The following is a 57,671-nucleotide window of genomic DNA, read 5'->3' as shown; positions in this document are numbered from 1 at the left end:
TTGTTTTGGATAATTGGTTAGTAATTCTGGACCGTGGTCTGTAACAAAGACTTCATCCTCAATTCTAACTCCACCAACATGAGGTACGTAAATCCCTGGTTCAATCGTAAAGGACATCCCTACTTGAATGGGTAGGGGATTATTAGAAGTCATTGATGGATACTCGTGTACATCTATTCCGATACCATGACCTAGTCGGTGGGTGAAATAAGAGCCATATCCATTATTATGAATATGATTCCTGGCAATTTGGTCTAGGGACCCGATTGGTTCGCCAATTTTCACTGCATTAATTGCTTTTTCTTGAGCGTGAAGAACAGTTTCATGCATGTTTCTTTGTTCTGCAGAAACGTGATTAATTGCTACAGTTCTAGTTATATCTGAACAATACCCTTCAAATACTACCCCAAGGTCAAATAGAACTAGGTCACCTTTCGCTATAGTGGTTAGTCCTGGTATGCCGTGTGGCGTTGCTGTGTTCTTACCGGATAGGACCATTGTGGAAAAAGACATCTCGCGAATTCCTTGCTTTTTTAACTCATATTCAATAGCTGCAACGATATCAAGTTCTGTCTTTCCTTCCATCAATGACCTAACACCAATATCTACCCCTTTATCTGCTAATTCCGCAGCATCCTTTAGTAGCTGGTATTCCTTTTTGTCTTTAATTATCCGGAGTGATTCCAACAGGTTGGTGCCATCACTTATTTCTGCATTAGGAAATATCTTTTTCAGTTGTTCATGCCGTGAAACAGATAAGTGCTCCTTTTCAATGGATATTGAACTCAGGTGTTCGGTTCTGGTTGTTAAGTATGTCTTCAGTAATTGCCATGGATTCTCATGGTCTTGATAAGTTAATATACTTCCTGTCCATCCGGAGGAAAGAGCACTTTCCTTTTCCATTTCTGGTAAAATAAATAAAGGAGTTTCATTCTGATTAAGGTATATTCCTATTAAACGCTCATGTGGGTCTGTATAATAGTTACTTAAGTAATACACATTTGCTTTGGATGTAACAAAGATGCTTTCTTTTCCATTTTCTTTAAGTAGCTGTAACAAACGATTGATTCGAGTCATGCTGACAATCCACCTTTTAAAAATTTATACAAAGTAGTATATCAATATTAATTTGTTTCGTCATTTCTTAAAACAAATTAAAAAAAAATGAAACATATAAAATGGTTAATTCGTAAAACTAATATAAGCTTTTTAGAAATGAGGTGTCTCATGGGGCTGTTCTCAAAACTATTTCAAACCAAAAACGAAAAGCCACCTATTAAAGAAAGAACCCCTCTATCGATCCAAGTCGGGGACATTGTTGTGTATGATCTAGTGGACTATGAGGTAGTCGGAAAAATAACCTACAGGCAGGGTAGCTATGAATGGATTTCCTATCAGTTGATGGAAGGAAATCGTACCATTTGGCTTGCTGCTGAAATGGATGATGAGATGGAACTTGGAATATACAAGTCCGTTAATCTACCTGTTACATTTCCCTATCCAAAGAAACTTACTTTTGAAAATCGTACTTATTACCTTGATGAGGAAGGTGAGGCAAGAGTTGTAGGTGAAGGAAGAAGTAAGAATATAAATGGAATGGTAACGAAATATGCAGATTATTGTGATGAAACTGAGGAACACTTTATTAGCTTAGAACATTGGGGTAGTGAAGTGGAGGTTAGTTATGGTTTTCCGGTAGAGGCATATGAAATAAAAATAATTGCAGGATCCTAAGGAGGAATTTATCAATGTTTAATATGTTTAAACGTGTAAAGACAATTGTTAGTTCAGAATTAAATACTATGCTCGACAAAGCTGAAGACCCAGTAAAGCTACTTGACCAATTCATGAGAGATATGGAGTCAGATATCCGGGATGTAGAAGCGTCAGTGGCTAAACAAATCGCAAATGAAAAGATGTTAAAACGGAAATTAGATGACGCCAACGCTATCGTTGAAAAACGACAAAAACAAGCAGAACAAGCGATTGAAGCAGGCAACGAAGATTTGGCAAGACGTGCACTAGAAGATAAGAACAACCACGTGAAGCAGGCTGATTCGCTTCAAGATTCATGGGCAAGAGCAAAAAGTGATGCGGATTTATTAAGAACAAAACTTGATGAGATGAAAAAAGAATATCAAGATATGAAATTGAAAAAAGATTCTCTTAAAGCAAGAGCTGAATCTGCCAAAACGCGAACAAAAATAAATCGGACAATGTCCTCGATTGGAAATGATCAATCCAAACAGGGGTTTGACAGAATGGAAGAAAAAGTTCTTCGTTATGAAGCAGAGGCTGAAACAAGTGAAGACATTTCAACTGCTAGTAAAACACTAGATGATGAGTTTGAAGATTTAAACAAGAGTGGAGTAGATGACGAATTAGAGGCATTAAAAAAGAAAATGGGTAAAGAATAAACTATTATCACAAAGAACAAAAGCACCCATGCGTTAAACAGCTCTTGAATTTTTTATAAGAAAAACCCCTTGTGAATCTCAGAGTTACAGGGGGTTTACCATTGTTATTCTAGTCTAGAAAGGAGGTATAGAATGAAAAAATACTTTTTAGGCTTATTCCTATTAATTGGCTTAGCGATATTATCAAGTTGTGGGCAATCAAATCTTTCTGATATTACGCAACAATTTGTCGGACCACAAGTTTCTGTTGACGAAATACCAGACGAGCCAAGCAAAGTCACACTTATCGATGACATTAAAGGGACAAATGCGAATGAAATTGAAGTCCTGCTCGCCAATAATTTCTATATGTTAGATGTGGTACAGGGTGACAATGGCAATGCAAATATTTACGCGACAAGGCGGTTCACTATTGAGGAATTAGCATCTGTTTTAACCGAAACAATAAAACCACAACAAATAAGTGATGTTAAAGATAATCAGCAAATTTTAATATATCCTGACCATTTTGTAACCTTAAAATCAAGTGAAGAAGACCCTGATGTATTATTAATTGAGGTTGCGAGTGATGAATTTGTTCGTAACAATTATTCACCCAATTTTCTTAGTACTTACTTTGCCATTAGGCTTTTAGATAACGTGCTCGGTGTGAATGACTGGGGAAAGAAAAGAATGAATCAATGTAGTAATGGCGGATGCTATGGTGGTTATTCTGTTGGCGGTAGTATACCTAAAAGAGGGATGACTGATTTTCGTGGTGGTGGTCCTAGTGCAGGAAAATAATTTATGATGAAAGGAAGTTATAGAGGTGAACGGATTTATTTTAACTTTTATTTATTTCGTTGTAGCCATTGGAGTAGTTTTGCTTGGTTTAGTTATCTTCGAACTTTTGACTAGAAAATATAAGGATTGGGAAGAAATTGCGAATGGTAATCATGCAGTTGCCTTGTCGATTGCCGGCAAAATAATTGGTATTTGCATCATCTTGTCGTTTGCAATTTATCACAGTAGTACGATATGGGAAACGCTACTATGGGGTGGTTATGGTGTGATCCTTCAAATGGTGGCATACTTGTTATTTGAGGGCTTTACTAGAAAATTTTCTGTAGAAGAACAAGTGAAAGGTAATAACGTTGCAGTTGGCATTATTTCAATGGCTGTATCGATTGGACTGGCATTCGTGATCGGAGCATCGATTACATAAAAGTATACATGGAGGGGTCCGATTTCGTAAGCGAATAGTCGGGCCTTCTTTATTAGTGGAGTGATAGATATGAGGGAAAAAGCGCTGAAACAAAGTAATTTTATTTACTGGGCATCTGGTATCGTATCCATTTGCGGCATCATTTTTGAAGTGCTTTTTGGTGCATTAGGCTCGTACATATTGGGGGATGGAGTTAAACAATATACGTTAACTATTTCTTTATTTTTAACAGGGATGGGAATTGGTGCAAGCATTAGTGAGAAAATAGGGAAAAACTTGCTTGTAACATTTGTTTATATAGAATTTTTGGTTGCTCTTCTAGGTGGATTTTCTAGTTTTATCATGTTTGGAATTACTGCATTCTCACCCGAGGGGACGGATGCACTTTTTCTTTATTTGATTACATTGACCATCGGAACCTTGACCGGAGTGGAGCTACCTGTTCTAATAAGAAAGGCGAATGAAATTGGAGTATCACTAAACCGAAGTACTGCCCGCGTCCTTTTTTCTGATTACGCAGGTGGACTAATCGGTGGACTATTGTTTGTATTTTTATTACGCCCGCAATTAGGAATGGTTAAGACAGCGTTTTTAGTTGGTTGTATTAATTTATCAGTTGCAATTATTGTCCTTGGTTTATTTAGAAAAGAAATTAAACGAATAGGGATTCATTTAATCATAGGATTGCTTATTGGAATACTATTACTGTTAGGCTTGTTATTTGGTGAAGAGATGGCTTTTTCGTTTGAGCAGAAATTATATAAAGACCCGATTATTTACATGGACGAAAGTCAATACCAAAAAATAGTCGTGACAAAAGATGAAAGTGATATCAGGCTCTATTTAAATGGGGGTTTACAGTTTAGTTCAATAGATGAACATCGTTACCATGAAGTATTAGTTCATCCAACGATGGCACAAGCTACCAAGCGTGATTCAGTACTTGTTCTAGGGGGAGGAGATGGGATTGCCGCCAAAGAAGTACTTAAATATGAGGATGTCAAACAAATAACACTTGTTGACTTAGACCCAGCGGTAACCCAATTAGCAACTAGTAATCCCTATCTGCTCAAGTTGAATAACAACTCACTCTCTAATAGTCGAGTTAATGTCATAAATCAAGACGCCTTTCAATTTTTAGAGCAATCAACGGAGTGGTTCGACGTAATCATTGTCGACCTCCCCGACCCAAATGATGAGAGCTTGAATAAGCTGTACACAAAAGAATTTTATTCGCTAGCGAGAAACCACTTACTACCAGGTGGTGCCATGATGGTACAGGCAACAAGTCCTGTTTTTGCTAGAGAAGTGTATTGGACGATTTCAAAGACAATCGAATCAACCGGTTTAGAAATTGAAAACCTTCATGTTGATGTTCCGAGCTTCGGAAACTGGGGTTTCGTAATGGCAAGTAGGTCAGAAATAACTATTGAAGATCTAGCCATTACCGTACCAACCTATTTTTTAACTACAAAGGTGCTTGGCACATTAACAACGTTTGGGAAAGATGAAGACGATCAAATGATAAAAAATGGTACACCACTAGAATTAAAACCAAATACGATGATTAATCCAACTTTAATTGAAATATATGAAAAATCATGGAAATACTATTAAAATGACAATCAAATGGGTATATAAAATATAGATAGATTAAGAAGGAGAGGATATTAATGAAAGTTTCATTTCATGGTCAGTCTGTTGTGCAAGTGAAAACCGAAAACCATACCATCCTAATTGATCCCTTTATTACGGGTAATGGGCTATGTGATCTTGATGCAACCAAGATAAATCCAGATGTTATTCTTCTAACCCACGGTCACAATGATCATGTAGGGGATACGGTTAGTATTGCTAAACGTTCTAATGCGCTGGTCGTTGCCCCTAATGAGCTAGCTGTTTATTTGGAATCAAGAGGGTTACATACGCATCCTATGCATATTGGTGGTGCACATACTTTCGATTTTGGTCGAGTAAAGTTAACTCCTGCTTTCCATGGTTCGCTATTCGTAGATGAAAATGGCAAACATATATATGGCGGGATGCCAGCTGGGATCTTATTAACGGTCGAAGGAAAAACAATTTATCACGCTGGTGATACAGGCTTGTTTTCAGACTTAAAATTAATAGGAGAATTAAATGATATCGACCTCGCATTTCTTCCTATCGGTGATAATTTTACAATGGGACCAGAAGATGCTTTGTTAGCTGCTGAGTGGATAAAAGCAAAACAAGTAGTCCCGATGCATTACAATACGTTTCCTTTAATCGAACAAGATGGAACAGCTTTTGCAACCAAGGTAAGGCCTGGTAAGGGGATAGCTTTGCAACCGGGAGAGTTCATCGAATTATAATCGGAAATGAAAACTGGAGAGTACATGCTCTCTAGTTTTTTACTTTATTCATGGTTTTATATAGTGCTAAACGGAAAAGATTTTGTAATAACAGAATTGTTGTTTAATTGAAACAGTATCGTATTTTCTCCTCAACTTGTATTCACAATTACATTGAAGTAAGGTTTTAACTGGAATAAATTGATACTATTGGATTGCATCTGTATAATAACAATAAAAGATAAGTTATTAGTACAGATGAAAGATTGGTGAGAGAAAGTGGCTACCAAACATGAACAAATTCTACTGTTTATCGATTCATTAAAAGTTGGAAATAAAATATCAGTAAGGCAAATTGCAAAAGAGTTAAACGTAAGTGAAGGAACAGCCTATCGTGCAATTAAAGAGGCTGAAAATCAAGGCCTAGTCAGTACCATTGAACGCGTTGGTACAATTAGAATTGAGCGGAAAAAGAAAGAGAATTTTGAGCAATTAACCTTCGCTGAGATTGTTAGCATTGTGGATGGACAAGTACTGGGTGGTCGGGAAGGATTATATAAAACGTTAAACAAGTTTGTCATCGGCGCAATGAAATTAGATGCAATGATGAGATATACTGAACGAGATTCTTTGTTAATTGTTGGAAATCGTGTAGAAGCACATGAGTTAGCGATAAAAGAGGGTGCTGCAGTTTTAATTACTGGTGGATTCGACACAGATGACCATGTCAAAAAGCTTGCTGATGAAAAGAAATTACCAATTATTTCAACAAGTTATGACACGTTTACTGTAGCCGCGATGATAAATAGGGCAATATACGATCAACTAATTAAAAAAGAAATTATATTGGTTAGTGATATTTTTACACCGTTTTCTGAAACCTTTTATCTAACAACGAAAGACTCTTTAAAGAAATGGTACGAGCTTAACGAACAGACGACACATAGTAGATACCCTGTAGTAGATGATCATTTAAGAGTTACTGGTATGGTAACGTCTAAGGACGTGATAGGACGAGATCAATCATTAACTATCGATAGAGTAATGACTAAAAACCCAATGACTGTCATTAAAGAAACGTCGTTAGCGTATGCTGCGCATATGATGGTGTGGGAAGGCATCGAAATAATGCCTGTGGTAGATAATCATAATAAACTGGAAGGGCTAATATCTAGACAAGATGTTCTAAAAGCTTTGCAACATATCCAACGTCAGCCTCAAGTTGGTGAAACAATTGATGACATCGTTACAAGTAGACTAGAGGATATATCGACTGATAACAATCATGTCGTTTATCGTACTGAAATTTCACCCCAAATGACGAACCAGTTAGGTACATTATCTTACGGTGTTTTTGTATCGTTCGTAACAGAAGCTAGTAGTCGTCTCTTAAGACATTTAAAAAAAGGCGATCTTGTAGTGGAAAATATCTCTGTCTATTTTATTAAACCTGTTCAGTTAGAAACTGTTTTGGAAGTGAAGCCAAAGTTGTTAGATATAGGGAGAAAATCTACGAAGGTGGATGTAGAGGTATACCATGAAAAATCATTGGTAGGTAAAGCAGTAATAGCAGCACAGCTTATTGATAGATAAAGGGGAGGATAGTAGCTGTTTCATCCCCTTGGTTGGCTTTTATTTCGAATTTCGTATCATTACAAATAATAAGTTGTTTAGGGCTCGATTCTTTTCTTTCGTTCGTTACCATAGTGGCGTGCTCGTTTGTACCCACTGTAGATTTGAAGTAATCCTAAAAATAGGAATATAATGGCTATAGATAATGCAACCATTGTTTGATAATACAGATATTGATTTATCCCAAAAAAGCTGATGAATATTCCTAAAAAAATCCTACTTTTGGAATTGATGTAAACTTGCTCTAGTTCATCATTGTTTCTTAAAATAGCTACTTTATAATAGATATACATGGTGATTGACACAATGATAACAATTGGAAAAATAATCATCAAAAGAACAACTCCTTACAGTTTATAACATTCATCATTGTAGCTTGTTTTACCGAAGATTACCAGAATTTTTTATTACAGGATAAGAAAGTAAAAAAAAGCCAAGAACTGTCTAGCTTCGGCGCCTACGCTTTTCTGCACTGTCTAGCTTCGGCGCCTAGCCCCTCGAGGTCGTAAGTCAATCCTCTCCATGGCAAAAAGCGCCATTATGAGGCTTGACTTACGCTTGTCGGGGCTAGCAAGGCGCCTACGCTTTTCTAATAATGAATCGGAGGAATTCGGATGATCCATTCTGAAATAATTGCGAAGATAAAGCAATACGATGTTATTATCATTCATCGGCATGTTCGACCTGACCCAGATGCTTATGGTTCCCAAGCTGGTTTAGCGGAAATAATTAAGCATTCTTTTCCTGAAAAAAAGTACATATAGTAGGGGATGAAGACCCTTCACTAGTTTATTTGGCAGAAATGGATACTATAGCTGACACTGTATATGAAGGAGCACTCGTTATTATATGTGATACGGCCAATCAAGAGCGAATTTCGGATAATAGATATACCAAAGGCGACTATTTAATAAAAATAGACCACCATCCGGTTGTCGATGCATATGGAGACCTTTCTTGGGTTGACGTCAGTGCTAGTTCTACAAGCGAAATGATCTATGAGCTATTCTTAATTGCCAAAAACGATGGGTTTATCTGTAATGAAAATGCTGCGAGATTATTGTATGGAGGTATTGTCGGAGACACTGGGAGGTTTCTGTTTCCTAGTACGACTGAAAAAACGTTCAGGTATGTGTCTGATCTAGTTAAATATCGATTTAACCGGACTGAATTATATGAGAAGATGTACCAAACTAATCGAAATTTGGCCAAATTAAAAGGATACGTTCTACAGCATTTTCAATTGTCAGAGCAAGGTGTTAGTTTTGTGAAATTATCAAAAGACACTTTGGAGCAGTTTCATGTATCTGGGTCTGAAACAAGTCAAATTGTCGGAATACTTGGCGATATTGAAGGAATTCGTGCTTGGGCAATTTTTGTCGAGGAAAATGACATTATTCGTGTAAGGCTACGCTCCAAAGGACCAGCTATTAATGAGGTAGCAGCAAAATATAATGGGGGCGGCCATCCATTGGCATCTGGTGCCACAATCACTAGTTGGGCAGAAATGGATTCAGTGGTGAACGACTTAGAAAAGACGTGCAAGGTATACAACACAAATTTATAAGATTAAAAGCATTCCTTGTCTCAGCCTATTTATAGTTTTCTCTTAATAAAAAGGACAACCACCCTACTATAAGATGGTTGTCCTTAGCACTTAAAAATAACCCCTTCTTAAGCGGGCTTTTACAGAAATACAAATGATCGTGATTAATTAGAAATGGATAACTCTACGTTCATCGTTAACGTGGAACCAGGAATAAATAATTGCTTGACAGTTGCTTTATAGGTGAATTCGTCAATTGTGTACTGCTTATTTTCGACAGTTGAGGTAATGAATGTATAGTTTTTCGATAAGCTTTCAATATCTTTACCGATTACGTCTCTTATTTGTGTTTTAATTAACTCTTGTAGCTGATGGACAGACAAACTATCTAGTTTTAATTGCTTTTGATTGGTAATTGAAATTTCAATTGAATTAACGGTTATGTTTTCCTTAGAATTACCATTCTCTTGTAATGCTTGATAGTTTTCTTCTAATTCATTTAGTTCAGAGCGAATAGCTAGATTTTCTTCCACCCAATTTTCATAAAACTGTCCATACATATAGATGAATACGACATAGCTTATGATTGCTCCTACAAACGTACCTGCTAAAAAACGTTGCCAGTCTCTCATTTTGTAATAAGGAGGAATATGCATTATTTAATGTCCTCCTGTATAAGCCATTCTAAGATCAATAGTGCTGTTTGAACACCGCCCATTGCCGTGATAATAAGCAGAATTTGTTTGAAAATGTCAATCGTCGAGCCTTCAAAAATCCCCTTTTCAAAATTTGATATAGCGTCAAATGTACCACCTATAGCAGCTACAACTGCCCATATCCGTAAGCCTTTTGCAATCCTTCCCATTAACGTTAGAGGTGGTTCACCTGTTGCAAATGCACCAATACTTCCGATAATCGATCCTCCCATGACTACCCCTAAAGCAATGAAATAGCATTGAATCATCGAGGAAATAAATCTCTCTTCCATCTTTGCCTCTCCTTCAAACGTGGCTTGACTATACAAAACTTAATTAAGTTTATGAACGAATGGGACATGATATGTTATTGTTAGGCTGTTTTCGTAAAAGTTTTTACTACCCACGGTAAAGCGAAATTTGGTTTCCTTAGGGAAGCGACTATACTTCTTAAAAATAGCCTATTGTTTTTAAATAGGAGAAGTAATCAGATATAATAAATTATTAAGGTTCGAAAAAGTAATACCCTAGGAAAGGTGGGAGGGGAATGGATTTCACTCACTTGCAAGTGCGTAGTGGCTATAGTTTGATGAAAAGTACTATTAAAATAGAACAACTAATAAAGCGTGCTAAAGAACTAGGATACGATAGTATTGCATTAACAGATGAGAATGTCCTGTATGGAGCTGTAACGTTTTATCAGACATGCTTACAATTAGGAATTAAGCCAATTATTGGAATGACAGTAAACATAGCGACAACGAATTCCAATGATGATTGTATCCTACTTGCTAGGACGAATGATGGGTATAAAAATTTACTTAAATTGAGTACACTGATCCAAAGGGATCGGCAAACTGTTGATTTAACTATTTTGTCCGAATATCTGGATGGAATGATTGTCATTCTTCCACTCCAAGAAAAAATAATATCCCATACTAAAATAGATCAGGAATTCGCTAAGTATTTAAACGATTGGACTAAAACGATTCCAAGTGATTATTTTTATCTTGGCATCCAGCCAGACACAAATGAATCGCTAAATCATATGAAAGAATTTGTTACAAGCAATCATTACCAAGCAACAGCAATTGGTGATGTAAGGTATTTGAGTGAAAAGGATTTTATCGCTTATGATTGTCTAAAGGCAATGAAACATGGTGTTAAGTGGGATGGCAAGGCAATAAACCACCCGTTACCAAAAAAACAATATTTGTTAACTCTAGGTGAAATCTATGATGCTTTTTCAACACAATGGCCAGAGTTAATCAATGCTTCTACAATCATCGCGAATAGTTGTCAAGTAACTCTTGATTTAGGTCGTTCGCTTTTGCCATCTTTTCCACTTCCAAATGGTAGAAATGCGAATGATTATTTGAAAGAATTATGTAACAAAGCTTTACATCAAAAATATCCAAATGGCAAGGAAGCAAAAAAACGACTGGACTATGAACTATCCATTATTGATTCCATGCATTTTAGTGATTATTTTCTAATTGTCTGGGACTTTATACGTTACGCGAAAAGGGAAGGGATCATGGTTGGACCGGGAAGAGGGTCGGCTGCAGGCTCTATCGTCGCATTTCTGTTAGGAATAACCAATGTTGATCCAATTAAATATAACTTATTGTTCGAACGGTTTTTAAATCCAGATAGAATATCAATGCCGGATATCGATGTCGATTTTTCTGACCATCGACGTGACGAGGTAATTGCTTATGTAAGGGAAAAATATGGCTCTGAACACGTTGCCCAAATTATTACATTCGGCACGTTTGGCACAAGATCACTTGTTAGAGAACTTATCAAAACAATGGATATCGACAGTCAGGATGAGGCTTATTTATTGAAAGAACTTCCGGCCAAGTCTGACAAAAGCATTGTTATGGGGTTAAAGTCGTCACAACAATTGACAGACTATGTCAAACAATCCCAAAAACTAAAGACGCTTTTTCAAATAGCAACTCGACTAGAAGGGTTGCCAAGACATATTTCTACACATGCTGCTGGTGTAGTTATAAGTGAACAACCGTTAGTTGAGCATGTCCCATTAATTGCTTCAAACGGTGAAATGTCGCTGTCGCAATATGAAATGAAGCAACTTCAATCTGTTGGCTTATTAAAAATGGATTTTTTAGGATTAAGAAATCTAACGCTGATTGAGAATATACTGTTGTCAATAGAGCAAAAGGAAAATGTGACAATTAATATGAATACTATTCCATTAAATGATGAACAGACGTTTTCGCTCCTCCAAAAAGGACTAACAAGTGGGGTATTCCAATTAGAATCTAGTGGCATGCAGCGTGTGTTAAAAGAATTGATACCGTCTAGTTTTGAAGATATTGTTGCGGTTAATGCTCTGTATCGACCTGGTCCTATGGATTATATACCTGTTTATATTAATAGAAAACACGGACTGGAAGAAATCACCTATCCGCACCGTGACTTAGAACCAATTTTACAACATACATACGGTGTGCTTGTCTATCAAGAACAGATTATGCAGATAGCAAATAAAATAGCGGGGTTTAGTCTTGGCCAAGCGGATATCCTGCGAAGAGCTGTTAGTAAAAAACAAAGAGATGAAATGGAAAGTATAAGACAAAGTTTCTTGTCAGGATGTATAGAAAAGGGTTATGAATCTACTGTTGCAAATGAAATATTTGAATGGATTATCCGCTTTTCCAATTATGGGTTCAACCGAAGTCATGCAGTAGCTTATAGTATTATTACCTACCAACTAGCATATTTAAAAGCTCACTATCCTACCCATTTTTTTGCGGAATTATTAAGCTCTGTAACTGGTAATCAGGACAAAATTCGTATGTATATAAAAGAAGCAGGCCATTCACATATTGCTACATTGGCTCCTTCAGTCAATAGAAGCTATGGTAAATTTACGGTTGAAGGAAATAAAATAAGAATGGGATTGTTATCAATCAAAGGAATTGGACAACAGATTGTCCGAGAAATTATTCGAGCAAGAAAGGACCAGCCTTTTAGACATTTATTTGATTTTTGCCTTCGAGTTCCGTTAAACATTGTTAATCGAACTGCAATAGAGTCTTTAATTCTTGTTGGTGGTTTTGATGAAACTCACAACAACAGAGCAAGTCTGTTAGCAACCATTGACCAAGCTATGGAACAAGGGGAATTATTCCGTGAATTTGATGATCAACCGTCTTTTTTTCTGGAACAGTTAGAAGGTTCCTATATTGAAACAGAACCATTTCCGCAAATGAAGCAGTTGGCTTTAGAGCGGGAACTGATTGGATCTTATTTATCCGATCACCCAATTGCTGGATACCGAAAGAACTTACGACAAAACGGTTATTTGGACCTGTCTGAATTAAAAAAGCGCCTCGGCGTTAACAATTCCAAAAGCTGTGTGGTCATCCAAACGATTAAAACAATCCGAACCAAAAGAGGAGAATCAATGGCGTTTATCACAATAGCAGATGAAGGTGAGGAAATGGATGCTGTTATTTTTCCAGAGTTATATCGTAAGGTTGGCCGGTGGATAAAAGAGGAAATGATTGTTTTTGTTGAGGGTAAAACAGAAGAGAGAAAGGGCAAAGTTCAATTACTAATTGCTACAATTACTAAATTTGACGAAACAATGTTAAATCATTCGCAGACAAAGCGTGTATTTGTGAAAATTTCCGAAGACAATGAGAAATTGACATTAATGTCTCTAAAAAAGATAGCACAGCAATTTCCGGGACAAGTACCTGTCATTGTTTATCATGAGAAGAACAGGAAAACTTACCAACTAGCAGTTGATTATTTTGTTGATTTAAATCATGCATGCATCCAGTTGTTTTATAATATGTTTGGTAAAGATAGGGTTGCAGTACAAGAAAACAAATAGAGTTGGAATAAATTTGGTATCCAACATCCATTACTTTACAGAAACAATGGATTTGTTATAATGTAGTAGCGAGTGGTCAGACCAGTGAAGCTGTTAAGACAACAGAGTGGTAACGGTATGAATTATATTGTACGTTAAGGGCCAAAGGAGTGTAGTGATTACAACGATGGCAGGAACTGTTAAAGTGTATGAAGAAGTGTTAAAAGAAATAAAAAATTATATTCATAATAATCATTTATCTCCAGGTGATAAATTACCTTCTGAACGGGAGTTAGCTGAAGAATTAACTGCAGGGCGTTCTTCCGTTCGTGAAGCATTAAGAGCAATGGAGTTACTCGGGCTAATCGAAACAAGAAGAGGAGAAGGGACATTTCTTCGTTCATATCGACCCTTTCACACAGTTGAACTTTTATCAACATTTATTTTACAAGAATCAACTACTAAAAAAGATTTGTTAGTTTCTAAGAAAATTATTGAAAAAGAAGCTACCAAACTTGCCTTTAGTAAGTTTGAGCAAGAACATATTACACAGCTAGAGTCGATACTTAATCAAGAAGTGGACGCTCAACAAAGGCATTATCTGTTTTTTATGAGCATTTTTGGACATGCTGAGAATTATTTGTTACAAAAGATTTGGCAGTTGATGGAGGAGTTTTCCAATGCGATTGGAGTAAACCTGTATGATAATGGCTTTTATTATCGATTACTTCAAGTATTGAAAAATAGAGAGTATTCAAAAATTGAAAGTGTGTTTGCAAACTATTAATAGTCATAGAATTCATAACATAGGCTTTATTGTTAAAGGAGGAATACCCTTGCTCAAAGATTTTTTTAGCAAGAAGAAAAAGTATGCATCCATACCAAGTGAAAAAGCTAAACAAGATATCCCTGAAGGATTAATGCAAAAGTGTGAGGGTTGCCAAAAAATTTATTACCGTAAGGAAATGAATAAAAATCTTCAGGTATGCCCGAATTGTGACCATCACCACCAATTTAGTGCAGAAGAGCGTATCACTAGCTTGTTTGATGAAGGTTCGTTTAGTGAGTGGGATAAAGACATAATTTCTGCTAATCCATTAGGATTTCCAGACTATGAAGATAAACTTGAAAAAGATAGAAAGAAGACCAATCTAAATGATGCCGTAGTGACTGGGAAAGGAACAATTAATGGATTTGAAGTTGCTGTGGCAATTATGGATGCACGGTTTCGAATGGGGAGTATGGGTTCGGTTGTCGGTGAAAAAATAACAAGAGCAATTGAAAATGCAAGAACAGCATCCATACCTTTTATTATCTTTACCGCCTCCGGGGGAGCAAGGATGCAGGAAGGTGTGTTAAGTTTGATGCAAATGAGCAAAACATCCGTAGCAATTGATAGATTTCAATCTTCTGGCGGGCTTATGATCTCTATCATGACTAATCCTACTACTGGTGGGGTATCGGCTAGTTTTGCTTCTGTTGGGGATTATAACTTTGCTGAACCAGGTGCATTGATTGGGTTTGCAGGAAGAAGAATCATCGAACAGACGATACGAGAAAAGCTTCCGGAAGATTTCCAAACAGCAGAGTTTCAGTTGAAACACGGTCAACTGGATAAAGTCATTCCCAGACATCAAATGAAGGAAACACTGACAACGATACTTGATATTCATTCTTCGAGGGGGAAAGACAATTGAAACAAGCTCTTGATTTTGAAAAACCAGTAATAGATTTACGTAGCAAGATTGATGAATTAAAGAAACTAACAAAAGATAGTGATATAGATTTAACAAGTGAGATTACAACTTTAGAAACTAGATTAGAAAAGTTAGAAAAAGATATTTATGGTAATTTAAATCCATGGGACCGGGTACAAATAGCTAGACACTCGGACAGGCCAACTACATTAGATTATATTGAACTTTTATTTACTGATTTTATTGAATTCTATGGAGACCGCCTATTTGGTGATGATGAAGCTATTGTTTCTGGAATTGCAAAGTATAAGGGAAATCCGGTGACCATTGTTGGTCACCAACGTGGCAAAAATACGAAAGACAATATTACTAGAAATTTCGGGATGCCACATCCAGAAGGATACCGAAAAGCACTTAGGCATATGAAACAAGCAAATAAATTTAATCGGCCAATTATAAGTTTTATCGATACCAAAGGAGCATATCCAGGTAAAGCTGCTGAGGAAAGGGGTCAAAGTGAGGCGATAGCGAGAAACCTAATAGAGATGGCGGGCTTTAAAGTGCCAATTGTTTGTATCGTTATCGGAGAAGGTGGTAGTGGTGGTGCACTTGCTCTTGGTGTAGGAGACCACATTCATATGTTGGAAAACTCAACTTATTCTGTCATTTCACCAGAAGGTGCGGCAGCATTACTTTGGAAAGATTCAACTAAGGCTAAGCAGGCTGCAGAATCATTGAAAATTTCATCCTATGATTTAAAACAATTAAACGTTATTGATGAGATTATTCCAGAGCCAAGAGGTGGAGCGCATCGGGATGTGAAACTTCAGGCTAGCTATATTGATCAAGTTTTATCTGATTCCTTAGCAACCTTAAAACAATTAAATCAGGAAGAGTTACTCGAACAAAGATGGGAAAAGTATAAATCAATGGGTGAATACATCGAAATTGATGCTAATGAAGAGTAATTCCGATGGAAACAAAGCTGACTCATACAAATATCTCTTGGATTCATTAAACTAAGAGATAGAGATGAGTCAGTTTTTTGTGGTATGCTTGCCAAAGATTAAAATACATGCAAGCGGTCAACTAACTTTAGTAAAGTTACAAAAATTTTAAATAAGCTAATTCTTTATTTTTCGAAATGATGAGGTCTCATCCATATGCAAATCCAAAGTTTTAATGCACAAGGCAAAAAACAACAAACACACACAAAAAAGTTTACGTTTTTTTGTAAAGGAATTAAATTTGTCATATTTAGGGATGAGATTCACATGGCTTTCATGTATAATTTATGTGGAATCAAATTTGTTCTTCTAGTTACATAAAAAGGAAGGTATAGTTCAGAGGAATATTACCTTTAAATAGGGGAAAAACTTTGAAATTGAGGTGAACAACATGAAAAGAATTGGTGTATTAACAAGTGGCGGAGATTCTCCTGGTATGAATGCAGCTATTAGAGCTGTTGTTCGTAAAGCTATTTACCATGACTTAGAAGTCTTTGGTGTATATAATGGATACCAAGGTTTGATGGAAGGTAATATCAAAAAAATGGAACTAGGCTCCGTTGGGGATATTATTCAACGAGGTGGAACCATTTTATATTCAGCACGTTCGGAAGCCTTTAAAACAGAGGAAGGTCAACAAAAAGCTATTGAACAATTGAATAAGTTTGGTATAGAAGGACTTATTGTAATCGGTGGAGATGGCTCTTTCCGTGGTGCAGAAAAATTAACAAAAAAAGGTTATCCATGTATTGGGGTACCGGGAACAATAGATAATGATATACCTGGAACAGATTTCACCATTGGTTTTGATACGGCTTTAAACACGATAATTGATTCCATTGATAAAATTCGTGACACGGCCACGTCACACGAACGTACATATGTCATCGAAGTAATGGGTAGAAATGCAGGTGACTTAGCGCTTTGGTCAGGTCTTGCTGATGGTGCTGAAAGTATTTTAATTCCTGAACAACCGGATGATTTCGAAGCGGTAATTCAAAAACTTAAAAGAGGGCAAGAAAGAGGAAAGAAACACAGCATCATTATCTTAGCTGAAGGAGTAGGAAGCGGTGTTGATTTCGGTAAGAAAATCGAAGAAGCAACCGATATGGATACACGTGTTACTGTATTAGGCCATACACAGCGTGGAGGTTCTCCGTCAGGTTTTGACCGTGTGTTAGCTAGTAGATTGGGTGCTAAAGCAGTTGACCTTCTACTTGAAGGTAAGGCAGGTAGAATGGTAGGTATTCAAAACAATAAACTTGTTGATCATGACATTATTGAGATATTAAAAGAACCACATACTGTAAATATGGAAATGTACAAGTTATCTAATGAACTTTCTATTTAAAAGTAGCATTCGTGTTTGTACTGTTTAAGGAGGAAAAAGTAAATGAGAAGAACAAAAATTGTATGTACAATAGGTCCTGCATCAGAATCAGTAGAGAAATTAGTGCAGTTGATGGAAGCTGGAATGAATGTAGCTCGACTCAACTTTTCTCATGGTGATTTCGAGGAACACGGCAACCGAATTGTTAATATTCGTGAAGCGTCAAAAATTACAGGGAAAACAGTGGCAATATTATTAGACACAAAAGGGCCAGAGATTCGAACTGGTATTTTAAAGGATGGCCAAGCTATGCTTAGTAAAGGAGATATCGTCTATGTTTCCATGGATAGTGAAATTGAAGGCTCAAGCGAAAGAATATCTGTTACCTATCCAGAATTAATTGATGATGTCCATGTTGGTTCCCGTCTTCTATTGGATGATGGATTAATTGAATTAGAAGTTATCGACATCGACAAACAGAATAATGAACTGAAAACGAAGGCGCTTAATTCGGGACTTCTTAAAAATAAGAAGGGTGTAAATGTTCCGAATGTAAGTGTTAATCTACCTGGTATTACGAATAAAGATGCAGCAGATATTAAGTTTGGAATTGAACAAAATGTTGATTTTATTGCAGCTTCTTTTGTTAGAAGATCATCAGATGTGCTTGAGATTAGGGAATTACTCGAAAAGAACGATGCAACACACATTCAGATTATCCCTAAAATAGAAAACCGTGAAGGTGTAGATAATCTTGACGCTATTTTACAGGTGAGTGACGGATTAATGGTAGCTAGAGGAGATCTTGGTGTTGAAATTCCACCGGAGGATGTGCCTCTCGTACAAAAAGACATGATTCGTAAATGTAATACGGCGGGTAAACCGGTTATCACGGCTACGCAGATGCTAGATTCTATGCAAAGAAACCCAAGACCAACACGTGCAGAAGCGTCTGACGTAGCGAATGCTATATTTGATGGTTCTGACGCTATCATGCTTTCAGGGGAAACAGCTGCAGGTGATTATCCAGTAGAGGCTGTTCGAACAATGAGTAATATTGCAATGAAGGCTGAAACAGCACTTGATCATAAAGCAATTCTCGATATTAGGTCGAAACATAGTGATATGACAATTACTGATGCAATTAGTCAATCTGTTAACCATTCAGCAATGAATCTAAATGTTGATACTATTTTAACCCCAACTGTTACTGGACACACAGCAAGAATGATATCTAAATATCGACCAAAGGCACCAATAGTTGCAGTTACTTTTGACGAACGGGTTAGTCGTAAGTTATCACTCGTATGGGGTGTGGAAGCAATTCTTGGAGAATTAGCTCATTCTACAGACGACGTTCTTGATGTTGCGATCGATCGAGGGTTAGCAAATGGCAAATTCAAGCGTGGGGACCGAGTAATTATTACAGCTGGTGTACCTGTCGGTGAAAGTGGAACGACTAACTTGATGAAAGTGCACATTATTGGAGATGTTTTAGCGAAGGGTCAAGGTATCGGCAAAGGAAGTTCTTATGGGAGAGCTACTGTCGCGAAAAATACCGAAGAAGCATTAAGTAAAATGAAGCAAGATGACATTCTAGTAACGTATGGAACAGATAAAGATATGATGCCGGCTATTGAAAAGGCTAGCGGAATAGTTACCGAAGAGGGTGGACTCACTTCTCACGCCGCTGTCGTAGGCTTAAGCTTAGGAATTCCAGTAATTGTTGGTGTTGAAAAGGCAGTTGATCTTATTGAAGACGGAAAGGATATTACGATTGATTCAAGTAAAGGTGATATCTACGCAGGACATGCAAGTGTACTATAATAGCTAACCGCTAAAAGCAGTCCCTTTATCTTACACGAAGATAAAGGGCTGTTTTTTTACAAAATAAGAAAGTATAAAAAAATCGAAGAGCTGTCCACTCCGCTTCCTAGCCCGCCTTTAGGTCTTAAGCAAAAAATCTTTGTGGCAAAGAGCGCCGCATAGAGACTTAACCGCATCCGAATACAAGCCTAATTCAAGCCCAAATCGGACAGGAAAAGACAAAACTCAGCAAACAGAGTCCGAATTCGGACAGAAAGCGACTGCCTGGAGCGGAAATTAACCCTAGAGTTACCTGCGCATTATTTAAAAACTTCGGCAGATTAATTTTAGCAAGCACCCTGAACTTTATGTAAGATAAGGGGAGCAATGTCTGATATAATTAAGTGAACCTTGAATTCGTGTGCCAATCACCTTAGAATTACACGGGTGCAAGGATTATCAATGCCAAAGGATGTGACAGGGCATGTTTCGTTGGATATTATTATTTGTTCTCGTCGTACCAGCACTCGAAATAGGAATATTAGTATGGGCTGGTGGGATAATTGGCCCGTGGTGGGTTGTTTTTTTAATTATTCTTACTGGAGTTATTGGCGCATGGCTAGCAAAACACCAAGGAATTGAAGCTATTACGAAAGCTCGACATTCCCTTGCCACTGGCCAACTTCCGCATGATGCTATCTTCGATGGAATATGTGTATTAATTGGGGGAGTTGTGCTTTTAACGCCAGGATTTATTACCGATGCAATTGGATTTTTACTTCTTATTCCAATGACTAGGGAACCAATTAAACGGTGGATGCAACTGCTTTTAAGGAGAATGTTGGATAATGGGACGATTACTATTTTTCGTAGATAATCACTACTAATTTAGTAGTTAAAATTGCGATTTGGGCGCTTTTCCTTTAACCGATAAAGTTAAGGATAAAATGCGCCCACATTAAAATTGCTTGAACCTGTTAATCTGCTTGAACAAAACAACTTGCTTTATTTAATTATTACCAAATAAATAGCCATAAACGGTAGAGCACACCTGACTGATACAATGTGTTGACAATCACTAATAAGCTTGGCCCAATAATTAACCCCAATAATCCCCATAGCTGGAAACCTACGAATATTGATACGAGTGTTGCAAGTGGATGAAGTCCTATGTTACTAGAAAGTACCTTTGGTTCCATTAACTGCCTTTGTAAGACAACTATAATAAATAAAACACAAAGGCCGATTGTGAAAGAATAGTTCCCCGTAAGGAATGTATAAATAATCCACGGTAAAAAAATAATCCCAGTCCCTAAATAGGGAAGTAGATCTACCATTCCAATAATTAAAGCAATAGTGGTTGCGTGTTCAACCTGTAAGATAATTAAACCAACGAGAACAATCAAGGCTGTAATAGAGATAAGCGTTAATTGAGCTTTAATAAAGCCAAAAAGAGCCTTTTTTAAACCAGTAATAACATCTGAGCTAGAAATTATTAAAGTCTCTGGAGCAACCTTTTTAACTAAGCCTGTTAACTTGTACCAATCTTTGCTAATGAAAAATGTCCCAAGTAATGTGAATATAAATACAGTGATATAGTTAGGTAATTTGGAAAGTTCTGCCGGAATTGTTGTTAAGATCGTTTCAAGTATTGTTCCTCCTTTCGTTGCAAAACTATCTGCTAAAGTACGGATGTTGTCTAATATAGCTGTTTGCTGATAGGACTCTAGCCCACTAAGTATGATGGATAGCTTTTGATAAATAGGGATGATACTATCAACAATCAATTGTTGGCAAATCGAAACAAGCGTTTCAAAATGCCTCGGAATTTGCTCAGCCATATAGGTTGTACCACTAATAAGTTCCATTATAAGCAAGGTTATTAGTCCTGCAATAGCTGCCATAATTAGAAGGATTGATAAAAAAACAGATAAAGCACGTGGAAGGTGGATTTTATATTCGAACAAATTTACAAGTGGATTGATAAGCATGGCAATTAATATGGAAAAAATAAATGGATAGGTGTATTTCATCACATAATAACTAATAATAAAACCAGAAATGATAGTTCCTATCACTAAAAATAATCGTAATATTCGGTTAACAAAGGATAATGGCATGACACATCCCTCCTTGTACAACATATTTTTATTTCGATGAAAATATGTGATACTATTAAAAAAAGCTTTCATCTATGGTAAGATAATGGGGGCAGGCATACATATGTTTAGTCAGGCGACACTTTTTTTGATTATTTTGTTTTTTTTAGGCTTTGTCGGCAAAAATCAATCGATAATGATTGCGATTTATATTTTGTTTGGGATTCAATTATTTAATTTAGATAGTAAGCTGTTTCCTTATTTGCAAGATAAAGGAATTACTATTGGTGTAACAATTATTACCATCGCAGTCCTCATTCCTATTGCAACAGGTGAAATTGGTTTTAGAGAACTTGTTCAAAGTGCCCAGTCTTATTATGCATGGATTGCGATTGGGGCAGGGGTATTCGTTGCCATAGTTGCTAAAAACGGTTTAATCTTACTGGCAGAAGACCCCCAGCTTACCACTGCATTAGTTCTTGGTACTATTTTTGCAGTTGTAGCCTTTCAAGGCGTAGCGGTTGGACCATTAATAGGGGCTGGAATCGCTTTTTTTCTAATAAAATTAATCAATTTATTTCACCAATAAAAAAGATGAAAAAAATCAGGGCCTGTCTAGTTACAGCGCCTAGCCTGCCTTAGGCTTAGCACCAAGGAACACTTCTAAGAATTGACATCGCAGAAACAAGTGGTTTTCATGTTTCGAAGGCGCCTGCGCTTTTCTTATCATAATTTTATTCCTCCAATAAAATAGATATAACCGTTTTTAATATCCTATCTATAAAAATTAATCGGTTTCATTTCACAAACAATTTATAATTGTTTATAATTATCTGTGGGGATGATCAGAAGCAATTGTTCTGTAATTTGCTTTTGACCTTTATATAATGATTGCTGATGAAATTATATTTGTTGGCGATAAGGACAAAGAAAAGGAGAGGGATAAGATGTCAACCACTAAAGGACTCGAAGGGGTTGTTGCAACAGAATCATCAATAAGCTCTATTATCGATGATCAATTAACATATGTTGGTTATAAAATTGATGACCTTGCTGAAAACTCTAGTTTTGAAGAAGTTGTCTATCTATTGTGGAACAAAAGACTTCCGAAAGTAGAAGAATTAGAGGAATTTACAAAAGAATTAGTTTCCAACATGGAAATCCCTAACGAACTAATTGAACATTTTAAATCCTATGATTTAAAAACTGTCCATCCAATGGCAGCTCTAAGAACTGCCGTCTCTTTATTAGGTTTATTTGATGAAGAAGCTGATGTCATGACTGAAGATGCTAACTATAAAAAGGCAATTCGCTTACAGGCAAAAATTTCAACAATTGTGACTGCGTTTGCACGAATTCGTGATGGCAAAGAACCGATATCTCCTAGAAGTGATTTTAGCTATGCAGCAAACTTTTTATACATGCTAACTGGGAAAGAACCAAAAGCATTAGAAGTTGAAGCTATGAACAAAGCGTTTATTCTTCATGCAGACCATGAGTTAAATGCCTCAACGTTTACCTCCCGTGTGTGTGTGGCAACCCTATCTGATGTTTACTCAGGTATTACAGCTGCAATTGGTGCCCTAAAAGGTCCTTTACATGGCGGAGCAAATGAGCGAGTAATGAAAATGTTGACAGAAATTGGCGAAGTTGAAAATGCTATACCTTACGTAAAGGATAAAATGGCTAACAAAGAAAAAATTATGGGTATGGGACATAGGGTATATCGCACAGGGGATCCCCGTGCCAAGCATTTGAAAAAAATGTCAAAAGAACTAACAGAGTTAACTGGTCAACCGAAGTGGTATGAGATGTCTGTTAAAATTGAAGATTACATCAAAGCGGAAAAAGGTTTACCAGCAAATGTAGACTTTTATTCAGCATCTGTATACCATAGTCTTGGAATTGAGCATGACTTATTTACGCCTATATTTGCAATTAGTCGTTTTTCCGGTTGGTTAGCTCACATGTTAGAACAGTATGCTAACAACCGACTAATCCGTCCGCGTGCAGAGTATGTTGGACCAAGAAATCAAGTATTTGTCCCAATCGAGGAGAGATAACTATCAATCGCCGATTCTTTGAGTCGGTGATGATTGAGTGAAGAACAAACATCTTCACTTCATAACTACAGAATTGTATTAAGAAAGAGGAGGATATAAGTAGATGGCACAAGGAGAAAAGATTACAGTAGATAATGGGGTTCTAAATGTACCTAACAAACCGGTTATTCCTTTCATTGAGGGTGATGGAACTGGACCAGATATTTGGGCTGCTGCAAGTAGAGTATTAGAGGCGGCTGTAGAAAAAGCATACAATGGAGAAAAGGCTATCGAGTGGAAAGAAGTTTATGCTGGTCAAAAAGCATATGACAAAACAGGAGAATGGCTACCGGCTGAAACATTAGATACAATCAGAGACTATAAAATTGCAATTAAAGGACCACTTACAACTCCAATTGGTGGTGGAATTCGCTCGTTAAACGTAGCGCTTCGCCAAGAACTTGATTTGTTTACCTGTTTACGTCCTGTTCGTTACTTTGAAGGTGTTCCTTCTCCAGTTAAACGACCAGAAGATACAGATATGGTAATTTTCCGTGAAAATACGGAAGATATCTATGCGGGTATCGAGTGGCAAGCGGGTTCAGAGGATGTAAAGAAAGTAATTGATTTCTTGCAAAATGAAATGGGAGTACATAAAATTCGTTTCCCAGAAACGTCTGGAATTGGTATAAAACCAGTTTCTGCTGAAGGTACAAAGCGTTTAGTACGTGCTGCCATTGAATATGCAATCAATGAAGGACGTAAAAGTGTTACCCTTGTACACAAAGGAAACATTATGAAATTCACAGAAGGTTCATTTAAAAACTGGGGATACGAACTTGCTGAAGAGGAATACGGTGACAAAGTATTCACTTGGGCTGAATATGATAAGATTGTTGAAGAAAAAGGCAGAGATGCTGCAAATGCTGCGCAAGATGAGGCTGAGAAGGCTGGCAAAATTATCGTTAAAGATGCAATTGCAGATATTTTCTTACAACAAATATTAACTCGTCCTCGTGAGTTTGATGTTGTTGCTACAATGAATTTAAATGGTGACTATATTTCTGATGCACTTGCTGCACAAGTTGGTGGAATCGGAATTGCGCCAGGGGCAAATATCAACTATGAAACTGGTCATGCTATTTTTGAAGCAACACATGGAACAGCTCCAAAATATGCTGGATTAGATAAAGTAAATCCGTCTTCTGTCATTCTTTCAGGTGTACTTATGCTTGAACATTTAGGGTGGAGAGAAGCAGCTGAGTTAGTGTTAAAATCAATGGACAAAACAATTGCTTCTAAAGTTGTAACTTATGACTTCGCTAGATTAATGGAAGGTGCAACAGAAGTTAAAACATCTGCATTCGGTGATGAGTTAATCAAGAACATGGACTAAATAAGCAATTGATTTTCTATAAATACAAAATGAGAGCACTAAAATGATTCAATCATTTTAGTGCTCTTTTAATAGATAAGATGGACTATGAAAATTTCAAGCGGATAAATAAGTGCCGCCAAACTTGCATGGGCTATATTGGACAACGTTATCCGGTTGACGTATGTATTCAACTATTCTAGTAATTGTAAAGAAATCTTTACAAAGAACGCGACATTTTATTGGTTGTTTCTATTCACATCATGTTTCCTTCGTTGTATGATGAAGTAGAAAATGGGGGGATTACATGAATCACAAAGTGTTAATTGTAGATGATGAACAATCAATTGTTACCTTATTAAAATATAACATTGAACAAGCCGGTTTTATTACGGATGTAGCATATACAGGAACATCTGGCCTAGAAAAAGCAATGAAAGAAAGTTTCGATTTAATTGTTTTAGATTTAATGCTGCCAGAGATGGATGGTACCGAAGTATGTAAGCAGTTAAGAAGACATCAAATCGATACACCAATTTTAATGTTAACGGCCAAAGACGACGAATTCGATAAAGTGCTTGGTTTAGAACTTGGGGCAGATGATTACTTAACAAAACCGTTTAGTCCTAAGGAAGTAGTTGCTAGAATAAAGGCAATATTACGACGCACAATAAAAAATGAAAATCCAGAACAGAAACCTCTCATCACAATCGGTGACTTAACCATATACCCAGAGCAATATGAAGTAATGATGAACAACGAAATCTTAACCTTCACCAGAAAAGAGTTTGAACTGCTTCTATATTTGGCTAGACATAAGGGAAAAGTACTATCAAGGGATCAATTATTAAGTGCCGTATGGAATTATGATTTCGTTGGTGATACTAGAATTGTGGACGTACATGTTAGCCACTTGAGAGAGAAGATTGAACCAGATTCTAAACACCCTATTTATATTAAAACGATCAGAGGGCTTGGATATAAATTGGAGGAACAAAGCTAATGTTATCCATAAATTCACGACTACTTTATACTTACGTCGTGATTATTATTACAGTAATACTTATTATTGGGATTATCATTTTACCTTTACTTGATGGATATGACCGTATTTTAGGTGGACTAGCCCTGCTAGGTGGTCTTATTGTTATTTGGGTCATGATTTTTAATATATTTGAAAAGTATATTAAACCTGTTAGAGCTGCTGCCAATGTTGCATCGGAACTAGCAAAAGGAAACTATAAAGTACGAACGTATGACTCCTACTATGGAGATGGCGCAAAACTTGGGCATTCAATTAATATTCTTGCTCGAAGTTTACAAGAGATGGCTGTTCAAGAAAAAATTCATAGTAACCAGCTCCGAACGGTCATCGACAACATGGAAAGTGGACTTATTCTTATTGATGATAGAGGGTATATAAATCTTGTAAACCGAAAATTTATTAACATGTTTGGTAAAGAGTTTAAAGATTATATTGGTTATTTATATTATGATGTTCTCGATCAAACTAGTATTCACTCTGCTGTACAAGAAGCATTTCTGTATGAAGAAAAAGTGGAAAACTCCATTGCAATATCGATGGAATATGACAAACGTTATTTTGAAATAGTTGGTGCCCCAGTAATTAACGATCAGCATGTTTTAAAAGGCGTCATCCTTGTATTTCATGATATTACTAAATTAAAACGCGTGGAGCAAATGAGGAAAGACTTTGTCGCTAACGTGTCACATGAGCTCAAAACACCAATTACGTCTATTAAAGGTTTTGCTGAAACTTTGCTAGAGGGTGCAAAGGACGATGAACAGTTAAGTGATCAGTTTTTAACAATCATTTTGACAGAAAGTGAACGTCTCCAAGCGTTAGTTCATGATCTACTTGAGTTGTCTAAACTTGATCAAGATGAAATGAAACTAAAATCAGCAACAATTTTATTTCCTGAATTTATTAATAACATAGCTCCGATCATTCAGCAAGAGGCAGAAAGGAAAAAAATCACATTAGAAATGACGGTTGACCAACAAGCAAGTATTGTAGGTGATTCCGATCGTCTAAAACAAGTACTGCTAAATCTTCTTCATAATGCAATTAATTATACCCCAGCGAATGGAATGGTTCAATTATCGGTAAAGTCCGTGAGTGAAGCGGTCATTATAGAAGTGGCTGACACAGGCATTGGCATTCCAGAGGATTTTCAATCAAGAATTTTTGAACGGTTTTTCCGGGTGGACCGAGCTCGAAGTCGAAATACCGGAGGTACTGGATTAGGTCTTGCCATTGTTAAACGTATTGTTGAAGCACATCACGGTACAATACATGTTAAAAGCAAGCTAAACCAAGGGTCAACTTTTGAAATAAGGTTACCTAAGAAAAAGATTTTTTGACGGGAAGAAAGAATCCCGTTTTTTTTTTGATAAAATGTATAAAAAATCCAAGAGTTATCCATTCCGCTGCCTCGGGTCATAAGTCTAACCAAGGCGCTTTCGCTTTTCTTATTGGTTATTATTTCCACCAGACTTCTTTTAATTATAATGAAACAAAAAGAATAGAAATTCGTATTTACATATATAGAAAAGGGGGAAAGCGGAAATGACAATGAAACAGATTTATACTTGGGTTGGGATAATTATCGCAATTGCTGTTTTAGCAGTTGTTGGATTTACCAGTTGGTATACGGTGGATGAGTCAGAACAAGCTGTTGTTCTTACATTCGGAAGCGCAGAAGAAAATGTTACGGAGTCGGGTCTGCATTTTAAATTACCATGGCCGATTCAAGAAGTGGAGAAGCTGTCAAAAGAAACATTTAGTCTTGATTTTGGTTATAATGATGGAAAACAAAATAAAGCCAGTAATATTCAAATGATTACTGGTGATGAAAATATTGTCTTAGCCGACCTTGTAGTTCAATGGAAAATAACTGATCCAGCAAAGTATCTTTATCAGTCGGAAGACCCTTTATTCATCTTAAACAGTGCAACATCTGCATCGTTAAGAAGCGTTATTGGGTCTTCAACGATAGATGAGGCCTTAACTAGTGGGAAAGCCGTCATTGAAAATGAAGTAAGAGAGCAATTAGTAAGTTTAATAGATAATTATGATATCGGAATTGCTATAGCTGATGTTAAACTTCAGGAAGTAGATTTGCCTAATGAACAAGTGAGACAGGCTTTTATGAAAGTGACAGATGCCAGAGAAACAATGCAAACAAAGACGAACGAGGCCAACAAATATAATAATCAGCAAGTAGAGGAAGCCTTAGGAGAAAAAGACGCAATCATTGTAAGAGCTGAAGGGGATAAAATTGAACGAATCGAACAAGCTCGGGGAGATATTGCATCTTTTAATGCCTTATACCGGGCATACGAAAATAATCCAACTATTACTAGGCAACGACTTGTTATTGAAACGTTAGAACAGGTTTTGCCTGAAGCGAACGTATATATTATGAATGATGATGGAAACACCCTTAAGTATTTACCGATAGGCACTACAACTAATGAAGCAAAACAACCTAAAACGACAGAGGATAGAAATGAGGGGAACGAGTAATGACAGATGAAAACGTAGTAGATATGAAGCAAAAGTCCCCAAAAGAGTATAAGAAGTATTTTCGGATAGGATCAACCTTTTTGGTGTTAGTTGTTTTATTGGGGTTGTTTTTAAGTAGTGTTTTCATCGTCCGTGAAGGCGAGTATAAAGTTATTCGTCAATTTGGTGAAGTAATTCGGATTGAGGACGAGCCGGGATTAAAATTTAAAGTTCCTATATTGCATTCGATTACGACTCTCCCGCAAAAGAAAATGGTTTATGATATGGCAGAGAAAGAACTTAATACGCTTGATAAGAAAAGAATTATCATAGACAACTATGCAGTTTGGGAAATTAATAATCCAAAATTGATGATTACTAATACTAGAACAGAACTAAACGCCGAAGCAAGAATGGGAGAATTTATTTTCTCGGCAATTCGAAAAGAACTAGCAGCGATGAATTATGGGGAGATCATTAACGAAGAAGGGAGTACTCGGGGAGATCTGAATCAACGGATATTGGACAAGGTAAATGAAATGTTAACACGAGATGATTACGGGATTGAAGTTAATGATGTAAGAATCAAACGAACAGACCTACCTGATGAAAACCAACAATCCGTCTTCCTAAGAATGATCTCTGAGCGCGAATCAAAAGCACAAGAATATTTATCGCAGGGTGAAGGTCAGAAAAAGCGAATTATTGCTCAGACTGACCGCGAGGTAAAGGAAATGCTTTCTAAAGCAGACGCCAAGGCAGCACAAATTCGTGCCGAAGGTGAACAAGAAGCAGCAGCAATGTACAATGAAGCATTTAGACAAGATGTTGAGTTTTACCAGTTGTACCGGACACTTGAATCATATAAGAAAACAATTAATGGTGAAACGACAATTATCTTACCGTCTGATTCCCCGTATGCCCGAATTTTGCAAGGCTATTACGAGTAATACTAGAACTGAAGCCTAATTAGAATAACTCAAAATTCTAATTAGGCTTTTTTAAAAGATAAGAAAAGTATAAAAAATCAACAGCAGTCTAGCGGGACGCCTACCCCGCCTCGAGGTCTTAGTTAGCTGACCAAGGTGCGGCTTAAAAAGCAAATTCATAGTGCTAGCGTCTCCCATGTTTGTTGATTGTTATAGGTTTGTTTTTATATACCTGATTAAAAAGTGGTATGATATAAAATAGGGATTTGAAACCGTGAAAAGGAGTACCTACTATGGACAATAAATTAATTCTTATTGACGGCAACAGTATAGCGTACAGAGCTTTCTTTGCTTTGCCGTTGTTAAATAATGATAAAGGTGTATATACCAATGCTGTTTACGGATTTACAACAATGTTGTTAAAAATATTAGAAGAAGAAAAACCTTCACATATCCTTGTAGCGTTTGATGCGGGAAAAACTACGTTCAGACATAAGACGTTCCAAGAATATAAAGGTGGGAGACAGAAAACACCACCAGAGTTATCCGAACAGTTCCCGATTCTTAGAGAAGTGTTAGATGCTTTTTCGATTAAACATTATGAACTACCTGAATATGAAGCAGATGACATTATTGGTACATTAGCGAAACGAGCTGAAAAAGATAATTGGCAAGTGAACATAATCTCTGGTGATAAGGATTTACTACAACTAGTTTCTGATAACGTAAAAGTTAGTTTAACGAGAAAGGGACTTAGCGAGGTTGATACATATACACCTTCGTTTTTAAAAGAGAAACTTGACATAAAACCAGACCAAGTTATTCATATGAAAGCACTGATGGGGGATAATTCGGACAACATCCCTGGTGTTCCTGGTGTTGGTGAAAAAACAGCAATTAAGCTGCTTACCCAATTTGAAACACTTGAAAAGTTGTTTGACAACCTAGATGATGTTAGTGGAAAGAAGTTAAAAGAGAAACTTGAAACGCATAAACAAGATGCATTTATGAGTAAAGAATTGGTGACTATTCAATGTGAATCACCAATTGCAGTTGAAATGGATGATATTGCCTATAACGGCTATGATGCTAGGAAGGTAATGGCAATCTTTAAAGAACTTAGCTTTCAGTCCTTATTAAATAGAGTGTCTACTGAAGGTGAACATAACGACCTAAGTGAAATCCGAACATTGTCCCAAGTTCAGGTTGATGAAGTAGACACGATTACAGAACACATGCTTACCGATCTTGTAGCTATTGAACTGGAGATGTTGGGTGACAATTATCATACCGACACTATTATCGGGATAGGTTTAGTAAATAATCAGAAAAAGTATTTCATTCCGACAGAAGTTGCGCTACACTCTGATATCTTCAAAAAATGGGCGGAGGATGGATCGAAGCAAAAATTCGTCTTTGATGCAAAGAAAGTACGAGTAGCATTATTAAAGCATGACATCCGAATCGAAGGAATCGAGTTTGATTTGTTGTTAGCATCTTATTTAATCGATCCATCAGAGAACCATCATGACATCCCAGCTATTAGTCATCGATTTGGCAATAATGATGTCTTGTTTGATGAAGAAGTATACGGTAAAGGAGCAAAAATGAAAGTTCCCGAACATGATGAGCTCGTTCAACATGTCACTCGAAAAACAACGATGATTTTTGAGTTGAAAGAAATAGTTGAACAAGAATTGAAGGAAAACAGTCAATATGAGTTGTTTAAAGAGCTTGAATTACCACTTGCTTTGATTCTTGGTGAAATGGAAGCGATTGGGGTAGAAGTCGATAAAGGACGCCTCCTTTCTATGGGAGCGGAACTACAAGAAAGATTAAAAATGATTGAAGCTGAAGTCCACGAATTAGCAGGAGAGCCGTTTAACTTAAATTCGCCTAAGCAACTCGGTCCTATCCTATTTGAAAAGCTAGGCTTACCCGTAATTAAGAAAACGAAAACAGGCTATTCTACCTCGGCTGATATTCTAGAACAATTACAAGATCAGCATGAAATAATACCTAAATTGTTATTGTACCGCCAGCTTGGGAAACTTCAATCGACCTACATTGAAGGATTATTGAAAGTAATCCATCCAAAAACAAATAAAATTCATACTAGGTATAACCAAGCGTTGACACAAACTGGTCGCTTAAGTTCAACCGAGCCAAACCTTCAAAATATTCCGATTCGTTTAGAAGAAGGGAAGAAAATAAGACAAGCGTTTATACCTTCAAAAGAAAATTGGGTGATATTTGCTGCTGATTATTCCCAAATCGAACTAAGAGTTTTAGCACATATCGCAAAGGATGATAAACTTATTCAAGCCTTTAAAGATGATATGGACATTCATACCCGAACAGCGATGGAAGTCTTTCACGTAGATAAACATGATGTAACTGCCAACATGAGAAGGCACGCAAAGGCAGTTAACTTTGGCATCGTTTACGGAATTAGTGATTACGGTTTGTCACAAAGCTTAGGGATAACAAGAAAAGAAGCGCAACAATTTATCGACCGTTACCTAGATAGTTATCCTGGAGTTAAAAATTACATGGATGAAATTGTTCATGATGCGAAACAAAAGGGCTATGTGACAACGTTAATGAATAGAAGACGATATTTACAGGATATTACTAGTAGAAATTTCAATCGTAGGAGTTTTGCTGAGAGAACAGCAATGAACACTCCGATTCAGGGTAGTGCAGCTGATATCATCAAGCTTGCTATGATAAATCTGTTTTATCAATTAGATGAAGAAAAACTACAAGCACGTATGATTATGCAGGTTCACGATGAACTTATTATAGAGGCACCGAGGGAAGAGGTAGATCAACTGAAAGAGCTCGTTCCATCTGTTATGGAAAATGCGATTGAGTTGGATGTTCCGCTGAAAGTTGATTACGCCTACGGTGATACTTGGTTTGATGCTAAATAAAAGGTGGTAGCAATAATGCCTGAGTTGCCCGAAGTAGAAACAATCCGACAAACCTTAAAAGCAATGGTCATAAATAAAACGATAAAAGATGTTTCGGTATTTTGGCCGAAGATTATTAAACAACCAGACGATGTTAAGGAATTCAGTCATTTGATTCGTGGCCAAACAATCGAGGATATCGGGAGAAAAGGTAAGTTTCTCCTCTTTCAGCTAACAGATTATGTCCTTGTTTCTCATTTAAGGATGGAAGGAAAATATGGTGTTTTTACAAAAGACGAACCTGTGCTTAACCATACACACGTCATCTTCCATTTTACCGATCAAACAGAATTACGGTATAACGATGTAAGAAAGTTTGGCACGATGCATTTGTTTAGTAAAGGTGAAGAGTTAAAGGAGAAACCGCTCAGTACACTAGCACCAGACCCATTTGAAGATACGTTCACTTTTAGTGAGTTTTATAATAAAGTAACGAAAAGTGAACGGGTTATTAAAAACATTCTCTTAGATCAAACAGTTGTTGCTGGTCTTGGAAACATTTATGTAGATGAAACATTGTTTAAGGCTGGTGTTCATCCTTTAAAAAAAGGGGTAGATTTATCGTCAAAAGAAATTAAGGCAATTCAAAAGTATGCGAAAGAAACGTTAGCAGAAGCTGTTGCACAAGGTGGAACAACGATTAGGTCGTACGTGAATACACAAGGACAAATCGGAATGTTCCAACAACAATTGTTTGCTTATGGTCAAACGAACAAGCCTTGTAAGCATTGCGGGGCACCAATAGAAAAAATAAAGGTAAGTGGAAGAGGGACCCATTTTTGCCCTAGTTGTCAACCGAACTAATTATTTTTTGGGAAAGGATGGGGATGTTAGCTATGTCTGTTGTTGTTGGATTAACCGGCGGTATTGCAAGTGGGAAAAGCTCAGTAGCTAAAATGTTTACAGATTTCCACATTCCTATCATAGATGCTGATTTGATTGCTAGACAAGTTGTTCAACCAGGTGAGGTTGCCTATCATCAAATTATTGAACACTTTGGTTTACCGGTTCTCGATGAAAATAGGAGCTTAAATCGAAGTAAATTAGCAGAGATTATTTTTTCTGATGCCAATAAGCGTGAACTATTAAATCGGATTGTTCATCCGGAAATAAGAAAAGTAATGATTTCTGAAAAAAATAAACGATTAAAGGAAGGACATCCTTCTGTAGTTATGGACATTCCACTCTTGTTTGAAAGCAATCTGACACAATTGGTTGATAAAATTTTAGTTGTGTATGTGGATGAGAAAACACAATTAGAGCGATTAAAGCAACGTAACGGTTATTCGACTGAGGAAGCGCTTAGTCGAATTCGTTCGCAAATGCCTATCGAGGACAAGATTTCACTTGCAGACGCAGTAATTGATAATAACGGGACCGTTGTACAATCGAAGCAACAATTACATCAACTTATTAATGAATGGGAACTTTTAAAAGGAACCAAAAGGATTTAATCATAGTTAATCTGGATAAACAGTACTATAAACCCTCATAATATGAATGGGATGTATCAAGTCCCTTACCATTTCCTCTTCAGAAAAGAACTGTCTTGCAAAAACGGGGGAAAGCAGATATACTTTCATTGCACCTTTTTAAGAGGGCGAAATCATCGTGCTTTCTTCTCGAACATATGCGTTCCTGGGTGCTTAAAGGGTTAGGACCTCTTTGGACTAACTTTCCCCCGTAGCACTTCTGCATATTATTTCGGAAGGCATTTTCAAAAAAGGGGGAAGTAATAAATGGATACTATGGGTAGACACGTCATTGCAGAAATGTGGGATTGTAATATAGATACGTTAAATGATATGGGATTAATCGAACAAATTTTTGTGAATGCCGCATTAAAAGCAGGCGCAGAAATAAGAGAGGTTGCATTCCACAAGTTTGCACCCTATGGAGTCAGCGGGGTTGTCATTATCTCTGAGTCACACTTAACAATTCACAGCTTCCCTGAACATGGATACGCGAGTATTGATGTGTACACGTGTGGAGATATACTTGATCCTAATGTTGCAACAGACTTTATAGCTGAAGCACTCGAGTCAAAAACGTGTGAAAAGGTTGAAGTTCCAAGGGGTATGGGCCCAGTCAGTGTTAATCAATTTAAAGCGTTGTAAAAATCAGTAAAAAGAGCTCTTGTCGATGCAAGAGCTCTTTTATATTCGTGAAAATGGACACTGTTATCGTTTTCTTGTTAAAAACATGTTAAAATGTGATAAGAGCATATTTGAAATTATGTTATAATTGAAAACAATGAGGTGCGGGAAATGTCCATTCAACAAACGTTTAACAAGTACTTTAATAACCACTCGGAAACAAGTGATAAACACTGGGATCCAAAACTTAAAACACATTATTTTAAGACAACCAAAGACAAAGGCTTTAAAGCAGTTGAAGACTACTTTAGAAATTCAGCTTCATTTGAAGTGGTTGCCGTATCAGAAGAGCGCGGAGAAATAAGTGCAAATTATAAAAAAGGAAAAAAAGCTTTTGTCATTGTCACAATTATTATGGTTCGGCCCTTTCGAACAGCTGTTGATTTTTCTGTAACAACTGAATCTGCAATTCCGTTTGATTTAGGGTATAGTCATAAGCTTATTCCGAAATTTTATGAGGAGCTAAAGAAAGAATTACCACTAGTGGATGCACCTAAGGGAAGTTAAGATTTAGGCAAATGATGGGACTGATTACATAATGCGTTGTCCAAATTGTGAAAACAAAAATACAAAAGTATTAGATTCAAGACCAATTGAAGAGGGAAGATCGATTAGAAGGAGAAGAGAATGTGAGGAATGCTCTTTTCGTTTTACGACTTTTGAACGAATCGAAGAGGTCCCATTAATTGTTGTAAAGAAAGAGGGCACTAGAGAAGAATATAGTCGTGAAAAGCTAATGAGAGGACTAATCAAGGCGTGTGAAAAAAGGCCAGTTGCGTTAGAACAAATTGAGTCTGTCGCGGTCGATATTGAAAAGGAATTACGAAATCGCGGAACGTCTGAGATCAATAGTAAAGAAATTGGTGAAATGGTGATGGATCATTTAGCGGAAATCGATGAGGTTGCCTACGTTCGGTTTGCTTCTGTCTACAGACAGTTTAAAGACTTGAATGTATTTTTAGATGAATTGAAGGACCTAATAAGAACAGACAAAAAATAACTGTTCCGATGAGCCATAGCGGCTCTTTTTTCTTGTTGTGTATGGGAAATAAAAAATTCTGCTTGATGTACTAAACGTGATTCATCTCCAGTGCCTACGCTTTTGTTCCTCTCATTTTTGTTTATTTTTTTACTAAGATAGAAAGGGGTTGGGAATCATGATTCAAAAAAACATTGGGAAGGTGCTACCAGTTGATGGATTTTTGACTATTCTAGAAAGTGAGATTACTTTAACTCATTTTCAATCTTTAACCCATTTGTATCAACCGCTTATAGGTGGAAGAGCAATTGCTCTTTACCAAACCTTATATACCAATTCTGAAATATATAAACAAAATACTTCTCCACAAACCCATCATTTGTTAATGAATTACTTATCATTACCATTGGACGACATATATGATGCTAGAAGGAAGTTGGAAGGTATCGGTCTATTACAGACATTTTTAAAACCAGAACCCAAAGGTAATGTCTATGTTTACCAACTGTTACCCCCGTTTCACCCTAAAGCTTTTTTTAAGGATGCAATGTTGGCTCAATTATTACTCCATCACCTTGGCCAAGCAAAGTACGAGCTAACTTACCAAGCTTTCCATCAGAATGGTTCAATAAATACAGAGGATTCAGATAATATTACCGCAAATTTTAATGAAGTTTTTAAAACGGTTGAGACACATGCAAACGGCAATGATGTCGTAAAAAAAACTAGCCCGAATTTACCAAATGGTCCTAATTATGATGAGGGTGTAGTTGACTTTGGATTTATCGAGCAAATGCTATTACAGCGAATGATTTCTCCAAACAAAATATTGTCAGTGGCTAATAAAAGAGTTATCGGCCAAATGGCTTCCTTGTATGATTTAACAAACCAGGAATTGGAAAAAACAATTCTTTGGGCATTAACAGACGAACATATATTAAATATCGAAGAATTTAAACAGGCTTGCATGGACCTGTTTCAATCTAGTAAAGGGAAAATTGACATTGCTTTAGTAGACAAAAGAGATCGATTATCAACGAAACCAAATAATGAACAGCAAACAAAAGAAGAAAAATTTATTCAAATGCTCGAACAAATTTCTCCTAGACAGTTGTTAGAGGATCTATCTGGCGGGAATGAAGCATCTCCTCAAGATTTGAAAGTGATTAGTGAGGTAATGAGTAATCAAGGATTGTCTCCATCCGTGATGAATGTACTTATTCATTATGTTATGCTAAAAACAGACATGAAGTTGACCAAAGCATATATAGAGAAAATAGCAAGTCACTGGGCACGTAAAAATGTTAAAACTGTTAGACAAGCAATGATGCTTGCTAAGTCTGAAAATAAAAAATATCAGCAATGGGGTACTAATAAACAGTCTTATTATCAGAAACCTACCAAAAAAGAGGTCATACCAGATTGGTTTAAACAACGAAACGAAGAAAAGAATACTAACGATGTAAAACCTACTAAAAAAGCTGGCAAACCAATAGAAGATATTGGTGAACGATTGAAAAATTACACTAAAAATAAAAATGCAAACCAAACTTAAACGTGCTAATAAGGGTGAGAATAATGGAACCAATACAGTCGTCACTAAAAAAGTGGATGAGAGAGAATAGTAATTTTTATGAAAGCTACAATCAAATTCGAAGAGAAACTGTATCGGACAAATACGTAAAGGCAATTTTAGATAACCATCCTGAATTTACCGAGCAAGACATAGATAAAAATTTAATGAAGCTTTATGAATTTAAATCACAATCAAAAAAATGTGAAAATTGTCCAAGCCTAGAAGGGTGTATTAATATTTTAAAAGGTTATTCACCTTACATTGAGATTTCTGGTAAAGATGTTCATTTAACTTATGAACAATGTAACCGAAAGAGAAAAGCAGACGAACAAAAAAGTAAGCATTCACTAGTCCAAGGTCTATATATGCCAAAAGATATTCTAGAAGCTTCCTTAAACGGGCTGGACTATCAAGACCCCGATAGGCACGAGGCGATTAGTAAAGCTTTGGATTACGTTCAATCGATTGATACAGGAAAGAAGCAAAAAAAAGGATTATATTTCTATGGACCATTTGGAGTCGGGAAAACATATATTTTAGGTGCGATTGCTAACGAATTAGCTGATCACAAGCTAAAGACGTTACTTATTTATATGCCTGAATTTGTTCGAGAAATGAAGTCCTCCTTAAAAGATGATTCAATTAACCAAAAAATTGACTATTTTAAGAAAGCCGACGTTCTTATGTTCGATGATATTGGTGCTGAATCGATTTCTTCCTGGTTTCGAGATGAAATATTAGGGTCCATTCTACAATATCGAATGATGGAGCGTTTACCAGTATTCTTTAGCTCTAACTACAGTATTAAACAATTAGAACACCATTTAGCTACTACTAATCGTGGGGATACAGAAACAGTCAAAGCGGGAAGAATAATCGAGAGAATAAAGCAGGTTAGTACGGAAGTACCACTGTTTGGGCAAAATCGTCGAGAATTTATTTGAAGTTAAATAGCGCTTAAGGGTGCCTCCGGAGCATGGTTAACTGGCTAAGAGCATCACATAGTTTTTGCGCTTCAGCTGGGCGTTCTTCGCTTTTCTTCTCTAGTGAATAAGCTCATTTTGAAATAAGGTTTACTAGTTTAAATAGATAATTCATTTTTGTTTTAACTCACCCATATAATGTAACAGTTTGAGAGTAATGAGGGTGATATGTTTTGCTTGACGTCTATTTTGAAACTAAAAAAGAAGCGAATACTTTTTCTGAACGATTGTTAGTCTATAACCCGACCGTCGAAATCCATTGGAAAAAAAGAAGCGAATGGGGTTACCGAGTCTTAGTAAGCGATATGTCGCATCAACATACCGATCATATCCAAAAGGAATTTATTTCGAAGGCCATGACAGATGTCTTCATCCTTCATCGAGAAATGAATTGGATTTATGATGTGATAAAAAAGAAATACTACTACGATAATTGTGATGAAATTCAAAGGATTGCAGATATAACACAGTCGATTATTGCAGGGGAAGATATCGACTTGGTTCACGTGTTTAAGAACAAGAAGCCTAGAGATTCATTACTGGGTATTTTTCGGACAAACATGAAAGAATCAGTTATACATTTTCAATCCATCGTTAATTTTCGAATGCAGCCGTATAGAAAAGAACTCATCGACGTTATTGGTTTAGCGATTGATGAATTTAAACGTGAGGAAGAATACCAAACGTTTATCCATTCTTTAAGAGAGTATGTATCTCGAAAAAAAATGAACGGTTCGGTCATCCATGTGTTGCAAGGGGGGGACTTTACTTTTTTTAAAGAAAATGGGGAGAAATACACATCAGTAGAATTAAAACGATTAATTAAAAAAGAGCCGTTATACATCGTTGGGTTAGACGATAACGAACTTAATTTGACCCCTATCTTAGCGATGGCGCCAAAACAAATATATATTTATGGTAATGATCCTACTGAACCGAAAACATTAACCGTCCAAAATATCTTTGAAGAAAGAATGACGTTTTTACCTGCTACAGATTTTCCGTTCAATCAGTCCTTTCATACAAACTGATTTACACTTGCATTTTTGTTTTTTAGTGGCTATAATACCTTCATACAATATTAATGCGTAAATCGGTTAAGATGAGGACAAGATTCTTTGAACGAAGATCGTAGAGAGGGAAGTGTACTGCTGAAATCTTCCTGTTCATTCGACATGGAATTACCACCTCTGAACCCTGTTTCCGAACCATCAGTAGGAAGCAGCGTCTCATCTCGTTACAGATGCTTAAGTGTCATAACAACATGATGTTGTTGTGGAATTTAGGGTGGAACCGCGAGTATAACGCTCGTCCCTTGTTTTGTTGAGGGACGAGCGTTTTTTATATTTTGCGCATTTTATCTAACTAACAGACAAGTAAAAGGAGTGCAATCAATCGTGTCAAATCAATTAAACATTACGTTTCCCGATGGTTCTGTAAAGGAATTCCAGGCTGGAACAACGGGTGAAGATATAGCCGCATCTATTTCACCAGGATTAAAGAAACAAGCACTAGCGATTAAACTTAACGAAACGCTTTATGATTTACGTGCTAATATACCTGGAGACGGAAACATCGAAATTATTACAGCTAAAAGTGACGAAGGTATCGAAGTCATGCGCCATTCAACGGCCCATTTAATGGCACAAGCAATCAAGCGTCTGTATAGTGATGTTAAGCTAGGTGTTGGTCCCACTATTGAAGGTGGATTTTACTACGATATCGATATGGAGGAGTCGTTAACACCTGAAGACTTACCGAAGATAGAAAAAGAGATGCAAAAAATTATCGATGAGAATTTAGAAATTGTTCGTAAAGAAGTAACTCGTGAAGAAGCAAAAGCAATGTTTGAAGCAATTGGTGATAACCTTAAACTTGAATTATTAGAAGCCATTCCTGAAGGGGAAACAGTTTCTATTTATGAACAAGGTGAATTTTTTGATCTATGTAGAGGGATACATGTACCATCCACAAGTAAGATTAAAATTTTCAAGCTATTAAGTATATCTGGAGCATATTGGCGTGGTGATAGTAAAAACAAAATGCTTCAGCGCATTTATGGAACAGCTTTTGAAAAGAAAAGCCAATTAGATGAGTACCTTCGTTTACGTGAGGAAGCTAAAGAACGTGATCACCGAAAACTAGGTAAAGAGTTGGAGTTATTTACTGTTTCGCAAAAAGTGGGGCAAGGGTTGCCGTTGTGGTTACCAAAAGGTGCAACAATTCGTCGAACAATTGAACGATACATTGTTGATTTGGAAGAACGTTTAGGATATAACCATGTCTATACACCAGTATTAGGAAGTGTAGATTTATATAAAACGAGCGGTCACTGGGATCATTACCAAGACGATATGTTTCCGGTAATGGAAATGGATAATGAAGACTTAGTGTTACGTCCGATGAACTGTCCACACCACATGATGGTATTTAAGAATGAATTGCACAGTTATCGAAATCTACCAGTTCGTATTGCTGAATTAGGTACGATGCATCGCCACGAGATGTCTGGTGCACTTGCAGGTTTGCAAAGGGTACGTGCAATGACACTAAATGATGCTCATATTTTTGCTAGACCAGATCAATTAAAGGATGAATTTATCCGGGTAGTTGAATTGGTCCAAGCAGTCTATAAAGATTTTGGGATCGATGATTATTATTTCAGGCTCTCCTACCGCGACAAAGAAGATAAAGAAAAATACGTAGACAATGATGCAATGTGGGAAAAAGCTCAAGCCATGTTAAAGGAAACAATGGAAGATATGGAATTGGACTATGTGGAAGCGGAAGGTGAGGCAGCGTTTTATGGTCCAAAACTAGACGTTCAAGTAAAAACTGCCCTAGGTAAAGATGAAACGCTATCTACTGTTCAATTGGATTTCCACTTACCTGAACGTTTTGATTTAACCTATATCGGAGAAGATGGTAAGGAGCATCGTCCTGTTGTTATCCACCGTGGTGTGGTTTCCACAATGGAACGTTTTGTTGCCTTCTTAATTGAAGAATATAAAGGAGCATTTCCGACGTGGCTAGCACCCATTCAAGCAAGAATTATCCCAGTTTCTGGAGATATCCACATGGATTATGCAAGAAAGGTTGAAGAGGAGCTTCGGATGGATGGTGTTCGTGTTGAAGTAGACCAACGTGATGAAAAGATAGGCTATAAAATCAGAGAAGCACAGACCAAAAAAATTCCATTTGCGCTCATTGTTGGAGATAAAGAAATTGAAGAGAAAGCTGTTAATGTCCGTAGGTACGGAGAAAAGGAATCAGAGACTAAGCCACTAGTTGATTTTATAAAAGAAATAAAAGAAGAAATAAATAATAAAGTGTTAAGAAAAAAATAATAAACGATTAGGTTATCAGGATGTCCTGATAACCTAATTTTAGTTTTTGACAAATAGTCGTTTGTTTTTACTTGTGAAAAATGATATTCTATGTAACGTTGAGAAAAAAACGCTGAAGCTGGACGTTGCTATCGCAGAAAATATTATCCACGCTTGGATATTGTATACTTTCTTATTATAAACAAATCACGGTTTGACATAATCCTTTGCCCGTGTTATATTGTTAAAAGTGAAATTAAATATGATCATAAATGACAAGTAGGAGCACCCGCTTCTCACCTGATTGACGCGTTGGATGCAGTTAACAGGTTTTTATTCTGGAATGAGAACAGGAGATGTGTGGGTGCAGTATGTGTACCGACACTTTTTTTGATTCAACTAACTTGTCTTGTTGGGATCTATCTATCATTTTTAAATAGAGCCTAACGGTCATTAATAATTCCGCTTACTCATTTTGTTTTAAAAATTTTGGAGGTGGCTCATTATTAGCAAGGATATGAATGTCAATGAGAAAATAAGAGCACGTGAGGTTCGTCTCATTGATTCTAATGGGGATCAACTTGGTGTTAAATCTCGCCAAGAAGCGTTGGAAATTGCTCAAACGAGAAACTTAGATCTTGTACTTGTTGCACCAAATGCAAAACCGCCGGTGTGCCGTATTATGGACTTTGGTAAATACCGTTTTGAGCAACAAAAGAAAGATAAAGAAGCTCGTAAAAATCAAAAAATCATCAACGTAAAAGAAGTTCGTCTTAGCCCTGGCATCGAAGAACATGACTTTAACACGAAGCTAAGAAATGCTAGGAAATTTCTTGAAAAAGGTGACAAAGTTAAAGTTTCTATTCGTTTCCGCGGACGTGCAATTACCCATAAAGAGTTAGGTCAAAAGGTTCTTGAGCGGATGGCTGAAGACTGTAAAGACCTTTCTACTGTTGAACAAAAACCTAAAATGGAAGGTCGCAGTATGTTTTTAATGCTTGCACCTGTCAATGAAAAATAAAGATAGAGGACTCTCCTAGGAGATGTTCCATTAGTTTTAGCTTACAAGGAGGAACTACTCATGCCAAAAATGAAAACGCACAGTGGTACTGCAAAACGTTTTAAAAGAACAGGATCAGGAAAAGTGAAACGCTCTCATGCTTATACTAGTCACTTATTTGCTAATAAGTCTCAAAAACAAAAGCGCAAACTTCGTAAAGGTACTTTAGTATCTTCTGGAGATTACAAGCGTATTAAGCAAATGCTACCACAAAAATAAACCATACGAAGATTCGTTGTTATATACTAGGAGGGAATTACTATGCCACGTGTTAAAGGTGGAACAGTTACACGCAAACGTCGTAAACGTATATTAAAGCTTGCTAAAGGTTATTATGGTTCTAAACATGCTCTATTTAAAGTTGCAAAGCAACAAGTAATCAAATCAGGTCAGTATGCTTATCGTGACCGTAGACAGAAAAAACGTGACTTCCGTAAATTATGGATTGCACGTATTAACGCTGCTGCTCGTTTAAATGACCTTTCATATAGCCGTCTTATGCACGGACTTAAGCAAGCTGGTATTGAAGTCAACCGTAAAATGCTTGCAGATTTAGCGGTGAACGATGAACAGGCATTTGCTCAATTAGCTGAAAAAGCAAAAGCTGCATTAAAATAATATAAACTAATTAAAAAAGTCATTTTCTTATTTTAGAAAATGACTTTTTTTAAAGGCCGTTTTTTTAAAAAAGAATGTAGCAACCTGCACATTTTATATAATGCTCAGTCAAAAGCAACAAACGTTACGAAATTATAAAAGAAAAGAAATTGAATGATATCTGCCCGCTGCCTATCCCCTCGGGTGTTAAATGATAAGCATTATGTTTGTTAACCACAAGCTTATTTTGGAGGAATATTTATTGGAACTAATAATAGTATGTAGTTATCTGCTTTTTATTAACCTGTTCGCATACGTATTAATGGGGGTTGATAAAAAACGAGCAATTAGAGGGAAATGGAGAATCTCTGAAAATACGTTATGGCTTACAGCGATAATAGGAGGGGCGATAGGATCTATTTTAGGAATGAATAAATTCCGTCACAAGACGAAGCATGCAACCTTTACATACGGTATGCCATTTGTGTTACTTCTACAACTATTCTTGTTAGTTTATTTGGTTTACCTGTATAGCTAATTTTTTAAATTTTTGTCATAATAGCTCGTCTCATGTCATAAGCTTTTATAGTTAGGTACATCTGAGAAGGGGGTATCTCATGGAATACCTGAGTGGTTACTTACTCGCCATCATCGAAACAGGTGGTTTGTTTGCCCCGTTATTGTTTATTGGGTTTCACTTACTTAGGCCACTATTTTTTCTTCCTGTTGTATTTATCTGTATTACTGGTGGGGTATTATTTGGAACAGTTCTAGGAACATTTTATTCCATTGTTGGAATAACACTTTCAAGCCTACTTTTCTATCGCATGGTTCAATGGGCGCCTAAAACATTTAATAAGCTAGTAGCGATAAAACAAAAGCTGATAGGAAAAAATACAAGTCTTACTACATCTCAAGTTGCTTTATTAAGATTAGTGCCATTCATACATTTTCACTTGTTATCTTTATGTATTCTTGAGGTTTCGAGTAATTTTAAAGGGTATATGAAATCATCTTTTTTCTCTAACATTCCACTAGCAGTTGTCTATACATCAATCGGCAGGTCTTTATCCAATCTGTCACCAATTACTGCCATTAGTATTTTGCTTGGCTTATTACCGCTAATTTATTTATTAAGAAGAAAAGAAATCATCATCAAGTGGGAGGATTTTTTCCAAGACCAAACACAAAAAAATAGTGCTTGAACAATGATAATTATGGTCAGCATAAGAGTAATCAAAAAAGCGCTCTAGAGTTCACTCTAAAGCGTTTTTTTGATGAGCAAACATAACAAAGCCAACGTTAAACTTATGATTTAGTGTTCATCTAATATTAATAATCTATTAATTGGATATTTCCACTCGATTTTTGCATTAGGATAGCGGATTAATATTTCCTTTTCAAGAAAATATAAATCATTTCGCTCAAGGCCCTTTAAACTGCTAGGGTTATGAGTATGAACAATAATAGTGATTACGTCAAATGATTGCTCGGTCGTGCCGAGATACTTTTCACCTTCAAATAATATTCCCTTGTAAGTTAACAAAAAATTCTTCTTTATAGTTTCGGGGTCGTCTAACAAAAAGAACTCTTTCCTGTCTTTCGCGAGTTCAAGCTTTCTTTTCGGATTTATCAAGTACTGATATGCAGTGTAAAGCAAAAATATAATAGCGATAATTAGTAGTAGTCGAAAGATAAGGACAATCATTTTAAATCGTCTCCCCATTTTAAGTTCAACCTTTTATACGTTTTATTTGTCTAATTGGTTTCACAAATTATAAAATTCAAATGGTATAATCAAGAAAAAAACAAAAAAGAGGGATTGCATGAACTGGAAACAATTATTTGATATGCAAAAACAACTAGACAATTACATACAAGCAAATCATCAATTGGTAAATAGTGATTTATTTGATCAGAAAGTTTTGGCGCTTTTAGTAGAAATTGGCGAGCTAGCCAATGAAACAAGAGTGTTTAAATTTTGGAGTAACAAAGCTCCAAGTGAAATGTCACAAATATTAGAGGAGTATGTTGATGGCCTTCATTTTATTTTATCTTTAGGAATTGAGAAAGGTTTCCAAAATATTCAAGTAACTCCACAGCCCAGTAACAATAATTTAACCGATATGTTTAACGAAGTATTTGAGGAAGTCATCGTATTTAAACAAAAACCTAGTAAGGAAAATTACTCCAACCTTTTCACAGCATATCTTACTTTAGGCAAATCTCTATCATTTGATGAGAGTAGCATCCAACAAGCCTATTTTGATAAAAATAAAGTTAATCACCAACGCCAAGACACAGGGTATTAGACGATTTTTTTGTGAAATGGATAAAAAAGGTCTATACTTAAACTAAGGCTTTTAGGAAAGATTAGAAACACCAAAATTTAGAGATGTATAGCTCCTAAGCCTATTCTTTTTACAATTAAGGGAGGTTTTGCTACATATGGCAACAAATGACGAAACTTTACAGATGCTCAAAGAATTGACTGATGCTAGGGCAATCCCTGGCAATGAAAAAGAAGCAAGAGATGTGATGACAAAATATATTACTCCTTTTGCTGACGAAGTATTTACTGACAATTTAGGAAGTCTAATTGCTAAGAAGGTTGGCAAAAATGATGGTCCTAAAGTCATGGTTGCTGGCCACTTGGATGAAGTTGGATTCATGGTAACGAGAATTGATGACAATGGTTTTGTATACTTTCAAACAGTAGGTGGATGGTGGAGTCAAGTTATGCTAGCTCAGCGTGTAACTCTACTTACGAGAAAAGGTGATGTGACAGGCATCATTGGCTCGAAGCCGCCTCATATTCTTCCAGCCGAAGCAAGAAAGAAACCAGTGGAAATAAAGGATATGTTCATTGATATTGGTGCGAATAGTAGAGAAGATGCACTTGAATTTGGTGTTAGGCCTGGAGATTCCATTGTCCCTTACTTTGAATTTACTCAAATGAAAAATGAAAAATTACTACTGGCAAAAGCTTGGGATAATCGGATTGGCTGTGCAATTGCAATAGAAGTGTTAAAACAATTAAAGGACCAAGACCACCCAAATATCGTTTACGGCGTCGGGACAGTTCAAGAAGAGGTTGGATTACGAGGGGCTAAAACGTCTACGAATATGGTGAAGCCAGATATTGGGTTTGGCGTTGATGTAGGCATTGCTGGTGATACACCTGGAATATCAGAAAAAGAAGCGGATAGTAAGATAGGGGAAGGACCACAAATCATTTTATATGATGCTTCCATTGTTTCGCACAAAGGTCTACGTGATTTTGTTTTAGACACAGCAGATGAACAAAATATTCCTTATCAATATGCAACAATTGCTGCAGGTGGGACAGATTCTGGCTCGATCCACCTGACTGCCAACGGAGTACCAGCATTATCGATTACCATTGCTACTCGTTATATTCATACGCATGCAGCAATATTGCACCGAGATGATTTTGAGAATGCAGTTAAACTTATTGTTGAAGTAATTAAACGTTTAGACGCAGATGCGGTAAAACAAATAACATTTGGTTAATACGAAGCCCGAGCTAACAAATAGCTCGGGCATTATATTAAATAGTTATCCATTATTTTTTGAACATAATTTTGTGTCTCTTTAAAAGGTGGTACTCCGTTATATTTATCTACATTTCCGGGACCCGCGTTATAGGCGGCTAGAGCAAGAACAGGATCCCCGCCATATCTTTCTAACATTTGTTTTAAGTATTTCGTTCCTCCAAGGATATTTTCCCTCGGGTCAAAAACATCGTCAACACCTAGTTCCCTTGCGGTAGCTGGCATTAACTGCATCAAACCTGCTGCTTTAGCAGTGCTTTTCGCATTACGATTAAAGTTTGATTCTGCTTGTATTACAGAGGTAATCAGTGATTCATCCACTTGGTATAAAACCGATGCTTCTTTTATTATTGCGCGAATAGAATCAGTGAGCTTCGAGTTGTTGACTGAAGTAATTTGTGGTTTTGGAACACTGGATGCCATATAATCCAGATAAGTAGTCGATGTAGTTGGTTTTATCGTTCTCTCTATTGGCTCACTTACCAATATATTCAACATTTGAGCAAAATTGATTGTTTGTGTGGTTCTCTTACCTTTAGTTAACTCTGACATTGCTTGTAATTTCATATATTGCTGGAATAATTGGATATTCAAACAGAATCACCCTTTACTAAAATCACCCTGAAGTATAGTTTCATTATAGGGTAAAAGGACGGTACCTGTATATAAAAATTAAAAATAAGATAAGCGCAGAGCGCAAGACTGCGCTTGGGTCTTTTACCACTTTCTTATCTTTTAAAAAAGGCTGTATAGAAAGGCTGTATAGCACAGCCATGGATTAGTGTGTATTTTTAACACTGTTTTCTAGTATTGTAATCATTTCTTCCTTTTCCGTTTCGTCTGAATTTTTCCAGATTAATTCAAAGAGTACTCCTAAGCCTGGGAGCATTTTTTCTTCCCCATTTTGAATGGCGTCGACAATAGTAGCCTCTAATTGATCTGCGTTATTGTCTGAAACATTTGATAGAATTGCTTTTCTTAAATTTAAATCCATTTTCTTCACCTCAATGAAATTTTTTGACCTATCTGATTCGATTCAAATTAGGATTTCTACGTCTAGTTTGACCAAGATGGATGGAATTATGTATGATTGGAAAGAATTTAACTAGAAGGATGATAACAATGATTACCTCAGTCCAAAATAACAAAGTAAAACAGTGGAATAAACTTAAAAAAAAGAAAGATAGGGAACAAGCAAACGTATTTTTAATTGAAGGATTCCATCTGGTACAAGAAGCCAACAATAGTGATTTCGTTATCGATGAATTGATTATTGAAGAAGGAGTAGAAGTGCCAAGCTGGATTACAAATATCCAAGTAACAGAAGTTTCGACCAATGTATTTCAATCACTTTCTAATACTGTTACACCGCAGGGAATTGCAGCTGTTGTTCACATGAAGGAAAATAAAATAACCAATGACAACAAACTGCTACTGATTGATGCAGTTCAAGATCCTGGGAATCTAGGTACGATGATACGTACAGCTGATGCAGCTGGCTTTGATGGTGTAATCCTTGGAGATGGTACGGTTGACTTGTATAACGAAAAAGTTATTCGTGCAACCCAAGGATCGATATTTCATTTGCCAATTATCCGACAAAATTTGAAGGAATCTATTATTAATTACCGTGATAAAGGGGTTACTATCTGGGCTTCTACTCTTACAGATGCGGCGGTTCCTTATCACTCCTTACCAGTCCCTAAAACTATTGGTCTTATTGTTGGAAATGAAGGAGCAGGAATTAGCCAAGAATATATTGAAATGGCAGATCACCTAGTACATATCCCTATCTATGGATTAGCGGAATCATTAAATGTAGGGATTGCTTCTGGTATCTTGCTTTATCATATCGCAAGTATGCAGGAAAATAAAAGCTAAGGGTTGCAACTTTTATCGTGTTTTTCTATAATAAGAAAATAATGTGAATACTCGTACAGGCTGAGAAGGAGTTAGTAAATAATTGCAGTACTCGATAATTAGGGAGAAATACCTAGACTGAAAGTGTTTCTATCGAGCAATTATTGAATTTCACTCTGGAGCTGTTGCCAGGACCTTTTCATAAATAAAGGCATTCCGGATTTATTTCCGTTATCAATACTCTCGAAGTGGGCATGGTATTTAATATGTCAACAAGGGTGGTACCGCGATACAATTGTCTCGTCCCTTTTTCTGGGAGGGGACTTTTTTTATGTCTAGGTGTAACACAAACTAAAAAGTAGTGAGACTACTTAAGGAGGTTATTTTTCCATGAAGGAACGGTTAGAAGAGTTACAAGCAGAAGCTTTAACGAAAGTGGAAGAAGCTATTTACTTATCAGATTTACAAGATATCCGAGTTGCTTATCTTGGTAAAAAAGGGCCGATTACAGAAGTTTTGCGTGGAATGGGCAAGCTTTCCAAAGAAGAAAGGCCGGTAATCGGAGAGTTGGCGAATAAAGTCCGCGAAGCGATTGCAACAGAGTTAGATGCTAAAAAAGAAAGATTAGAAAAAGAAGAGCTTGAAAAGAAGTTAGAAACAGAAACAATTGATGTTACATTACCCGGAAGACCAGTAAAAGTCGGAGGACCCCATTTACTAACTAGTATTGTTGAAGAAATAGAAGATTTGTTTATTGGGATGGGCTTTGAAGTAAGAGAGGGTCCAGAAGTGGAAACAGATTATTATAACTTCGAAGCGCTTAATCTTCCAAAGGGTCATCCAGCAAGAGACATGCAAGATTCCTTCTATATTACAGAGGAATTATTATTACGTACGCATACATCTCCAGTTCAAGCGAGGACAATGGGAGAATATCAAGGTGCAAAACCTGTAAAAATGATTTGTCCAGGAAAAGTTTATCGTCGTGATACCGATGACGCTACCCACTCGCATCAATTTACTCAGGTAGAAGGATTGTATGTGGATAAAAATGTTCGAATGAGTGATTTGAAAGGTGTACTCAATCAATTTGCAAAACAATTTTTCGGTGAAGATCGTGAAATTCGGTTACGTCCTAGCTTTTTCCCCTTTACCGAGCCGTCTGTGGAAATGGATATTTCCTGCAAAGTGTGTCACGGACATGGCTGCTCTGTTTGTAAAGGGACCGGATGGATTGAAATATTAGGTGGTGGGATGGTCCACCCACGCGTACTAGAAATGGCTGGCTATGATCCAAAAGAATACAACGGTTTTGCCTTTGGAATGGGACCTGAGCGAATTGCTATGTTGAAGTATGGCGTAGATGATATCCGCCATTTCTATACAAATGACGTCCGCTTCTTAAAACAATACCATAAGGCATAAGGGGGAATAACTAATGTATGTATCATTAAATTGGCTAAAAGAGTACGTTGACATAGGAACCATTACACCAGAAGAATTGGCAGAGAAAATTACTAAATCAGGTATTGAGGTTGAGGGTATCGAGTATGTTGCTGAGCAAAGCTCTAATGTTGTTGTCGGCTATGTACAAGAATGTGAAAAACACCCAAATGCAGATAAATTGAATCTTTGTCAAGTTGATGTTGGCGAGGAGCAACTTCAGATTATTTGTGGTGCACCAAATATTGCAAAAGGGCAAAAAGTAGCTGTTGCTAAACCAGGGGCTGTCCTTCCAGGAAATTTTAAAATTAAGAAAGCAAAACTTCGTGGTGTAGAATCAAATGGAATGATTTGTTCTCTCCAAGAGTTAGGAATTGAGGAAAAATTCGTACCAAAGGAGTATGCGGAAGGAATCTTTGTGTTTCCTGAGGAGACAGAAGTTGGTGCAGATGCATTAGCATTACTTAATTTACATGATGCCATCCTAGAATTAGGCCTAACTCCGAACCGTTCAGATGCACTAAGTATGCTCGGGGTTGCTTACGAAGTAGGGGCTATTTTAGATGTTCCGGTCCGACTACCAAAAGAGGAAGTGAATGTGTCTTCAGAAATTGCTGCCGATTACGTATCGGTTAAAGTAGACACTGAATTGAATCCTTATTATGGTGCGTTTGTTATTAAAGATATTCAAATCGGGCCGTCACCATTATGGATGCGTAACTATCTAATTGCTGCTGGAATCCGTCCAATTAACAATGTTGTAGATATTACGAATTATGTTCTACTGGAATACGGGCAACCGCTTCATGCCTTTGATTATGACCAGTTTGGTTCAAACGAAATTGTCGTTCGTCGTGCTAAAGATGGAGAACAAATGGTTACGCTTGATGGCCAAGAGCGAACACTGAAATCTAGCCATTTAGTCATTACTAATGGAACTATTCCAACTGCAATGGCAGGTGTGATGGGGGGGGCCAATTCCGAGGTTTCTAATCAAACAAAAACCGTTTTACTAGAGGCAGCTTACTTTGATCCTGCAGCTGTTAGAACAGCATCTAAAGATCATGGCTTAAGAAGTGAATCAAGCAGTAGGTTTGAAAAGGGTGTTGACCCAAATCGAGTGAAGAAGGCAGGACAAAGAGCGTGTCAACTGTTAAGTCAGTATGCAAATGGAACAGTGTTATCAGGAGTGGTAGAATTTGATCAGCTTGATAAATCAGCTGCAACTATCGAAATCGACTCTACTGAAGTTAATAATCGTTTAGGAACGGAAATCGATAACGACGAAATCGGCGACATTTTACGAAAATTAGAATTTGAATTCAAGCAAAATGGTAATTTATTCTCTATTACCATACCGACAAGACGTCAGGATATTACTATTTTTGAAGATATGGTAGAAGAAATTGCTCGGATTTTTGGATACGATAATCTTCCATATACATTACCTCAAGGTGCGTCACAAGCGGGAGGCTTAACAGAGCGACAACAGTTAAAACGAGACGTGAAAAATTATCTTCAAGGTGCAGGGTTAATGGAGACGATTACGTACTCATTGACGAGCAAAGAGCGGGCTGAGTTATTAATTAGTCCAGAAGTAAAGGGAAAAGTAGATTCCCCAGTTCAATTAGCAATGCCAATGAGTGAGGAACATAGCACGTTAAGGCTAAGCATTTTGCCTGAGCTGTTAGCTTCCATGTCTTACAATTCGGCTAGAAAACAAACAAATATTGGATATTATGAAGTTGGAACAGTATTTCTTTCAGATGAAACAACAATTTCTAAACAACCAGAGGAAAGACTAAGAGTTTCTGGTGCATTAACAGGTGATTGGATTACACATCCATGGCAACAAGAGAAAAAAGCAGTTGATTTCTTTGTGGTAAAAGGGATTGTAGAAGGTTTGCTAGAAAAACTTAATCTCACTGCTACGTATAAACAAGCGAAAATGGATGGGTTGCATCCGGGTAGAACTGCTCAAATTTTAATCAAGGATGTAGCCGTTGGTTTCATCGGTCAAGTGCACCCATCTTTACAGGATAGTTTTGATTTAAAAGATACGTATGTATTTGATCTTGATTTAGAATTTATCTTTACTATTCATGAAAATGAACCGAGCTTTGCTAAAATTCCTCGTTATCCGTCTATTTCAAGAGATATTGCCCTGGTAGTAGATGAACATGTACATGCAGGGGATGTGAAAGCAACAATCTTAAAAGCAGGCGGGGAGTTAATTAAAGAGGTGCAAGTGTTTGACGTGTATCAAGGAGAACATTTGGAAACTGGTAAAAAATCGCTAGCATTTAATATTCTGTATTTAGATCCTGAGCGGACACTGAAAGATGAAGAAGTAGAAAAATCTTATCAGGCTATCTTAGACGCAGTAAAAAAAGCCCACCAAGCACAACTAAGAGCATAGAAAAGCTTCAGCACCTTATGACCCCGAGGGTCTAGGCGCTGAAGCTAGACACAAAAAGCAGAACCTATAAATAGGATTCTGCTTTTTGTGTGTTTGCAAAATGGACCTTCGCATATTGTTCTAACGATTCTCTGCCATGTTTTCTAATTAAAACGGCAGCTGCCTGGTCAACCTTTTGTGATGCACCTTTAGGAATAGGTACCCCAGCTGTATTAGCTAATTTATCCATTTGTTTGACAAAGCTAGCCCTTGCAATAATAGAACCAGCAGCAACAGCTATCGAATAAGACTCAGCTTTGGTCATGAAAAAAACATGATCCTGCAGCTTAGCTTTTTCTGATTTTAAATGGTTAAGATAAACATTGGGCTGTGAAAATTGATCAATTAAAATTCCATCTGGCTTGGTCGGTTCGACTTTTTTAAGAAGCTTGTTAATGGCGTGGTGATGAAGCATTGTCTTCATTTTCCCTTGTGACCAACCTTTTCGCTGAAGTTCATTATATTTTTCATTATGTAAGACAACTAGGGAATAAGCAATTTCCATTCGTACTAACTCTATTGCGATTGATTTGATCATTTCATCCGTTAGATGTTTTGAATCTTTCACACCAAGTTCTTTTAATAAAGGAATTTGGTCTTTAGTTATATAGGCTGCTGCAACAGTAATAGGCCCAAAATAATCCCCTGTTCCCGCTTCATCTGAGCCAATGTGAGAACTAGTAAAAAGAGATGATGGGGGTGCAAAGCTATGTTCATTTATTTTTTTTTGCTTTAACGATTTGGAATCGCGATTTTTTGATGGCTCTGTTGTACTCCCCCACTTATTTGCTTCTACTTCTGGAGATCTACCTTGAAATAATACCTTGCCAGACTGATATGCTGTAATGGTTGCATTTTTTGTTTTTGCTGCAAAAATCGCTCCAGGTGGTGAAGCCCTCAAATCATCACAATAATAGTCTTTTAATTTTTTAATTTTTTCCTTTGTTAAGTTTAAAACAATTTGTCCCATCCAATCTCTCCAATCTTTCCATTAGAATAAGTATAGCAGACAAAAGGATGACGGAATAGTTTCCTAAATGTTCCTATCCATGTTAATATTAATTTTAGGATTGATAGAAACGAGGGGGAATAGTCGTGTCCCAACCTGAGAAAACACGTACAACTGTTGATATATATGGAAAATCATATACTATAATTGGAGAAGAGCATGCCCATCATGTTCGCATGGTTGCAAGTCTTGTTGACCAAAAGATGAGAGATATTTATGAAGCAAATAAAAGTCTTGATACAACAAAGCTAGCAGTACTTACCGCTGTAAATACGATGAATGATTATTTGAAACTTAGAGATGAATATACAGAACTTCTAGGATTAATAAAACAGAAAGAGGATCAAGAGAAAAATGATTGATTTATTATTGTTGGGGATTTTAATACTAGGTGTGTTAATAGGGTTGAAAAGAGGGTTTATTTTACAGCTGTTTCATTTAATAGGATTTATTGTTTCATTTATTATAGCTATCATTTATTATGATAATTTGGCTAAACACTTAAACTTGTGGATTCCTTATCCAGAGTTGCCTGAGGATGCTACGTGGGCCATATTCATCGAATCACTACCTTTAGAAAAGGCTTTCTACAATGCGGTCGCATTTGCATTACTTTTTTTTGGGTCGAAAATTATTCTGCAAATTGTTGCATCGATGCTTGATTTCCTTACTGATTTGCCTTTGTTATCGTCCTTAAATGGCTTACTAGGAGGGGTGCTTGGATTTATAGAAACTTATTTTATTTTATTTGTGACGTTATATATCCTTGCGTTAGCACCTTTATCATTTGTTCAATCAAATTTAGAACAATCAACGATTGCTGGTTTTATGGTGGAATATACCCCAGTTATTTCAAATCAAATAAAAGCACTTTGGTTTGACATGTACCAGAGCTAGAAAGGATCTTACCTATTTGGGACAAAATAAACTTGCAAACACCCTTGTAGAACATTACAAGGGTGTTTATCCGCTTAATGAAAGATAACCAAATTTTATCACAATCGGAGGTTAGCATCGTGGCTGTTGACAAGAAGGATGTTGTAAAATTATTAGAAACGATTGCCATTTACTTAGAACTAAAAGGCGAAAATACGTTTAAAATAGCAGCGTATCGAAAAGCTGCACAAAGCTTAGAGGCTGATGACCGTTCCTTGTCGGAAATAGATGATATAACGAAATTAAGTAGTATTGGCAAAGGAACTGCTGCTGTCATAACAGAATATATCGAAAGCGGTTCATCTGATACGTTAAAACAATTAGAGCACGAAGTCCCAAGTGGGCTAATACCATTGTTAGCTATTCCTGGCTTAGGCGGTAAAAAGTTATCTAAGCTCTACCAAGAGTTAGGCATAACAGACCGCGCCTCATTGATGACAGCGTGCGAAGAAGGAAAGGTTGAGCAGCTCGCAGGATTCGGCAAAAAGTCCGCAGAGAAAATTTATAAAGCTTTAGAAGAAGTTGGTACCCGTCCCGAACGATTGCCATTTGCTTATATGGAACCGATTGTAAAAAAAATAGAAGAATTTCTTAGTGCCGTCCCATCGATAACTAACTATTCTAGGGCAGGAAGCATTCGTAGATTAAGCGAGACGGCAAAAGATTTAGACTTTATTATTGCTTCTGATAAGCCAATAGAAGTTAAGGAAAGTTTGTTACAAAACAACCGAATAAAAAGTGTTACTGGAGCTGGTGAAACAAAAGTATCGGTTGTACTAGACGAAGGATACGACGTAAGTGTTGATTTTCGGATAGTATCAGAACAGGAATTTGCGACTACCTTACATCATTTTACTGGGTCTAAAGACCATAATGTTGCAATGAGGCAGCTAGCAAAATCAAGGGGCAAAAAAATTAATGAATACGGTGTAGAAGATATTGAAACTGGAGAAATAGTTACATTCGAAACAGAGAATGATTTTTTTAACTATTTTGGATTGAAGTTTATTCCACCAGAACTAAGAGAAAATCAGGGTGAGATTGAAGCGTTTCAGTCAGCTGTCCAGTTAGTCACATATAACGATGTACGAGGAGATTTACACATGCACACCTCTTGGAGTGATGGAGCTCAATCAATTGAGGAAATGGTTGAGAAAGCGCGAGGTAGAGGGTACGAGTACATTGCCATCACGGATCATTCCAAATTTTTGCGAGTTGCAAATGGATTAGACGAAACTAGAATAAGGAAACAAAGAGAAGAAATATACAGATTAAATGAAAAATATAAAGATATCTATATTTTTGCCGGGGTTGAGATGGACATGTTGCCTGATGGCTCACTTGATTTCTCGACAGAATTTTTAAGAGAGATGGATTACGTCATTGGGGCAATTCACTCAAGTTTTAACCAATCTGAAGACAAAATTATGAACCGTTTATTTGCGGCATTAGAAAATCCTTATGTAAACGTCATCGCTCACCCAACTGGTCGTGTAATTGGTAGGAGAAGTGGATATCAAGTAAATGTCGAGGCGCTCATCGATAAGGCAAGAGAAACTGGAACAGTACTTGAATTAAATGCAAACCCTAATCGTTTTGATTTATCATGGGAATGGGTTAAATTAGCTCAAGAAAAGGGTGTTTCTATTGCAGTCAATACAGATGCGCATAATTATGCAACCTTGGAACATATGAAATTAGGGATTGGTGTGGCAAGGAAAGGCTGGCTTAAACCGGAAACAATCATTAATACTTGGCCAAAGGATAAATTGATTCGGTTGTTTAATCGAAATAAATAAAGGCAAAATAAATGAAACCTAGATTCACGTGAAAACGTATCGATAACGATACAAGCATCAAAGATAAAGGAGTAGCTCTAATGAATCCGCGTATTTTTCAAGTACTTGAATATAACAAAATCATTGATATGTTAAAAAATTTGGCTGCTTCATCTCTAGGTAAGGGGAAAATTGAAGCATTAAAGCCTTCAATAAAGCTCGATGAGGTAATAAGATGGCAACAAGAAACAGATGAAGCAGCTGCGGTTCTACGGTTAAAGGGCAGCGTCCCATTAGGTGGGATTTTTGATATAAAGCAGAGTATTAAGCGGACAACAATTGGTGGGGTATTAAATGCTTTAGAATGTTTGGATATTGCCAGTACCATTTATGGTGGGAAGCAAATTAAATATTTCATAGAAGATATGGAAGAATCAGACCTTCCTATCTTAAGGGATTTGATTGAACAAATAGTCCCACTAAATGAATTAGAAAGACAAATCAAAAGTTGTATTGATGATCATGGTCATGTGATGGACGGTGCATCAGATAAATTACGAACCATTCGATCTAAAATCCGTACGAGTGAAGGAAGGGTTCGTGACAAATTAGATTCTTTAACGAAAACAAAGACAAAGATGTTATCTGATGCTATCGTAACCATTAGAAATAATCGTTATGTGTTGCCGGTTAAGCAGGAGTACAGGGGTGCTATTGGTGGAATTGTGCATGACCAATCTTCCTCTGGTGCAACATTGTTTATTGAGCCACAAGCGGTTGTCGATTTGAATAACCAATTACAGGAAGCTAGAGTTCAAGAAAAGCATGAGATAGAACGAATCCTTCGCGAATTATCAAACAGAATTGCTGAAGATCATGTTTTTCTATATCAAAATGTAGAGGCACTTGGTCAGATAGATTTTATGTTTGCTCGAGCAAAGTTAGGCGAACAAATGCATGCAACGACACCAAAAATGAATGACCAAGGGATTATTAAAATGAAACAAGCTCGCCATCCACTTATTTCAGGGGAAGAAGTGGTGGCTAATGATGTGGAAATAGGGAGAAACTATACGGCCATAGTTATTACTGGACCGAACACCGGTGGTAAAACCGTTACACTAAAAATGGTAGGGCTTTGCACATTAATGGCCCAATCAGGCTTACAAATTCCTGCGCTAGATGGGTGTGAAATGGCCGTATTTAATGATGTGTTTGCAGATATTGGTGATGAACAGTCAATTGAACAAAGCTTGAGCACCTTCTCCTCACACATGACAAATATTGTGAAAATACTTGATCAAGTTAACCGAGAGACACTAGTCTTGTTTGATGAGCTTGGAGCAGGAACAGACCCGCAGGAAGGTGCTGCGTTAGCGATGGCAATACTCGACGAAGTTGTAAACAAAGGGGCTCGAGTTATTGCCACTACCCATTACCCTGAGCTTAAAGCCTATGGTTTCAAT

Annotated in this window: 54 protein-coding genes, 1 pseudogene and 3 other annotated features (2 of these 58 only partly in view); of the genes and pseudogenes, 46 read left to right on the top strand and 9 right to left on the bottom strand. The window is 36.8% G+C overall.

Annotation, left to right across the window (positions count from 1 at the left end; genetic code table 11):
• Positions 1-1,077: the 5' portion of a M24 family metallopeptidase gene (locus tag NC799_RS02425; RefSeq protein ID WP_272444719.1), read on the bottom strand. 21 nt of this gene lie to the left of the window's left edge; only the first 1,077 of its 1,098 coding nucleotides appear in the window; its start codon is at positions 1,075-1,077; its stop codon lies beyond the left edge, outside the window.
• A 150-nt stretch (positions 1,078-1,227) separates the two neighbouring features.
• Between NC799_RS02425 and NC799_RS02420 the strand changes: the two genes are divergently transcribed.
• The 7 genes from NC799_RS02420 to NC799_RS02390 all read left to right on the top strand — a co-directional run bounded on the left by NC799_RS02420 (position 1,228) and on the right by NC799_RS02390 (position 7,547).
• On the top strand, positions 1,228-1,734 hold the full coding sequence (locus tag NC799_RS02420) for a DUF4178 domain-containing protein (RefSeq protein ID WP_272444718.1): 507 nt from the start codon (positions 1,228-1,230) through the stop codon (positions 1,732-1,734).
• A gap of 14 nt (positions 1,735-1,748) precedes the next feature.
• Positions 1,749-2,417, top strand: a complete 669-nt coding sequence (locus NC799_RS02415; RefSeq protein ID WP_272444717.1) for a PspA/IM30 family protein — start codon at positions 1,749-1,751, stop codon at positions 2,415-2,417.
• Positions 2,418-2,549: 132 nt separating this feature from the next.
• On the top strand, positions 2,550-3,200 hold the full coding sequence (locus NC799_RS02410; protein WP_272444716.1) for a DUF4247 domain-containing protein: 651 nt from the start codon (positions 2,550-2,552) through the stop codon (positions 3,198-3,200).
• Positions 3,201-3,225: 25 nt separating this feature from the next.
• On the top strand, positions 3,226-3,621 hold the full coding sequence (locus NC799_RS02405; RefSeq protein WP_272444715.1) for a DUF350 domain-containing protein: 396 nt from the start codon (positions 3,226-3,228) through the stop codon (positions 3,619-3,621).
• A 69-nt stretch (positions 3,622-3,690) separates the two neighbouring features.
• Positions 3,691-5,238 (top strand): polyamine aminopropyltransferase, encoded by a 1,548-nt coding sequence (locus NC799_RS02400; RefSeq protein ID WP_272444714.1) that lies wholly within the window; start codon positions 3,691-3,693, stop codon positions 5,236-5,238.
• Between the two features lie 56 nt (positions 5,239-5,294).
• Positions 5,295-5,975: a metal-dependent hydrolase gene (locus NC799_RS02395; RefSeq protein ID WP_272444713.1), complete on the top strand. Its 681-nt coding sequence runs from the start codon at positions 5,295-5,297 to the stop codon at positions 5,973-5,975.
• 258 nt (positions 5,976-6,233) lie between these two features.
• Entirely contained in the window at positions 6,234-7,547 is a 1,314-nt protein-coding gene (locus NC799_RS02390) for a DRTGG domain-containing protein (protein WP_272444712.1), read from the top strand.
• A 77-nt stretch (positions 7,548-7,624) separates the two neighbouring features.
• Here NC799_RS02390 and NC799_RS02385 read toward each other — a convergent pair whose 3' ends face one another.
• Positions 7,625-7,918: a YtpI family protein gene (locus NC799_RS02385; RefSeq protein ID WP_272444786.1), complete on the bottom strand. Its 294-nt coding sequence runs from the start codon at positions 7,916-7,918 to the stop codon at positions 7,625-7,627.
• A gap of 285 nt (positions 7,919-8,203) precedes the next feature.
• Between NC799_RS02385 and NC799_RS02380 the strand changes: the two are divergent.
• Positions 8,204-9,153, top strand: a pseudogene (locus NC799_RS02380) (DHH family phosphoesterase).
• A gap of 143 nt (positions 9,154-9,296) precedes the next feature.
• On the opposite strand, the gene ytrI reads toward NC799_RS02380, so the two are convergent.
• On the bottom strand, positions 9,297-9,788 hold the full coding sequence (gene ytrI, locus NC799_RS02375; protein WP_272444711.1) for a sporulation membrane protein YtrI: 492 nt from the start codon (positions 9,786-9,788) through the stop codon (positions 9,297-9,299).
• Entirely contained in the window at positions 9,788-10,120 is a 333-nt protein-coding gene (gene ytrH / locus NC799_RS02370) for a sporulation membrane protein YtrH (protein ID WP_272444710.1), read from the bottom strand. The genes ytrI and ytrH overlap by 1 nt, the downstream gene beginning before the upstream one ends.
• 254 nt (positions 10,121-10,374) lie before the next feature.
• Between ytrH and dnaE the strand changes: the two genes are divergently transcribed.
• The 7 genes from dnaE (at position 10,375) to NC799_RS02335 (ending at position 20,397) form a co-directional block, all read left to right on the top strand.
• Positions 10,375-13,701, top strand: coding sequence for a DNA polymerase III subunit alpha (dnaE, locus tag NC799_RS02365; RefSeq protein WP_272444709.1), 3,327 nt, complete (start codon positions 10,375-10,377; stop codon positions 13,699-13,701).
• 154 nt (positions 13,702-13,855) lie between these two features.
• Positions 13,856-14,467 (top strand): FadR/GntR family transcriptional regulator, encoded by a 612-nt coding sequence (locus NC799_RS02360; protein ID WP_272444708.1) that lies wholly within the window; start codon positions 13,856-13,858, stop codon positions 14,465-14,467.
• Positions 14,468-14,516: 49 nt separating this feature from the next.
• A complete protein-coding gene (accD, locus tag NC799_RS02355) occupies positions 14,517-15,377 on the top strand; it encodes an acetyl-CoA carboxylase, carboxyltransferase subunit beta (RefSeq protein WP_272444707.1) in 861 nt (286 codons plus the stop codon).
• Complete coding sequence (accA, locus tag NC799_RS02350; RefSeq protein ID WP_272444706.1) at positions 15,374-16,345, top strand: acetyl-CoA carboxylase carboxyl transferase subunit alpha; 972 nt, start codon at positions 15,374-15,376, stop codon at positions 16,343-16,345. Before accD ends, accA begins: the two co-directional genes overlap by 4 nt.
• A 430-nt stretch (positions 16,346-16,775) precedes the next feature.
• Positions 16,776-17,735 (top strand): 6-phosphofructokinase, encoded by a 960-nt coding sequence (gene pfkA, locus NC799_RS02345; protein ID WP_272444705.1) that lies wholly within the window; start codon positions 16,776-16,778, stop codon positions 17,733-17,735.
• A gap of 42 nt (positions 17,736-17,777) precedes the next feature.
• On the top strand, positions 17,778-19,541 hold the full coding sequence (gene pyk / locus NC799_RS02340) for a pyruvate kinase (RefSeq protein ID WP_272444704.1): 1,764 nt from the start codon (positions 17,778-17,780) through the stop codon (positions 19,539-19,541).
• A gap of 463 nt (positions 19,542-20,004) precedes the next feature.
• Entirely contained in the window at positions 20,005-20,397 is a 393-nt protein-coding gene (locus NC799_RS02335; protein WP_272444703.1) for an FxsA family protein, read from the top strand.
• A gap of 139 nt (positions 20,398-20,536) precedes the next feature.
• Here NC799_RS02335 and ytvI read toward each other — a convergent pair whose 3' ends face one another.
• Positions 20,537-21,640, bottom strand: a complete 1,104-nt coding sequence (ytvI, locus tag NC799_RS02330; protein ID WP_272444702.1) for a sporulation integral membrane protein YtvI — start codon at positions 21,638-21,640, stop codon at positions 20,537-20,539.
• A gap of 103 nt (positions 21,641-21,743) precedes the next feature.
• Here ytvI and NC799_RS02325 point away from each other — a divergent pair, with 103 nt between their 5' ends.
• From NC799_RS02325 to NC799_RS02220, 22 genes are all read left to right on the top strand, one after another.
• Positions 21,744-22,208, top strand: a complete 465-nt coding sequence (locus NC799_RS02325) for a DUF441 domain-containing protein (protein WP_272444701.1) — start codon at positions 21,744-21,746, stop codon at positions 22,206-22,208.
• 358 nt (positions 22,209-22,566) lie between these two features.
• Positions 22,567-23,682, top strand: coding sequence for a citrate synthase (citZ, locus tag NC799_RS02320; protein WP_272444700.1), 1,116 nt, complete (start codon positions 22,567-22,569; stop codon positions 23,680-23,682).
• 103 nt (positions 23,683-23,785) lie between these two features.
• Positions 23,786-25,057 carry an NADP-dependent isocitrate dehydrogenase gene (icd, locus tag NC799_RS02315; protein WP_272444699.1) on the top strand — a complete coding sequence of 424 codons (1,272 nt, stop codon included), beginning with the start codon at positions 23,786-23,788 and terminating at the stop codon, positions 25,055-25,057.
• Between the two features lie 286 nt (positions 25,058-25,343).
• The gene (locus tag NC799_RS02310) at positions 25,344-26,039 is read left to right on the top strand and encodes a response regulator transcription factor (protein WP_272444698.1); all 696 of its coding nucleotides are present in this window, start codon (positions 25,344-25,346) and stop codon (positions 26,037-26,039) included.
• The gene (pnpS, locus tag NC799_RS02305) at positions 26,039-27,421 is read left to right on the top strand and encodes a two-component system histidine kinase PnpS (protein WP_272444697.1); all 1,383 of its coding nucleotides are present in this window, start codon (positions 26,039-26,041) and stop codon (positions 27,419-27,421) included. The genes NC799_RS02310 and pnpS overlap by 1 nt, the downstream gene beginning before the upstream one ends.
• Positions 27,422-27,626: 205 nt before the next feature.
• On the top strand, positions 27,627-28,586 hold the full coding sequence (gene hflK / locus NC799_RS02300) for an FtsH protease activity modulator HflK (protein ID WP_272444696.1): 960 nt from the start codon (positions 27,627-27,629) through the stop codon (positions 28,584-28,586).
• Positions 28,586-29,515 (top strand): protease modulator HflC, encoded by a 930-nt coding sequence (hflC, locus tag NC799_RS02295; protein ID WP_272444695.1) that lies wholly within the window; start codon positions 28,586-28,588, stop codon positions 29,513-29,515. The genes hflK and hflC overlap by 1 nt, the downstream gene beginning before the upstream one ends.
• Positions 29,516-29,787: 272 nt before the next feature.
• The gene (gene polA / locus NC799_RS02290) at positions 29,788-32,430 is read left to right on the top strand and encodes a DNA polymerase I (protein WP_272444694.1); all 2,643 of its coding nucleotides are present in this window, start codon (positions 29,788-29,790) and stop codon (positions 32,428-32,430) included.
• 15 nt (positions 32,431-32,445) lie between these two features.
• Positions 32,446-33,273 carry a DNA-formamidopyrimidine glycosylase gene (gene mutM / locus NC799_RS02285; RefSeq protein ID WP_272444693.1) on the top strand — a complete coding sequence of 276 codons (828 nt, stop codon included), beginning with the start codon at positions 32,446-32,448 and terminating at the stop codon, positions 33,271-33,273.
• Positions 33,274-33,305: 32 nt separating this feature from the next.
• Positions 33,306-33,923: a dephospho-CoA kinase gene (gene coaE / locus NC799_RS02280; protein ID WP_272444692.1), complete on the top strand. Its 618-nt coding sequence runs from the start codon at positions 33,306-33,308 to the stop codon at positions 33,921-33,923.
• 285 nt (positions 33,924-34,208) lie between these two features.
• Positions 34,209-34,586 (top strand): adenosylmethionine decarboxylase, encoded by a 378-nt coding sequence (gene speD, locus NC799_RS02275; protein WP_272444691.1) that lies wholly within the window; start codon positions 34,209-34,211, stop codon positions 34,584-34,586.
• A gap of 150 nt (positions 34,587-34,736) precedes the next feature.
• Entirely contained in the window at positions 34,737-35,132 is a 396-nt protein-coding gene (locus tag NC799_RS02270) for a cytosolic protein (protein ID WP_272444690.1), read from the top strand.
• A gap of 31 nt (positions 35,133-35,163) precedes the next feature.
• Positions 35,164-35,625 (top strand): transcriptional regulator NrdR, encoded by a 462-nt coding sequence (nrdR, locus tag NC799_RS02265; RefSeq protein WP_272444689.1) that lies wholly within the window; start codon positions 35,164-35,166, stop codon positions 35,623-35,625.
• Positions 35,626-35,782: 157 nt separating this feature from the next.
• Complete coding sequence (locus NC799_RS02260; RefSeq protein ID WP_272444688.1) at positions 35,783-37,159, top strand: replication initiation and membrane attachment family protein; 1,377 nt, start codon at positions 35,783-35,785, stop codon at positions 37,157-37,159.
• 23 nt (positions 37,160-37,182) lie between these two features.
• Positions 37,183-38,124: a primosomal protein DnaI gene (dnaI, locus tag NC799_RS02255; protein WP_272444687.1), complete on the top strand. Its 942-nt coding sequence runs from the start codon at positions 37,183-37,185 to the stop codon at positions 38,122-38,124.
• 212 nt (positions 38,125-38,336) lie between these two features.
• Positions 38,337-39,194, top strand: a complete 858-nt coding sequence (gene ytxC / locus NC799_RS02250; RefSeq protein ID WP_272444686.1) for a sporulation protein YtxC — start codon at positions 38,337-38,339, stop codon at positions 39,192-39,194.
• Between the two features lie 59 nt (positions 39,195-39,253).
• Positions 39,254-39,482: a binding site (T-box leader), on the top strand.
• Between the two features lie 78 nt (positions 39,483-39,560).
• A complete protein-coding gene (gene thrS / locus NC799_RS02245; RefSeq protein ID WP_272444685.1) occupies positions 39,561-41,510 on the top strand; it encodes a threonine--tRNA ligase in 1,950 nt (649 codons plus the stop codon).
• A gap of 250 nt (positions 41,511-41,760) precedes the next feature.
• Positions 41,761-41,886 (top strand) — a sequence feature (ribosomal protein L20 leader region).
• A gap of 120 nt (positions 41,887-42,006) precedes the next feature.
• A complete protein-coding gene (gene infC / locus NC799_RS02240; protein WP_272444684.1) occupies positions 42,007-42,510 on the top strand; it encodes a translation initiation factor IF-3 in 504 nt (167 codons plus the stop codon).
• Positions 42,511-42,570: 60 nt separating this feature from the next.
• Positions 42,571-42,768, top strand: coding sequence for a 50S ribosomal protein L35 (gene rpmI / locus NC799_RS02235; RefSeq protein ID WP_272444683.1), 198 nt, complete (start codon positions 42,571-42,573; stop codon positions 42,766-42,768).
• Between the two features lie 42 nt (positions 42,769-42,810).
• On the top strand, positions 42,811-43,167 hold the full coding sequence (gene rplT / locus NC799_RS02230; RefSeq protein WP_272444682.1) for a 50S ribosomal protein L20: 357 nt from the start codon (positions 42,811-42,813) through the stop codon (positions 43,165-43,167).
• Positions 43,168-43,417: 250 nt separating this feature from the next.
• Positions 43,418-43,684, top strand: coding sequence for a DUF1294 domain-containing protein (locus NC799_RS02225; protein ID WP_272444785.1), 267 nt, complete (start codon positions 43,418-43,420; stop codon positions 43,682-43,684).
• Between the two features lie 79 nt (positions 43,685-43,763).
• Positions 43,764-44,351 (top strand): TVP38/TMEM64 family protein, encoded by a 588-nt coding sequence (locus NC799_RS02220; protein ID WP_272444681.1) that lies wholly within the window; start codon positions 43,764-43,766, stop codon positions 44,349-44,351.
• Between the two features lie 110 nt (positions 44,352-44,461).
• On the opposite strand, the gene NC799_RS02215 is transcribed toward NC799_RS02220, so the two are convergent.
• A complete protein-coding gene (locus NC799_RS02215; RefSeq protein ID WP_272444784.1) occupies positions 44,462-44,854 on the bottom strand; it encodes a sigma-w pathway protein ysdB in 393 nt (130 codons plus the stop codon).
• Between the two features lie 118 nt (positions 44,855-44,972).
• On the opposite strand from NC799_RS02215, the gene NC799_RS02210 reads away from it, so the two are divergent.
• Together NC799_RS02210 and NC799_RS02205 are read left to right on the top strand one after the other, a co-directional pair.
• On the top strand, positions 44,973-45,458 hold the full coding sequence (locus tag NC799_RS02210; protein ID WP_272444680.1) for a dUTP diphosphatase: 486 nt from the start codon (positions 44,973-44,975) through the stop codon (positions 45,456-45,458).
• Between the two features lie 136 nt (positions 45,459-45,594).
• Positions 45,595-46,680: a M42 family metallopeptidase gene (locus NC799_RS02205; protein WP_272444679.1), complete on the top strand. Its 1,086-nt coding sequence runs from the start codon at positions 45,595-45,597 to the stop codon at positions 46,678-46,680.
• Between the two features lie 32 nt (positions 46,681-46,712).
• Here the strand turns inward: NC799_RS02205 and NC799_RS02200 are convergent, their stop codons facing one another.
• Together NC799_RS02200 and sspI are read right to left on the bottom strand one after the other, a co-directional pair.
• Entirely contained in the window at positions 46,713-47,315 is a 603-nt protein-coding gene (locus NC799_RS02200; protein WP_272444678.1) for a lytic transglycosylase domain-containing protein, read from the bottom strand.
• A gap of 184 nt (positions 47,316-47,499) precedes the next feature.
• On the bottom strand, positions 47,500-47,715 hold the full coding sequence (sspI, locus tag NC799_RS02195) for a small acid-soluble spore protein SspI (protein ID WP_272444677.1): 216 nt from the start codon (positions 47,713-47,715) through the stop codon (positions 47,500-47,502).
• A 128-nt stretch (positions 47,716-47,843) separates the two neighbouring features.
• On the opposite strand from sspI, the gene NC799_RS02190 reads away from it, so the two are divergent.
• The 3 genes from NC799_RS02190 to pheT all read left to right on the top strand — a co-directional run bounded on the left by NC799_RS02190 (position 47,844) and on the right by pheT (position 52,443).
• On the top strand, positions 47,844-48,602 hold the full coding sequence (locus NC799_RS02190; protein WP_272444676.1) for a TrmH family RNA methyltransferase: 759 nt from the start codon (positions 47,844-47,846) through the stop codon (positions 48,600-48,602).
• 53 nt (positions 48,603-48,655) lie between these two features.
• Positions 48,656-48,892, top strand: a binding site (T-box leader).
• 79 nt (positions 48,893-48,971) lie between these two features.
• Positions 48,972-50,006 (top strand): phenylalanine--tRNA ligase subunit alpha, encoded by a 1,035-nt coding sequence (pheS, locus tag NC799_RS02185; protein ID WP_272444675.1) that lies wholly within the window; start codon positions 48,972-48,974, stop codon positions 50,004-50,006.
• Between the two features lie 13 nt (positions 50,007-50,019).
• Positions 50,020-52,443, top strand: a complete 2,424-nt coding sequence (pheT, locus tag NC799_RS02180) for a phenylalanine--tRNA ligase subunit beta (RefSeq protein ID WP_272444674.1) — start codon at positions 50,020-50,022, stop codon at positions 52,441-52,443.
• A 64-nt stretch (positions 52,444-52,507) separates the two neighbouring features.
• Here the strand turns inward: pheT and rnhC are convergent, their stop codons facing one another.
• A complete protein-coding gene (rnhC, locus tag NC799_RS02175; RefSeq protein WP_272444673.1) occupies positions 52,508-53,452 on the bottom strand; it encodes a ribonuclease HIII in 945 nt (314 codons plus the stop codon).
• A 125-nt stretch (positions 53,453-53,577) separates the two neighbouring features.
• On the opposite strand from rnhC, the gene zapA reads away from it, so the two are divergent.
• From zapA to NC799_RS02155, 4 genes are all read left to right on the top strand, one after another.
• The gene (gene zapA, locus NC799_RS02170) at positions 53,578-53,853 is read left to right on the top strand and encodes a cell division protein ZapA (RefSeq protein ID WP_272444672.1); all 276 of its coding nucleotides are present in this window, start codon (positions 53,578-53,580) and stop codon (positions 53,851-53,853) included.
• Positions 53,846-54,388, top strand: a complete 543-nt coding sequence (locus tag NC799_RS02165) for a CvpA family protein (protein WP_272444671.1) — start codon at positions 53,846-53,848, stop codon at positions 54,386-54,388. Before zapA ends, NC799_RS02165 begins: the two co-directional genes overlap by 8 nt.
• Positions 54,389-54,507: 119 nt before the next feature.
• The gene (polX, locus tag NC799_RS02160; RefSeq protein ID WP_272444670.1) at positions 54,508-56,226 is read left to right on the top strand and encodes a DNA polymerase/3'-5' exonuclease PolX; all 1,719 of its coding nucleotides are present in this window, start codon (positions 54,508-54,510) and stop codon (positions 56,224-56,226) included.
• A gap of 80 nt (positions 56,227-56,306) precedes the next feature.
• On the top strand, positions 56,307-57,671 hold the 5' portion of the coding sequence (locus NC799_RS02155; RefSeq protein ID WP_272444669.1) for an endonuclease MutS2. It continues 975 nt past the right edge of the window; only the first 1,365 of its 2,340 coding nucleotides appear in the window; it begins with the start codon at positions 56,307-56,309; its stop codon lies beyond the right edge, outside the window.

The sequence above is a fragment of the Aquibacillus salsiterrae genome (genome assembly GCF_028416595.1).
Lineage (GTDB): Bacteria > Bacillota > Bacilli > Bacillales > Amphibacillaceae > Aquibacillus_A > Aquibacillus_A salsiterrae.
This window is presented reverse-complemented; position numbering and strand designations above follow the sequence as displayed.

Coding starts and splice junctions, on each gene's coding strand:
- NC799_RS02420 (WP_272444718.1), top strand. CDS start 1,228: ATGGGGCTGTTCTCAAAACTATTTCAAACCAAAAACGAAAAGCCACCT.
- NC799_RS02415 (WP_272444717.1), top strand. CDS start 1,749: ATGTTTAATATGTTTAAACGTGTAAAGACAATTGTTAGTTCAGAATTA.
- NC799_RS02410 (WP_272444716.1), top strand. CDS start 2,550: ATGAAAAAATACTTTTTAGGCTTATTCCTATTAATTGGCTTAGCGATA.
- NC799_RS02400 (WP_272444714.1), top strand. CDS start 3,691: ATGAGGGAAAAAGCGCTGAAACAAAGTAATTTTATTTACTGGGCATCT.
- NC799_RS02395 (WP_272444713.1), top strand. CDS start 5,295: ATGAAAGTTTCATTTCATGGTCAGTCTGTTGTGCAAGTGAAAACCGAA.
- NC799_RS02385 (WP_272444786.1), bottom strand. CDS start 7,918: ATGATTATTTTTCCAATTGTTATCATTGTGTCAATCACCATGTATATC.
- ytrI (WP_272444711.1), bottom strand. CDS start 9,788: ATGCATATTCCTCCTTATTACAAAATGAGAGACTGGCAACGTTTTTTA.
- ytrH (WP_272444710.1), bottom strand. CDS start 10,120: ATGGAAGAGAGATTTATTTCCTCGATGATTCAATGCTATTTCATTGCT.
- dnaE (WP_272444709.1), top strand. CDS start 10,375: ATGGATTTCACTCACTTGCAAGTGCGTAGTGGCTATAGTTTGATGAAA.
- pfkA (WP_272444705.1), top strand. CDS start 16,776: ATGAAAAGAATTGGTGTATTAACAAGTGGCGGAGATTCTCCTGGTATG.
- pyk (WP_272444704.1), top strand. CDS start 17,778: ATGAGAAGAACAAAAATTGTATGTACAATAGGTCCTGCATCAGAATCA.
- NC799_RS02335 (WP_272444703.1), top strand. CDS start 20,005: ATGTTTCGTTGGATATTATTATTTGTTCTCGTCGTACCAGCACTCGAA.
- ytvI (WP_272444702.1), bottom strand. CDS start 21,640: ATGCCATTATCCTTTGTTAACCGAATATTACGATTATTTTTAGTGATA.
- NC799_RS02325 (WP_272444701.1), top strand. CDS start 21,744: ATGTTTAGTCAGGCGACACTTTTTTTGATTATTTTGTTTTTTTTAGGC.
- citZ (WP_272444700.1), top strand. CDS start 22,567: ATGTCAACCACTAAAGGACTCGAAGGGGTTGTTGCAACAGAATCATCA.
- icd (WP_272444699.1), top strand. CDS start 23,786: ATGGCACAAGGAGAAAAGATTACAGTAGATAATGGGGTTCTAAATGTA.
- NC799_RS02310 (WP_272444698.1), top strand. CDS start 25,344: ATGAATCACAAAGTGTTAATTGTAGATGATGAACAATCAATTGTTACC.
- pnpS (WP_272444697.1), top strand. CDS start 26,039: ATGTTATCCATAAATTCACGACTACTTTATACTTACGTCGTGATTATT.
- hflK (WP_272444696.1), top strand. CDS start 27,627: ATGACAATGAAACAGATTTATACTTGGGTTGGGATAATTATCGCAATT.
- hflC (WP_272444695.1), top strand. CDS start 28,586: ATGACAGATGAAAACGTAGTAGATATGAAGCAAAAGTCCCCAAAAGAG.
- polA (WP_272444694.1), top strand. CDS start 29,788: ATGGACAATAAATTAATTCTTATTGACGGCAACAGTATAGCGTACAGA.
- mutM (WP_272444693.1), top strand. CDS start 32,446: ATGCCTGAGTTGCCCGAAGTAGAAACAATCCGACAAACCTTAAAAGCA.
- coaE (WP_272444692.1), top strand. CDS start 33,306: ATGTCTGTTGTTGTTGGATTAACCGGCGGTATTGCAAGTGGGAAAAGC.
- speD (WP_272444691.1), top strand. CDS start 34,209: ATGGATACTATGGGTAGACACGTCATTGCAGAAATGTGGGATTGTAAT.
- NC799_RS02270 (WP_272444690.1), top strand. CDS start 34,737: ATGTCCATTCAACAAACGTTTAACAAGTACTTTAATAACCACTCGGAA.
- nrdR (WP_272444689.1), top strand. CDS start 35,164: ATGCGTTGTCCAAATTGTGAAAACAAAAATACAAAAGTATTAGATTCA.
- NC799_RS02260 (WP_272444688.1), top strand. CDS start 35,783: ATGATTCAAAAAAACATTGGGAAGGTGCTACCAGTTGATGGATTTTTG.
- dnaI (WP_272444687.1), top strand. CDS start 37,183: ATGGAACCAATACAGTCGTCACTAAAAAAGTGGATGAGAGAGAATAGT.
- infC (WP_272444684.1), top strand. CDS start 42,007: ATGAATGTCAATGAGAAAATAAGAGCACGTGAGGTTCGTCTCATTGAT.
- rpmI (WP_272444683.1), top strand. CDS start 42,571: ATGCCAAAAATGAAAACGCACAGTGGTACTGCAAAACGTTTTAAAAGA.
- rplT (WP_272444682.1), top strand. CDS start 42,811: ATGCCACGTGTTAAAGGTGGAACAGTTACACGCAAACGTCGTAAACGT.
- NC799_RS02220 (WP_272444681.1), top strand. CDS start 43,764: ATGGAATACCTGAGTGGTTACTTACTCGCCATCATCGAAACAGGTGGT.
- NC799_RS02215 (WP_272444784.1), bottom strand. CDS start 44,854: ATGATTGTCCTTATCTTTCGACTACTACTAATTATCGCTATTATATTT.
- NC799_RS02210 (WP_272444680.1), top strand. CDS start 44,973: ATGAACTGGAAACAATTATTTGATATGCAAAAACAACTAGACAATTAC.
- NC799_RS02205 (WP_272444679.1), top strand. CDS start 45,595: ATGGCAACAAATGACGAAACTTTACAGATGCTCAAAGAATTGACTGAT.
- sspI (WP_272444677.1), bottom strand. CDS start 47,715: ATGGATTTAAATTTAAGAAAAGCAATTCTATCAAATGTTTCAGACAAT.
- NC799_RS02190 (WP_272444676.1), top strand. CDS start 47,844: ATGATTACCTCAGTCCAAAATAACAAAGTAAAACAGTGGAATAAACTT.
- pheS (WP_272444675.1), top strand. CDS start 48,972: ATGAAGGAACGGTTAGAAGAGTTACAAGCAGAAGCTTTAACGAAAGTG.
- pheT (WP_272444674.1), top strand. CDS start 50,020: ATGTATGTATCATTAAATTGGCTAAAAGAGTACGTTGACATAGGAACC.
- rnhC (WP_272444673.1), bottom strand. CDS start 53,452: ATGGGACAAATTGTTTTAAACTTAACAAAGGAAAAAATTAAAAAATTA.
- NC799_RS02165 (WP_272444671.1), top strand. CDS start 53,846: ATGATTGATTTATTATTGTTGGGGATTTTAATACTAGGTGTGTTAATA.